Source organism: Pseudoalteromonas sp. SG41-5, from assembly GCF_014164495.1.
GTDB classification, from domain to species: Bacteria; Pseudomonadota; Gammaproteobacteria; order Enterobacterales; family Alteromonadaceae; genus Pseudoalteromonas; species Pseudoalteromonas rhizosphaerae.
Genome location: NZ_JACJFH010000038.1, coordinates 1 through 42,465, shown reverse-complemented (window position 1 = coordinate 42,465; position 42,465 = coordinate 1). Strand labels below are relative to the sequence as shown.

The following is a 42,465-nucleotide window of genomic DNA, read 5'->3' as shown; positions in this document are numbered from 1 at the left end:
AATCAAGCAGTTAAATGGATTTTATAACGATACTAGTTAATACTCGCGCGTTGTAGGTGAATATCGGCGTTGTTGAGTACGTAATAAGGCAGTATTTTGTTGCTACTGGCAACTACGCGTTTGCTGGTGATATCAATAATACGGGCATTTACTTCAACACCGTTGCTGCGGTAGATCAAGGTGCCTGATAACACATGGCTGGCGATGCGTTGATCCGCTAACTGCTCTATATCGCGTGAAAATACAAAGTCACCACGTGGGTTCATAGTTATTTGATCGGTGGTTTTAAAGTCAACAATACCATAACCAAATTTTTGCAGTTGATGAATAAAACTCTCTGATAACTGGTTGCCTAATTGGCTACTGTTATTAAGGCTGGCATCTAAATCTACAAATGAAGTAACGGCAATCGAGGTATCAAGCTCTGTTTGCATTGTGTCGACTAAGTCTAACGCCATTTGCTCTACATAATTAACCAGTGTTTTATGATGCTTGTTAGGAATAAACTGCGCACCACTATCTAATGGCTCGGCGTCGTTTAATTGTGCTTGTTGTAGTATTTGAGTAAGGTCATATCGGCTAGTCGTACTTTGTACAGGCTCAGCCGTATTATTGGTCATACTGCATGCGCTGAGAATGCTGATCATCCCCCCTACAGTTAATAACTTAGCGCTGTGGATTAGCTTACTCATCATCGGCCTCACTTACTCGCTTGTTTTAGCATTACGCCATCAGTGCGATAGCTGCTGTCGAGTGCATCAACAACGGATTGCGGAATAAACCCTTGTGCAGAGCCAACCACAGCCTTACTAGCTAAACCAATAATTCGGGCATTGACTAATACACCACCTTGGTGATTTACCATAGTGCCCGCCAGTACATAGTTAAAGTTTTGATCTTGGCTTAGCTCTAAATAATCGCGGCTAAATACAAAGTCGCCAGAGGGAGTAACACGCATGTAGTCGGTAGTTTTAAAGTCGATCACCGGTACACCAAAGCTGTGTAGCTCGTGCATAAAACTTTCGGCGATTTGATTACCTAACAATGTGCCGTCGTTGTAATCATCATCTAAAAAGATAAAGCTTGATACGGCCAGCGGCGTTTTGGTATTTACGTATTGTAAATTTTCAGCCATATCTTGCATTATGCCACGTACATAATGATTAATATTTTTACGTGTTGGGACTGTGACTTGGCTGCTATCGTTCATCACTGGAATATTGTTTTGATAAAATGTATTACTTTGCCCAGGAGCAGCAACCATTCTTTGATCACCCTCTAACTGCGCAGAGTTATCAGTTTGTGCTGTTTTGCCCGGTTCCATCATTTGCGCGCAACCAAAACCCAGTGGCAAACATAAAGTTAATATTAAGCGTTTCATGAGAGCTCCTAATTAGTATTCGCTGCGGTAAATATAACCGTCGCGCTGTTGTATTTTTTCATCGCCCCACATCACATTTATGGGGATCTCTGTACTGGCTGCAGATACAACGCGGCTATCTTGCGTATTTACCATACGGGCGTTAACTATATAGGCATGTTGTTGCCGTGTTAAGGTACCCGTGATAACAAAGTCAATATTCTGACGTTGGCGTAACTTGCTAATGTCGCGACTTAATATACCATCTGCGTTGCTGGCTAAATTAAGGTGTTTTTCAAGGCGATATTCAATAGTGTTATAGCCAAGTTGGGTAAACTGAGTAAGTAAGCTTTCTTGAATTTGCTGACTCAGCCCTGCGCCCTGCCCTTGTGCCAGCTCACTGTCTAGCGCGTTGGCTAAGTAAAAGCTAGTAACGGCAATCCGTGCAGAGCTTTTAAACGGCCCTTGCACATGGCTCAATTGACTACTCAAGTCGCTCACATACTGATGCACAGTATAAGGTGCCATTGTTGCTTTTGGGGCATTGGTACTTGGTGCTGGCGGTTTTTCTTGCGTTAAACTACACGCAGTTAGACTCAGCAATAATAAACATAACAAAAGGCGCATAATTGCCATCCTCACTAAACATGGCAATAACAAAGCAAGTATTATGCCTATTTATAATTTTATTGGGTTATCGGTGTAGTGAGTCACCATGCAGTTGAGCTGTTGTAGCTTTAATTTATCACAATCAGCTTGGGCATTTTTTTGATATTGGTATGCCCCGATTTTTAAGCGGTAATAAGTCATGCCTTTTACCTGAGCAGTTTCGACATTGGTGATAAATTTATCTGACAATAAACTCGGTACTTTTTGTTGAATTGTTTGCCAGCTTGGAGCTAATTGCGATTGTTGAGTGACCGCAATAATTTGCAGCGCAAAAAGCGCGTTGTTAGTTATGTTTGACTGTGCTGCTATAGATTGCGCAGGCCTATCTGACGGTACTTGCTGTGATGCCAAGGCAGCAGATGAATGGCTATTGTTACCTGTATTCTCGTCATCATTTGCTATCGCGGTTAACTGTGCTATCAATAAATTCAAATCACTTTCAATCAGTAATAATCGTTCAAGATCGGGTTTAATTGCTTGCCACTGTGCAGAGCTAGTTTGTAACTGTTGTAGCTCTTGTTGCGTGATCTGCACATAGGTTTCATGATTAGTTTCAGCTGTGCTGCTGGTACTTCTTTGCGCGCTATCCGTCGTACTGGTACAGCCAGATAATATAATTAAACTCATTATTAATACGGCTGATTGCATTACACTAAACGATTGTTTGATATTCATTGCTATTCCTTTAATGAAGTATTGTTCGTTGTTCGATATCACACTTCAATCTTTGTTTTATTAATGACTGACAAAGCTCCGTAAATTCAGGCTGTGCTTGCTTAGCGTATGCTAAGGCGAGTATGTACTTACTTTGCTGTTGATCATGAATATAAAACACGTCTTGCTGTTGTAATTTTAAGCGTGGGCTTATCAAACGTAAGTATGCCTTTAACATCATTAACGATGAAAAATTCCCCGCATTAACAATAGTCCCCGACACTTCTTCGAGTGATTTTAAAGTAAAATCAACCCCAACCAACACATCCCCTTTTGCTGATAAATCAACTGTTACTTGCTGGGTGTTTTTTAATGCTTTACGTTCTTTAAAGCTATCGTCAACCACAGCCCGATACTGCCCTGGCCGCAGGTCGGTAAACAAATAATAGCCATCATAAGCCGCTTGGGTGTTGGCAACTTCTTTATCATTTTGATCTAATAAGGTTATTTTTGCATAAGGCTGCACATAAGTGTGCTCCCCTTGCTGCTGATACACCACCCCTTCAATTTCGCTGGCGTTATTTAGCGGGTAATCCATGTATTCAATAAATCCTGCTCTTGGCGTGATTGAAAAGCCCTCATTGGCAGGCACAAAAAACGGATCGGGGAAGCTGTCTCTATCGAGCACAATATCTGTGGTGCGATTAGCTGGCATTGAGGTTAACAATGCAATGCCATTTTCATCAGTTATTGCTTGGCGATAATTTTGCAGCCCTTTTACTTTTATACCAGCAACACCTTGCTCGTCAGGATCCATAATGCCGTTGTTATTTTGATCTAAAAATACCCGTAACATTAATGTACCTGTCGTTGTTAAGCTTTGCTTAGACACAAAATAGTGATTGTTTTGTGTGTCATAACCAAGGCTGAATCGGCTATATACGCCAAGCTGCCAGTTATCTTCACTGTCGTAGTTTAGATTACTAGTGAGACTAAACTTATTGCTTTGCCAACTTAAGCCTAAATCAGCCGATTGAATATCATTAATACGAGAATCACGTAAGGTGACTTCTGCTTGCAGTTGACTGGTAATACTACGGTTAAACTCTGCCTCGTAGCTGGTGACTTCATTGATAGGAGATAATGTGTAATCAACACTAAAACGGCTATAAATACGACCCAAACGCCCTTGCAAACGTGTTGAGCCATACACTGATTCAACATTATTACTTTGTTGCCATTGTAATTGGTTGCTCAAAGCTAGGCCTGCAATCGCATAATTCAAACGGTTCTGTGCTTGCTTATAGATGCCTCGGTTATCTGATGTTTGATACAATAAATTGTTTTGGTAGTTTAGCCGCCCGTAACTGTTTTGCATCAACTCGCCAGCCATATCAAACTGATAGCTGTCGTATTTTTGTTTTAATTCATCGGTTCGATTCGTTGCGCTAAAAAGTAAAGATTGATCAGCAAATTGCGTGCGTGCTGTAAGTTCAAGCTCTTGTTCATGTTGATTATTTTTCTGGTAATCTAAGTTTAATAACAGAGCGCTAAATAAGCTAAGGTTAGTCCCCAGTGACATGTGTTGTAGGTCGTCATGTGTTCTTTTTTGTGCCAATGCAGCGGTATATATCGAGAAGTCGTCTGTAATACCTTGCTCGTAGCGCCCTGCTATTTGCCAGCCCGTGCTGTCATTATTGAAGGCTGTATTGCCAAGCAATTTTTTACCCTGCTCAGAGACTGATAGTTCATAAAATCCTTCACCTTGTGCTAATTGGTTACTATCAATAAAATAATATTCGCTTTTTCGCTCGACCTGCCCTTGAGGACCATAAAAAATAAGCTCGAAGTTATTCTCACCATAAAACAAATCAACATTATCAAAAATATAACGACCATCTGATAAGCTTAATTGCTGCGCAATCAATACGCCGTTACGATAAAGCTCAACGTCCCAGCCTAACTGAATCGGACCACTTAAATTAATACGGTTACTATCAAATTGTTGAGTCAGTCCGCGGTTTGAAAACTTAATACCACGACCATACTGACTGTTGTAACGGCTGCCAACTTGTGTGGCCGTTACATCACCAAACTCAACTTCACTGGCTGCTAACACTCCCAGTAATGAGCTTTGCGGGTCTTGCTTAGTAAATGTTAAACGCGAATCGCTGAGTAAATCGCCCTCGCGACCAGATAAAAAGTATTCGGCAGATAAATAAGCAAAGTCTTGTGCACCTAATAATGAGTAACTTGTTCTATTTTGATTTTTATCAGCACTGTAGTTTAATTGTAAATCAGCAACAGGTGATGAAAGCGCTTGATACGGGCTGGCTTTCCAAGGCAAGGTGGGCTTGGCATTACGATTCGAGGGGTTAAGCCTTCTACCATGGCGTTCTCGCTGTTGTTCAATTGGTAATAAGATGGCCGAACTTAACTCTATTTCTAAATCACCATAATCGACTGTAAATTGCAGCCCAAAAACCTCTTTTAACTGCGCCATTTCAATATACATGTCATCATCAATGCTAATATCAGCAGCCGTTAGTTCAAGCATACCTGCGTCAGTTATCAGTGTTGCAGGCAGGGTGCTGGCATCTAAAATGAAAGGCTGTTGATCTCGATACCAGCCTTGAGCAGAACGAGTTACAAGATCAACATCTATTCCAAATTGCAATATATCAGCTAGGCTACTAAGGCCAAGTTGAATACCCTGATCACTTTTTAAAGCGAACACTTCGCCTAAGTAGTAATCATTTAAAGACAACGAAAATAATAAAAACTCACCGCTTGCGATCCGCGGTTGGTTTGACGCAACAGGGCTGTTAACGCTAGGCTGAGAAGCTGTTGGTAAGTCGGTTAATTTAGCTTCAATCTTGCGAAGTGTTTTTAATGCATCATTCACAGTTACGTTATTAGTCGCGAATGCATTGTTACTAAGGCATAAACTTAGCCATAGTGTAATGCACTTTAGCCCTGTATTCTTGGTCATGAAGAGTTAAAGTTGCAGCATTTTTGGACTAATCGCTAAAGCATACTCGGCAAAATTTATGTCTTGATATTCATCTGCACCGATATATTTAAAAATAACAGTACCAGGCTTATCTAGGGTTTTATCACTAAATAAACTCAACATTACCTCGGCATTTTTTACATCCGAGTAAATACTTAAATTGCCAATTTCAGCGATAGCTTCCAGCTTAGCATTAGCATTTTGTTGATAAAACGCGGTTAATTTACCATAACTGCTAAAGTGAGTTTCACGATTGAGTTTTAATTTAAATTGTAGTCGTTGGTTGCCCTGGTTTTTAATCACTTGCGCTTGCTCAATGAGTACTTTTGGTACTTCAGCATGTTCACGAAGGATGACTGGAATACTGTAGCTCATGATCATATTAATTTTTATTGAACTCGTACTATTTGGGTTTTCATTTGGCAACGCCTGAAATAATAAATGCGAACGATATTCACCATCTGCTAACTGTTTTGGTTTTCGAATTGCAATTTTAACGGTTTGCTTTTCACCAGGCGCCAAACGCATTTGCTTTGGTGATAAGCGCGTCATCGGGCTTAAACTTGTCGCCGTCGGCTCAAGTAAGGTTACATACCCTCCGGTTGATGTGGATTGCTTTTCGCTCCAATGCACTCGGTAAGTTTTGTACTCGTCACTGGTGTTGATCACTGTGACCTTTGCAGTACGTTGACGCTCATCAAAACTAATACGAGTAGGAGAAATAAGTAAATTCGCCATTACCGCCTGGCTAAAAAAACAAAAGCTTAAAAGCAGTATCACGGTTAATTTATTAAACATTTAAATCCTTAATAATCCACTGAAATTTCTAAGTTTGTGGTTGTTGAATAGTCGCCGTCAACATATTGTTTGCTGCTTGTATTTATTTCTAATTTACCACCAATAAATACATGCACTTCGCTAAACTCATCGCTTGTTGCGTCTTTAGGAAAGCCATTTAAGGTCACTCTAAAGTCGGCACTACTACTTCCTTTAGTATTGTGTTGCATAGTTGCAGGAGCCACTAAATTCATAGAGACTCGAGTGCCAGGGGGGATGTCAGTGAGTATCAGCTCAGCTGGGCGACCTTCTTTAAGGATATAGATTTCGCCAGAAGTGCTAATCGAACCATCATCCTTGATAATTACAGAACCTATTTGATCACTTTTAAGAATAACTAAGGTGCCAAAATCAAGCGCTTGTTGCTCTATACTCGCGGCTCTTGTTGACTGTGAATACAGTATTGAAAGCATCGCAAATAACAACAAAAAACGCATGATTAAATTAATAAGCAACTTCTAATTGAAAAGTGCCTGTATACTCAGTATCTCGGTACGCTTCGCTAGAAATTGTTGATGCTGTAGAAAGAGTTGCACCAATATTAAACGATACACTGCCATCACCGTCAGCAGTTAAATTAGGCGTCACTGATGAATAATAAGCGTTTGCATTTGGACCGCTAGTGATAAAGTATGTCCAAGTACCAACCGTAAAGTTTGGCTCATTCAAACCTTGGCCATTAGAGCTCAGGGTTGTTGCTGTTGGGTTAGTAATTGATAAACGAGCATTTGGCACTACTTCCGATACTGTAAAAGATGCAGGCGAACCTTGCTCTATTATTGAAATAATCGCAGGTGCGTTATCAGTTCTAGACGATACAGGACTTGCTGTAGGCTCAGGGTTTATAACCAATGTAGCTTGGTTAACACCGTCTGGATCTGCAACCGCTCGAATTGTACCAAAATCTAAGTCATTTCCTTTGGTTAAAACGACAGTATTTTGCACTTTAACTTTCGCATCAAAGCTTTCGGTTGTTGCATAAGTCGCGAATGAGCTTGCTGTAACTGCTGCTGCCAGAAGAGTTAAAGATAATTTCATATTAAATCCTTATAAGTGATGGGACATTACCCTATGTTGCCCCTATCTTAGATATTATCGACACTCAGAACAATTACTTTAAGCTTAATTACTGAAAAATCAGAAAAATAGCTTATTTAATTACAAAGGCTGACCAACAAATGGGGCACTCAGGCATTTTTGGCCTAAATTTTGTGCTAATGAACAAAATAGATTGGCCTCGGTATAATTTTGAAATGGCCCAACTCGTAACCCATACAAGGTAACGCCTTTATTGTGACGCTCTGTCATTACAAAATCTAATTGGCTAAATGCCTGCGGATATTGTTGCTGCAACCTTGCTATTTGCGTTCTCACTCTTTGCGGTTTTAAATACAGCCCAAGTTGCGCGCCTGGCAGTGAGTTGCCATACAGTGGCAGAGGGCGGTTTTCGATAGTTTTTGAGGAGTTAGCAGTATCAGGGATCTGTATTTTTTCAGCATAATGAGCCACCGTAACATTATCTTCGCGAAGCACCGCTGGGTTTTCTGCAATATCAGTTTGAGAGGAAAGTGCCATTATTAATAGTTGCAAGTCTTCCTCCATCGCAGCTAAACGAGTAATACTCTCTTGTTGCGAGTGCCATTGCTGAACATACTCTTTGACTTGTTGATCAGAAATTAATGCAGGCTGCTGTTCCACCGGGTTAGCATTAATACTACTGCACCCACTAAGCCAGACAGTTGCTGTAACCAACACTGTGGTATACCAAGCTTGCTTTTTAAAACACATCATCTGTTAGCATCACAAAATAAATAATGCCATATTATAAGCAAAGTCAGTGCCAGTTTCAGGATTTTTAAGCAATAAAAAAGTGCCACTAAGGCACTTTTATAAGTTAGGCTCAATAAATGAGCTTAAACTAAGGTTTTAATAAAATCACTTAGCTCATCTTTAAATTCATCACGACGCAGTGCAAATTCAATAGTGGCTTTTAAATAGCCCAACTTACTACCGCAATCATGACTACGCCCTTTTATCGCATAAGCAGCAACAGATTCTTTTTCCATTAGCATCGCAATTGCATCTGTTAACTGAATTTCGTCGCCGGCGCCTGCGGGAGTTTTTGCAAGTAATGGCCAAATATTTTTACTTAGCACATAACGACCTACCACAGCCAAATTTGATGGTGCGCTATGCACAGGAGGTTTTTCAACCATATTAAGGATCGCTGCGCTTTGCCCTTGTTCAAGCTTTACGTCGCCTAAATCGACCACACCAAACTTATCAACATCCTGCATAGGCACAGGCTCAACCATTATTTGGCTCTCACCGTTTGTATTAAAGCGAGTAATCATTTCAGCTAAATTATCTTTTTTAAGATTACTTTCAACATCATCTATGATCACATCAGGTAAAATAACCACAAACGGTTCGTTACCAATAATTGGCGCTGCACAGTTGATTGCGTGCCCTAAGCCTTTTGCTTCACCTTGGCGAACGTGAATAATTGTCACATCTTTAGGGCAAATAGCTTGTACTTCAGCAAGTAACTGACGCTTTACCCGCTTCTCTAGCGTTGCTTCTAGCTCAAAACTGGTATCAAAATGGTTTTCAATCGAGTTTTTACTCGAGTGAGTCACTAATACAATTTCTTTAATACCCGCAGCAACCGCTTCATTAACTACATATTGAATCAAGGGTTTATCTACAACAGGTAACATCTCTTTTGGAATAGCTTTAGTAGCTGGCAACATACGGGTGCCAAGTCCTGCGACTGGGATCACTGCTTTCATTATTCTCTCCTTAAAACTATGATGCTTATTAATTGTTACACTGAAAACGGGTATTTAATTGCTTCATGGCATTGATAGCCATTTACCTCAAAGTCATCACGGGTGACCCACGTTTCGATATCTTCGAGTGATTTAATATTTGGATTAATCGTCAACGTAGGTGATGCAAATGGCTCACGCTGTAACTGCACATCGCGCATTAATTCCAGTTGGTTCTCATAAATATGGGCATTAACGATTTTATGGTATGCCTTACCTGCTTTGTGGCCAGTGATCTGCGCGACCAGTGCAAGCATTACAAAGCATTGAATTTGATTGAAATTCAAACCAAGTGGCACATCACAACTGCGCTGATACGAGGTTAAATAAAGCGTATCGCCAAGAAGCGAAAAAGTATGCGTGTGCATACATGGGCGCAAACACCCTAACTCAAACTCACCCGGATTATAAAAAGTGATGATCTCGCCTCTGTCATCCACACCATTTTTAAGATTATCAATGACCTTTTTTAGCTGATCTAACGGTGTGCCATCAGGGCGTCGCCAATCACGAGCTTGTACGCCATATACACGGCCCATATCATCTTCACCTTTACGGTTCGGATTATTTAACCATGCTTGGTTTTCATTAGCGTTAGCATCCCAAGTCATACAACCTATGTCGCGAAATTGCGCAGCACTGCTATAACCACGAAGGTAACCCAACAGCTCTGCGATTGCCGCTTTGTAATAACTTTTACGGGTGGTGATCATTGGGAACTTGTTGTTCGCAACGTCGTATTCAAGCTCCGCATTAATGACTGTTAAACAACGCGTTCCCGTACGTTTATTCTCAACCCAGATACCTTCATCAACAATGCGCTGACATAACTCTAAATATTGTTTCATTATTCGCTTCTTTTTTATGCTTTACTGGCAACAGCAGGCTGTGGCTTTTTGTATGCCCATATTATCAAACCAAGACCAGCAATGACCATTGGCAATGACAATATTTGACCCATTGATATAAAATCAGCAAACAATCCTAGTTGTGCATCTGGTTCGCGCACATATTCAACGCAGAATCTAAATACCCCATAGCATAGTAAAAATAATCCGCCGACACTACCCGCTGGACGTGGCTTTTTAGTAAACACATACAAAATAATAAACAGCACGAAGCCTTCTAAAAAGGCTTCATACAACTGTGAAGGATGACGCGCCAATGGCCCACCATTTGGGAATACCATAGCCCAAGGCACATCGGTAGTTCTGCCCCATAATTCGCCATTAATAAAGTTACCAATACGTCCAGCTAAAAGGCCAACCGGCACTAGCGGTGCAACAAAATCACCCACTGCAAGTAACTGTTTTTTACGTGTCCAGGCAAACACACAAATAGCGGTTATCACCCCTAAAGTGCCACCGTGGAAAGACATACCACCTTGATCGATTCTAAATAAATACAGTGGATTTTCTAAAAAGTAACTAAATTGATAAAACAGTACATAGCCAATCCGACCACCCAGAATAACCCCTAACATACCGTAGAACAGTAAATCACTGACCTCTTCTTTCGTCCAACCCGAGCCTGGTTTAGTTGCTTGCCTATTTGCCCACCACATCGCAAAAGCAAAGCCAATTAAATACATTAAACCGTACCAACGTACGCTAAGAGGACCGACAGTGAAAATGATCGGATCGATCTCTGGAAATTCAAGAGCCATAAAATTAAACCTTAACTAAAAACCATTTGAAGCGCGATGATAATCAGTAACACCGCGAACACTTTTTTTATCGTTGAAACGGGTAAATAATGCGTTGCTTTGGCTCCTATTGGTGCCATAAACCACGAGGTTATTACTATACCTAATAATGCCGGTAAATACACAAAACCTGCAAAGCCATGTTGTAAATCGGTTACTTGCCAACCAGCGCTGACATATCCCACAGAGCCAAATAGCGCAATCACAATGCCACATGCTGCCGCGCAGCCTATGGCTTTTTTAATATCAACTGAAAAATAGTGCAGTAGCGGCACAATCAATGCGCCGCCACCAATACCAATCAAACCTGATAATCCGCCCATCACTGCGCTAATAGCGCCAATAACTGGGCCACTTGGCATAGGTTTGACCGCGACAGGCTTATTACGAGCAGACAACACCATACGAGCAGCAATAAACACCACACTAACAGCAAAAACGATGCGTAATAACTGTTCTGGAATTAAACTCGCGGCAAAACCACTGATCAGAGCACCAAGTCCAACGCCAGACATAACCCAAGGCGCAATTTCCCATGGCACATTTTGATTTTTATGGTGTGCTAATGCAGATGACGTTGAAGTGAATAAAATAGAGGCAAGCGAGGTAGCAATCGCAATAACCAGTACATGATCAACCGCAACAACATTAAAATGCACTAATAATGAACTCAGTACTGGCACAATAATTAATCCACCGCCAATGCCTAATAACCCAGCTAAAAAACCAACCACACAACCTAATAGCGCGCAGCTGATAATCAGGATAACTAAATCATGCATCGTACACTCTTATAAAATTGGATTTATTATATGCATATACTAATCGATTATATCGAATCTTTACAGCACTCGTTTTGGTAATACCAATCGTGTTAAGTTATTAGCCATTTATAGCGACAGATAAATAGAGTGATAACAAGGCATAAATTTCGACATGTAGTTGTTCTACTTGAGAAATTTATAACGCAGTTAGCGCTTTATTTGGCACGCTAGAATGGTTAAATATTTAAGTCGATTGGTATAACTAAGAAGCCTGATTTGGGGTATAAAATAATTCACCAAGTTGATGCTCAATCATAAAATTACGCGTTAACCTAAGTACTTGTTTTGCAGTAGATTGTGCTAAACACTCCGCCAGTAATGTTTCCATATCGCTGGCTTTTAAACGTCTTAATACCCATTTAACTTTACTTAATGATGAGTAGTTCATACTCAAGCGACGATACCCCATCGCAATCAGCAGTATTGCACCTTCAGGATCGCCACCTAATTCACCACATAAACTAAAGGACATCTCATATTGCTGACACTCTTTCGCAACTTTTTGCAGTACTCTTAATACCGCTGGATGATAGGGATTAAATAAATCAGCAACACGCGCATTCGAACGATCGACGGCAAGTAAGTATTGCGTCAAATCGTTACTACCTACAGAACAAAAATCTACTTTCTTAGACCATTCAGGGAGCATAAATACACTTGAAGGGACTTCTAACATTACGCCAATCTCTGGGCGTTCAATGGCTTGCTCTGGGTATTTTTCTTCCAGTTCAAAATAGGCTTGCTCTAACAATGCTAAAGATTCATCAACCTCTTCGGTACCGCTTATCATTGGCAGCATAATTTTTAAATTACCTAAACCAATGTTTGCTTTAACCATGGCTTTGAGCTGGTCTAAAAAGATCTCTGGGTGGTCCAATGTGACACGAATACCCCGCCAGCCTAAAAATGGGTTTTCTTCTGTAATATCAAAGTAATCAAGTGCTTTATCACCACCAATATCAAGCGTACGCATCACTACAGGTTCTGGATGATAACTGGCTAATACTTCGCGATACCAATTCTCTTGTTCTATTTGTGATGGAAACTGGCCTTTTTGCATAAACCAGGCTTCAGTTCGGTATAAGCCAACGCCATCACAGACTTTGGTGTTAGCTTTTTCAGTATTGAGTTCCAAACCAGCATTGAGCAACAAACTAATATGCTCGCCATCTAATGTCACTGCATCGCATTCTTGCTCAGCCACAAACTTGTCGTTTAATAGACTTTCTTGGTGCTGTAATTGTAAATATTCATCTTGTAGCATTTGCGAAGGCGAAATATATAATCGCCCTGCGTATGCATCTAAAATCATTGGTTTACCATCAAACTGCAATAGCGGTAAATCTTCAATACCCCAAATTGCAGGGATCCCCATAGCACGGGTTAAAATTGACGCATGACTATTTGCCGCACCGTTAACACTTACTACGCCAACTAAATGGCCTTTAGGCACTTCTGCAAGCATGGCTGGGGTTAAAGTATTAGCGATCAGTACTGTATCTTTAGGATAACTTTTTACGGCGTGTTCAGTATTGACGAGATGATGCAGTACGCGCAGGCCGATATCTTTAACATCAACCGCACGCTCTTTGATATAGGGATCCTGCATTGCATTGAATTGCGAGATCAATCGTTCGATCACAATTTTCAATGCACTTTTTGCACACCAGCCTTCTTGCAGTTGTGCTTCAACATTCTGCCCTAAACTTTTTGCATCCAGTAGTTGCTGATACACCTCAAACACTGCCAACGCTTCTTTAGGGATAGAATCGCTAAGAGTCATCGACAAGGTGTTAAATTCTTTGCGGGTTGCAGCAACAGCTTGAGTAAATAAGCGGCGTTGCTCAGTACAGTTATCGTCTTTTTTTAATTCTATCGATTTAAAGTCAAGTTTCGGCAGAATAACAAACGCCTGCCCTATCGCAATTCCTGGCGCGCTAGAAACCCCTTTTAGCACCGAGGTCTGATGAGAAAACTCATCTTGGCGTAGTACTTCTTTGATTTCTGCATGGGCTAATTGCGACGCTAGTTGCGCAGATAACGTAATTAAAAAGGACTCTTCATCTTGACTAAATACACGGGCAATTTTCTGTTGTACAACAATAACGCCCAGCACTTTTTTTTGATGAACTACAGGCACAGACAAAAATGCGTTGAAGCCTTCTTCATTCACTTCAGGAGAGAGTTTAAAACGCGGGTGAGACTTGGCAAAGGCAATATTAATAGGTTCTTCTCGTTGTGCTACTAAGCCAACTAAACCTTCGGTAAAACCGATTCTAAACTTACCCACGGCTGCGGGATTAAGCCCTCTGGTTGCCATTAATACAAAATTATCTTGACTGTAATCAGCAAAATAAATGGAGCAGCACTCAGTTTTCATGGCATCTTTCACCATTTCAACAAAACATGCTAGCGCACTATCCAAACTCGCTTGTTGCGAAACGGACTCTGCAATAGCTCTGAGTGTAGCCAGCATAATACTGCTCCTTTATATTATTTACCTTTATGGCGCCACGTATCTTTGGACTGTTCACGTTTATTAAAAGGCATCGCAAAGGGTGCGAATTCTTTCATAACACGGCGATAAACATCGCGTTTAAACGATACAACTTGCCTTACCGGATACCAATAACTTACCCACCGCCAATCATCAAATTCCGGATGATGTGTTTTTAGTAAGTTGACGTCTTCGTCTTTACAACGCAGTTTCAATAAAAACCATTTTTGCTTTTGCCCAATACACACCGGACTGGAGTCTCGGCGGATCAAACGCTTGGGCAATTTATAACGTAACCAATGTTTTGAACTTGCGACAATTTCTACATCTTCAGGGCGCAAGCCGACTTCTTCGTGTAATTCACGAAACATGGTCTGCTCTGCTGTTTCGCCACTATCAACACCACCTTGAGGAAACTGCCAAGAATGCTGACCATAACGTCTGGCCCAAAAGACCTGTCCCTGATTATTGCAAATTACAATTCCGACATTGGCACGAAAACCTTCGGCATCAATCACCTTAGTGCCTCATTTGTAAGTCGATTTTTAATGATTGTTCCACATTACCTGCAATACGGCAAACAATATTCAGAGTTTTACGCATCTTACTCACAGCTTGTGCATAACTTTAGTTTATACAGCTCATTTTGCAAACAAATCCACAATAACAGATCCAATAACTTGCCTTTTCCACAGTTTCTGTGGATAACATTGTTCATAGTTATGTATTTATCCCAACAAGCTTTCAACACAGCTTAAAGGCTTTACAAATTCAACAGTTAAAAACCATTAAATTCAATACATTAAGCTTAAAGTCAGCAAGTTTCACCTTGTCTAAAAACACAGCGAACTATCACTGGACAAAAAACACCCAAACGCAAAGATATCCACGGTTAAACTCTTTTGCTATCATGAGTAGTGAATTTATACAACCAAATAACTCGCTATGAAACCGATAAAACCACATTCAATCAATGAATTAATGCAACGTGTTAGCAACATTGCAGGACTGACATTAGGCCAATTAGCAAGTCATTATCAGTTTAAAACACCTGAGCATTTATTAAAGGAGAAAGGCTGGACGGGGCAATTGATTGAATATGCATTAGGTGCTACAGCAGGTTCCAAACCTACCCCTGATTTTGAAGAGCTCGGGATTGAACTTAAAACGCTACCAATCTCATATAAAGGCAAACCATTAGAGACCACTTTTGTGTCTGTGACACCGTTATTGAATGTCACAGGTATGACATGGCAGCAAAGTAATGTGCGTAAAAAACTCAATCATGTCTTGTGGCTACCCATACTAGGCGAGCGCGACATTGTGCCATTTGATAGAACCATTGGTAGTGGCTTTTTATGGCAACCCTCAGCAGAGCAAGATGCGCAGTTACAGCGAGACTGGGAAGAACAAATGGAGCTGATAGCACTGGGACGTGTTGATGAGATCTCAGGGCATTTAGGGGATGCGATGCAAATTCGCCCAAAAGCAGCTAATAGCAGAATAGTCACCGATGCCATCGGTCCAAACGGGCAAATTATTAAAACCCTACCCCGAGGTTTTTATTTAAAAACCAGCTTTACAGGGCAGATTTTGAAGCAGCAATTTCAGCTTTAACGCCTAAAAATGCGCGAGATAAACTCGCGCCTACAAGGCACTTAAATAAAAATCCCCGCATTTGCGAGGATTTTTCAAAAGTTTAAATCAGCTTCTTATAAAAGAATTACTGACCTTTAACTTCTTTAAGACCATTAAAAGGTGCTTTAGCGCCTAATTGCTCTTCAATACGTAGCAATTGGTTGTACTTCGCTACACGATCAGAACGGCTCAATGAACCTGTTTTGATTTGACCAGCTGCAGTACCCACTGCTAAATCAGCAATTGTTGAATCTTCAGTTTCGCCTGAGCGATGAGAAATAACAGCAGTGAAACCAGCGTCTTTAGCCATTTTGATTGCAGCTAACGTTTCAGTTAGTGAACCAATTTGGTTAAACTTGATTAAGATTGAGTTAGCAATACCGTTGTCGATACCACGCTTTAAGATCTTAGTGTTTGTCACGAATAAATCGTCACCAACTAATTGGATCTTATCGCCAAGTAGTTTTGTTTGGTGTGCAAAGCCGTCCCAATCAGACTCATCAAGGCCATCTTCGATAGACACGATTGGGTACTGTTCAGTTAGATCTTTTAAGAAGTAGTTAAACTCTTCTGAGGTGAATTTTTTACCTTCGCCTTTAAGGTCGTAGATATTTGCTTCTTTGTCATAAAACTCAGACGCAGCACAATCAAGTGCTAGAGTAATGTCTTTGCCTAACTCGTAGCCTGCATTAGCAACAGCAACTTTAATTGCTGCAAGTGCCGCTTCGTTAGAGGCAAGGTTTGGTGCAAAACCACCTTCATCACCCACTGCGGTTGAATGACCATCAGCTTTAAGTACTTTGGCAAGGCTGTGGAATATTTCTGCACCCATGCGAAGCGCTTCACGGAAGTTGGCAGCGCCAACTGGCTGGATCATGAATTCTTGAATATCAACTGAGTTATCAGCATGCTCACCACCATTGATGATGTTCATCATTGGTAACGGCATAGAATAAACACCTGGTGTACCGTTTAAGTCAGCAATGTGCTCATAAAGCTCTACTTTTTTAGATTGTGCAGCAGCTTTTGCAGTTGCTAATGACACTGCTAAGATTGCATTTGCACCTAATTTTTCTTTATTTTCGGTACCATCTAAATCTAGCATTACTTGGTCAACAGTGCTTTGCTCTAGTGCATTTTGGCCAGCTAAGGCTGTCGCGATTTCATTATTAATAAAACCAACCGCTTTTAATACACCTTTACCTAAGTAACGTGCTTTATCACCATCACGTAATTCTAGTGCTTCGCGAGTACCTGTTGATGCACCTGATGGTGCAGCAGCGCGGCCCCATGAACCGTCAGCTAAATGAACATCAGCTTCTACAGTTGGGTTACCACGCGAATCCATAATTTCGCGACCGATCACTTTTACGATATTTGACATCTTGATTCCTCTTTTCCCAAAATGGTGAGTCTACTCCGACTTTATTAATTTTCCTTAATGCCGTCGACTTTGAAAACAAATAAGCCGTGCATAGTGCACGGCTTATTCATATTACGATGACGCTTTTTGATGAATATGCGCAGCGGCAACAAACCCTTCAAATAGCGGATGACCATCACGCGGTGTTGAGGTGAATTCCGGGTGGAATTGAGCCGCAATAAACCACGGGTGATCTTTATTCTCGATGATTTCAACTAGCTTCTTATCTTCCGATAAACCAGTGAAACTCAAGCCAGCTTTTTCAAGCTGTTCAACAAAATTATTGTTTACTTCGTAACGATGACGATGACGTTCAACAATCTCATCACTACCATATACTTCACGTACTTTTGAGCCTGGTGTTAAATGACATTTTTGTGCGCCTAAACGCATAGTGCCACCTAAATCAGATTTTTCGCTACGTGTTTCAATATTGCCTTCAGCATCTAACCATTCAGTGATCAAACCAACCACAGGGCTTGACGAGTTAGCATTAAACTCGGTTGAGTTTGCATCTAATAAGCCTGCAACATTACGTGCATACTCAATTAGCGCAACTTGCATACCTAAACAGATACCAAGGTAAGGTACTTTATTTTCACGGGCATATTTTGCCGCTAAAATTTTACCTTCAACACCGCGCCCACCAAAACCACCAGGAACTAAAATAGCATCAAGGTTAGCTAGTAACTCAGTACCTTTACTTTCAACATCTTGTGAATCAACATATTGAATGTTTACTGTTAAACGATTTTTAAGACCTGCATGTTTAAGTGCTTCGTTTACAGATTTATAGGCATCAGGTAGTTCAATGTATTTACCAACCATACCGATAGTCACTTCACCCGTTGGGTTTGACTCTTGGTATAACACTTGTTCCCACTCAACTAAATCAGCTTCAGGGCAATCAAGATGGAAGCGACGACATACAAAGTTATCAAGCTCTTGCGATTTTAATAGCGCAGGAATTTTATAAATGCTGTCTACATCAGGTAATGAAATAACCGCTTTTTCTTCAACGTTAGTAAAAAGAGCAATCTTTGCACGTTCGTTATTTGGTAATTTACGATCTGAACGGCAGATAAGAATATCTGGTTGAATACCAATCGAGCGTAACTCTTTAACAGAATGCTGTGTTGGTTTGGTTTTCACTTCACCCGCAGGGCCTAAGAATGGCACTAACGTTAAGTGAATAAACAATGCGCGCTCACGGCCAATCTCTGTGCCAAGCTGACGAATTGCTTCTAAGAATGGTTGTGACTCAATATCACCAACCGTTCCACCAATTTCAACGAGTGCCACATCATGGCCTTCAGCACCGTCATAAACACGTTGCTTAATATCGTTGGTAATATGTGGAATAACCTGAATTGTTGCACCAAGGTACTCACCACGACGCTCACGACGCAGCACATCTTCATATACACGACCTTGTGTGAAGTTGTTACGGCTTGTCATTTTGGTACGGATGAAACGTTCATAGTGACCTAAATCAAGATCGGTTTCAGCGCCGTCTTCGGTGACAAATACTTCACCATGTTGAATTGGGCTCATTGTGCCTGGGTCAACGTTGATATAAGGATCCAGCTTTAAAATGGTAACATTTAAACCACGGGCCTCTAAAATAGCTGCCAACGATGCTGCTGCAATACCTTTACCCAACGAGGAAACAACCCCGCCGGTAACGAAGATAAATTTTGTACTCATGCGAACCCTAGAATATCAGGAATTAAAAGGAAAAATATAGAATCAAGACGGGGCGAAATTATAGCAAAGGCACTGCCATCAATCCAGCGAAAGTTAGTAATTCTCTGCACAAAAAACGCACTCAGCGTTTCGCATTATTTACTGCTGCTTTTTTATCGCATCCCATGCGGCATCCATTTCAGCAAGGGTTGCTGTATCAAGCGATTGCCCACGCTCACATAAATAGGCTTGTACTTTTTCAAATCGCGCTGAAAACTTATCGTTGGCGCTACGTAATAATTGCTCTGGGTCACGTTTAATATGCCGTGCTACATTAACTGTAGCAAACAATAAATCGCCGATTTCTTCTGCGCTGTGTGCTGAAAATGGATCAACGGCTAACGCTTCTTTTACTTCATCAACTTCTTCAGCCACTTTATCTAATGCACCATGATAACTAGGCCAATCAAAGCCTAATCCTGCAACCCGCTGCTGAATTTTTTTGGCTTTACTCAAACTAGGCAGATTTGCAGGTATATCTTGCCATAATGTGTTGCTCTGCGGTTCAGCTTTTGCTGCCCGCTCCTGTGCTTTTATGGTTTGCCACTGCTCACTGAGTTGTTGTTCAGTCAGCCCTTGCTGATCGGCAAATACATGTGGATGGCGACGCACTAACTTATTATTTAGCCCAGCCATTACATCATTAAAATCAAATAACCCTTGCTCTTGTGCCAATTGCGCATAAAAAATCACTTGAAAGAGTAAATCACCCAGTTCATTTTTAAGCTCACCGAAATCACCTTTTTCAATGCAATCGGCTACCTCGTATGCTTCTTCTAAGGTATGCGGTACGATGGATGTAAAGTCTTGCTTTAAATCCCACGGGCAGCCTGTTGCTGGGTCACGTAATTTAGCCATAATGGCTAATAACTCAGTTAATGTATTCGTTGAGGTATTAGTTGTCTGGTTCATTTACATTCCTAGTGACTACGTTTTGCTTCATGCACGCCTTCGATTTGATCTAATTTTGATAGTAATCGATTGGTACTTGATAAATCATGTACTTCCACTTGCATGGTAAACAACGCTAATTGGCGGTCGTCCACGGTTTCCATATTCATATTCAGCACATTAACTTTTTCATTGGCCAGTACCGAACTAATATCACGTATAAGCCCAGCTCTGTCACTTGCTTCAATTTTAATACACAGGGCATAAGAGCCGTTAATTTCGTCTGACCAACTAACCGCAATAACACGCTCAGGATGTTGTGTTCTTAGATTATTAAAAGAATCACAATCAGTCCTATGCACACCTATGCCACGCCCTTGCGTGATATAACCGATTATTGACTCACCAGGAACTGGGCGGCAACATTTAGCCACATGGCTCATTAAACTACCAACCCCATCAACCACGATACCATTTTTATCACCGCTGATTTTAGTCGGGTTCTTAAAGCGGATGACGGGCTCGTCATCAGAGCGATCCGTGATAAAATTCAGCAACTGATTTAAACGCACATCACCGGCGCCAATCGCAACCATTAAGTCATCTAACTCTTTAAAGTTATAGCGAGTAATAGCCGGCTCTAAGTTTTTGTAGGTCAGATCGAGCTTTTGCAATTCATTATCTAGAATTTCTTTACCAGCACTGAGATTTTTATCGCGATCGAGTTGTTTAAACCAGTGGTGTATTTTCGCTCTCGCGCGGGATGATTTAATATATCCCAGTGATGGATTTAACCAATCGCGGCTAGGATTAGGTTGTTTTTGGGTTAAAATTTCAACCTGATCGCCAGTGTGTAATTGATGGGTAAAAGGCACAATTTTGCCAAATACTTTTGCACCAATACAACGATGACCGACATTTGAGTGAATATAATAAGCAAAATCCAATGGTGTTGCGCCCAGCGGTAAATCAAAAATATCGCCTCGAGGGGTGAAAATATACACCCGATCTTCGACCACTTGATTTTTTAGCTCTTCGGCTAAATCGCTGCCATCAACCACCTCTTCTTGCCATTGCAATAATTTACGCAACCAGCTAATTTTTTGCTCATACCCAGAACCACGCCCAGGTAACGCCCCTTCTTTATACATCCAGTGCGCAGCGACTCCGAGCTCAGCATCTTGGTGCATCGCGTGGGTACGAATTTGGATTTCAACCGTTTTGCCTTCTGGGCCAAATACTACGGTATGAATAGATTGATAACCATTTTGTTTAGGGGTGGCAATATAATCATCAAATTCTTTATTTAGATGGCGCCAATTGGTGTGTACGATCCCCAGCGCACCGTAACAATCTTGCAATTCATCCACCACAATACGCATGGCGCGAATATCGAATAACTGGTCAAACTCGTAATTCTTTTGCGCCATTTTTTTGTAAATACTGTAGATATGTTTTGGCCGACCATATACCTCGCCTTTAATACCTGCTTGAGCCAGTTTAGTTTTAACTTGCTCAACCATATCTACCATATAAGCTTCGCGACCTAGGCGCTTATCATCCAATTGCTTGGCAATATTTTTATACACATCAGGGTGCAAATAGCGAAACGATAGATCTTCCAGCTCCCACTTTAATTGCCCAATCCCTAACCGGTTAGCAAGTGGCGCAAAGATATCAGCGGTTTCTTTTGCAGCAATCACCCGCTCTTCTTCGTTGGCGTTTTTAACCTCTCGTAAATGACATACCTGCTCAGCAAGTTTAATAACCACAGCGCGCACATCTTCAACCATCGCCAATAACATATGGCGTATATTATCAACTTGAACGGTGCCAGTACCTTGATGAGCCAAAGTGCTAATAGTAGCCATTTGTGCAACACCCGTTAGCAGAGTTGCCACATGGCTCCCCATCACATCGCTTACTGTATCGATGTCGATTAGATTAGCCAAAAAACTCGGCGTAATATATGCGGTAGCGAGGGTGTCTGCATCGAGATTCATTTCCACCAAAATTTCGACCATTTCCATGGCAATATTTTGTTGCTGATGATTATGCAGTTCAGCGCAAAGGGTATTCGCTTTACTTAATAGTTCGCGCTTTTCTTGCGTTAAGTTAAGTAAACCAAGTCGTGTGCTAAAATCACCCGGTTTGTCGTGTTGGTGTGATTGCCGAGTAGCTACCATAATGCGCTCTACCTCCGTTGAAATAACGCCATCGTTTCGATATGCCCCGTGTGTGGAAACATATTCATTAGCCCTATTTTTTCAAGTGAAAATGCAGCTTGCGTAATAATTGCGCTGTCACGGGCTAAAGTAACAGGGTCGCAAGATACATATAAAATCGTTTTAAATTGCTTCAGAGGCAGTTGCTCTAAAATAGCTAAGGCACCGGTACGTGAAGGGTCCAGTACTAATACATTCAACTCTTTACTAAACCACGGAGCTTGCTGCATTGTTTGTGTTAAATCAAAACAATGAAAATGAGCATTGGCTATATGGTTAGTTTGCGCATTTTGCGCCGCCATTGCAACCGCAGAAGCCACTCCTTCAACACCAATTACGCTTTTTGCGTTATTTGCCAGCGCTAAAGCGAAGTTACCAATCCCACAAAATAGGTCTAGTACCTGTTCGTCCCCTTTTAAACTAAGCCAGTCAACCGCTTGAGAAAGCATAGCTTGATTTACCTGCGCATTGACTTGAATAAAGTTTTCCAGCCCAAAAGTAAATTTTAGTCCAAGCTCAGGTAAGCTATAAAACGGCATAGGTAAATGGCTGTGGTTAATTTGCTGAGTATCTCCTTGCCATATAATTTGCCACTGATGATCAAGCCCCTGCTGCTCAATAGTTGCTTTTAGCTTATCACTGATGCTTTTAGTGTGGCGGATCACCACAAAATTTTGCTCATCTGCTTGGCATAATTGTATATGGCTAACACTGCGAAGTTCGCCATATTGGTTTAATAACTGATCAAAAACAGTAAAAATTGCGGCAAAATCGTCACTCAGTACTGCACACTGCTGCACACTGACAATTTGTTTAGAACCTTGCGCGCGATAACCAACCCGCATTTTTTTTGCGGTTTTATCAAACATCACCGCTAACCGCGCACTGCGACGGTAGTGCGTCGGCTCGCTCAATAACGGGGCTTGCCAGTTCATTGCATCAAGCTTGGCAAACTTTGAAAACAGCTGGCTCACCGCCACTTGCTTTTCAACTAATTGTTGGTCAAGTCGCAAATGCTGTAATTGGCAACCACCACATTGTTGATAATGTTCGCAAAACGGTTTAACCCGTGCTTCACTGGCCTGCTCAACTTTTATCGTTTTAGCCGCGCTATAACGAGCTTTATCTTCGGTTAGTTTGGCCTTAACCGTTTCACCTGTCAGTGCACCGCTAACAAAGCACACTTTATTATTATGCTTGGCAATCCCCCGACCTTGATGATCCATTCCTGAAATGGCTAAAGTTAACGACTGTCCAGAAAGGGTTTTCTTTTTTGCTTGGAAAAACTGCGCCATCGGGCAACACCTTAAATATTGATTCTACGAGGGTGATTGATTACTAGCTTATAAGTATATACTCTTTAACTAACTAATAATGATAACAACGTTCACTTATGACTAAACTTGGTTTGCGCGACTCAGTTTTAACGCTAACACTTATTCCCACAGTGATTATCGGATTACTACTTGGCGGCTATTTTACAATAAATCGTTACATTGAGCTTGATGAAATTTTATATCAGCAAGGTGCGACTATCTCCGAGCCCCTGTCGATTGCCATTGAACAGCCATTATTAGCAAAAAATAAACAGCTACTAAACCGTTTGATCAGCCATGCGCATAATAAACACTCTCCAGCAATTAAAACCATCGCCATTTTTGACGAGCATAATGAACTGGTATTAACCAGTAACTATCACCGTGACTTTGATGATCTACTGCACAGTGAGTACTTGCAAGCAGGAAAAAACACCAAAGTAGTGCCCAGCGACCACTTAATTACATTTTTTACGCCGATCATCAACCACTCAACGCCAGACGCACAGTGGAATAATGCAACGTTTCAAACATCCCTTGGCACTGTGGTTATTCAGCTCAACAAAGACCAAGCGATTATTGGTCAGCAACAGGCATTATTAGTCAGCGGTATTGTAATTATTTTAGCCTTAGTGTTGGCGGCTATTTTAGCCATCAGGCTTAGCCATATGTTTATGACCCCATTAAATAAGTTAGTACTGGCTACCGACAAATTAATCGAAGGGAAAAGAGAAACCGGCCTAACCGCTCCGATGATGGGCGAGTTTGAATTATTACGCCAAGGGCTAAACACCATTTCTGATACTATGGTGATGCAAAAAGATGAAATGCAAAAGCACATCGATCAGGCGACCAGTGACTTGCGCGAGTCGTTAGAATTATACGAAACACAGAATATTCAGCTCAGTATTGCTAAAACCGATGCCCAAGACGCCAACCGCGTAAAATCGGACTTTTTAGCGAAAATGAGTCACGAACTGCGCACACCACTCAATGGTGTAATTGGCTTTACTCGTCAATTACATAAAACACCGCTAAATAAACACCAAAAAGATTACCTCGATACCATCGAACTCTCAGCCAATAGTTTAATGACTATCATCAGCGATATTTTAGATTTTTCGAAGCTTGAAGCAGGCGCCATGGAACTTGAGTCCATTCAATTTCAACTACGTGACACAATAAACGAAGTACTTACGCTACTGGCCCCCAGTGCGCATGAAAAACAATTAGAGCTATCGATTTATATCAACTCACTGGTGCCTGATAACATTACTGGTGATCCGACCCGCTTTAAACAAATTCTGATCAACTTGATTAGTAATGCAATTAAGTTTACTGAAAAAGGCTCAATTAAAATTGATGTTGGCCATCGTTTACTTGATGAAGAACGGACCTCAGTATTAGTGTCGGTAACCGATACAGGCGTTGGCATTCCAATGGATAAACAAGATGCCTTGTTCACTCCTTTTGGCCAAGCTGATTCAAGCATTACCCGTAAATTTGGTGGCACAGGCCTTGGCTTAATTATTACCAAGCACATAGTTGAAACCATGGGTGGCCGCATTACCTTAAACTCAGCACCTGGTAACGGCACCTGCTTTACTTTTAATGGTGTATTTAGGCTTCCAAGCCATATTTATAACAGCGACTTACCAAGTAGATCTCTTGCAAATAAACGTATTTTATACCTAGAACCGCATGAACATACCCATAATGCGGTGCTCTCTTTACTCACCGAGTGGCAAACAAGGGTTACTGCGTGCTTTGACCAAGAAACCTTTTTACAAGAGTTAAACAAAGAGTTTAATTACGATATTTGTATTATTGGTCATGTTGCCGCAGTTGACGAAATGCAACGCTTAAAAAGCTATATCAAAGCAGTCCGTGAATCGACTGACTACCTGTATTTAATGCTTAATTCGGTATCGCATAATATGCGCGAAGCATATATTGGCTGTGGTGCAGATGCGTGTTTAAGTAAACCGCTGAACCACCGCAAGCTCTGTGAAGTGCTTGCAGCACCTTATCGACTCGATCATCCCGTACACAATATTGAAGAAAATGACGAAAAGTTATTACCGCTAAAAGTATTAGTCGTTGATGATAATGATGCCAATTTAAAGTTACTTTGTACTTTATTAGAAGAGCAAATTGAAACTATCGATACCGCTCATAATGGCTCACAAGCCTATAGTTTGAGCAAAAGCCATAAATACGACATTATTTTTATGGATATTCAAATGCCAATTATGGACGGTATTACCGCCTGTAAACTGATCCTAGAATCATCCTTAAACGAAGATACCCCTATTATTGCAGTCACAGCACACGCCTTAGCAGGCGAGAAAGAGCAACTTATTACCGATGGCTTTAAAGGGTATTTAACTAAACCTATTGATGAAGATATGCTGAAACAAATTATCAGTGATCATAGTCCACAATCACCGCTGCGACGAGACAAAAGCCGCAATGAGCTAGTTGCTATTGAGCCTCCTTTTGTAAGCTCTTCACTGGATTGGCCATTAGCACTGCAACGTGCCGGCGGTAAAAACGAACTGGCGCTTGAAATGCTTAATATGTTGTTACTCAGTGTGCCAGAAACCCTGCGACTACTTGAAGAAGCAACCGCCAGCCAAGATTGCGAACATGTGCTAAGTATTATTCATAAATTTCACGGTGCTTGTTGTTACACTGGCGTACCCAAGCTCAAGGCACTCGCTGAAGCACTGGAAACCGCGTTAAAAGGCGATTGTGATTTAAGTTATATTGAGCCTGAGCTTTTTGAGCTGCAAGACGAACTTGAAAACCTGATGACCGATGCCGGCTTAGCCGAACATTAACGGCAGATCCGCTTAAGTGATTTACCACTTTTTAAGCTACTGATCTGCCAAGTTACATCTGTATCTTGTTGCACCAGACTTACTTTGGCAATGTCACTAAACATAAAATCACCGGGTACATTAAGTCGCGTTAAATTTTGTGATAATGGTTGCTGACAATAAGGGCCTGTATCACCGTGGATCACTAATACCGGCTTTTTTACTGTGTTTACAAATTCCGCCAAAGCATCGCGATACACTTTAAAACCATCACACTGTTCTGGCTGAGTTTTACTGCATGCTGGTTGTGCTGTTTGATGGGTGTAAATATCCGCCTGAAAAGCAATCACATAACCTTTGGCTGCTGAGTTTGCTTGCGCTAACCAGTTAAGGTTGTTGCCGTCTCTTGTATCAGCTTGTTGATAAGCAAGTTGTTTATCACTTTTTAGCACCTCTCGACGGCCATTGTGGGTGCCTGCAATATGCAGCGTTATAAACTCTACATCAGCGAACCGCCAACGCGCATTTTCGTGCATGCTAGGCTGTTGCTGAAAATCAACTAAGGTATTGGCTTTTTCAAGGTATTTATCATCAAACATCAAGGTTTTTAAAAATACCAAGCGCTCTAATTCATCATAACGAGGAGTTAAATTTTTGCGGTCGCAATCAGTCCATTCATTGTCACCGGGGGTGTAAATAAATGGCTGCGTAGTTAAAGAGGTAAGTAACTGTTTATGCTTCTCAAGCAACTCATTGGTGCAAGGCTCAGAACCGGATTTCATATCGCCAACATGGATCAAAAAAGCATGCTCAGTCGTTTTTATTTTTTTACCCAAAGCTCCTATTGGCGCTAAATTCATTTCATCAATTGGAGTATATGGCATATCCCCCATCACCAAAAACGCATTACTGGACAGCGCCCAAGTCAAACCAATTAAACTAAACATCACCATCCCCTATCACGCAAATAGATCTTAAGCTCTCATAGTAACAAACAAATGAACAGTTAAAAGAACGGCTTTTTGCGACTAAGCTTGCTAAAATAACCGCACAGTAATCCTGAATTTATTAATCATGTCATTTAGCACCACTTATACATTAGATAAACCCTACTTTTACGAATGTTTTGATGAGTCTCTGCCTTACAGCGCACAAGCAAAGCCGAAATATGTTTTTTTAGTATTATTGGTTAGTTTAGGACTTACAGCTATTTATTGGTTAGAAAAACACTATTTAGGAAATTTCTTGATCATGGCCGCAGTACTTGAATGTGTTGCTTTTTATTATCGCAGGCCTTGGTGGGTAACGCGGCAAATGCTTAGTCGAGCATCAGGCTCTGAGGCAACGTTAACTATTGATGAAAGCGGTTTTAAAAGCGAAAACCCACATAAAAGCTATCAGCTAGCATGGCAAGATATTGATGAAGTAATTTTTACTGTTCGCGGTATTATTTTAAAAAGTCGTCGCGGCATGCAGTACGTTTCAAACAGCGTACTGAGTGATGAGATTATTGAATACATAAAAAAAAGAGCCACTAAATAGTGGCTCTTTCATATCAATTAAATTGATTAAGCATTGCCCGGATTCGGGTTAGACTTTTCAGCTTGAATACGCATGTAAATTTCTTCACGGTGTACCGAAACGTCTTTAGGTGCATTAACACCAATACGTACTTGATTTCCTTTAACACCTAGTACAGTGACAGTTACTTCGTCACCAATCATTAGGGTTTCACCTACTCGACGAGTTAGTATTAGCATTCTCTTGCTCCCGTATTCCAATAAATTAAAAGATTCCGCGTCTGTATATTAAAGAAAATAAGCCTTAATAGTAAGTAAAAACTCTAAATCGATTCATTTTCTGTTAAAAAAACTCTTTATAATGCGCCTATTGCCAATTCTAAGTATGTTTCATCTATTCAAACTAATATTTTAATATCAGATCTTGATACGTGTTTACGTTAATCTATAAAAACAAACTTACTACACTAGGATATGATTTCATAGTCACTGCCTCAATGGCGACTTTAGTAACTGAGCAACCAACAGAAATTTCTTTACTGTTAATATAATGGTGGCTGTCATTTAATACTTCAAGTAGTTACTAAAATCTTTTCTGTGCACTATAACGGTAGTCGATATAAGCATAGCCTATTTTTTCAAAGTTATGATTAATCTTAACTATTTGGACGCAGTTATCGAGAAAAAGTTTCAATAAAAATTAGTTTTATCATCGCTGTGGAGAGTTTATGGGGATAGTTCCGAGTTTTTTCGTAATTAAGGTAAATCCAGTGGCAATAAAAAATGCGGTAGTGTGTATTTAGTAAGGTATGCCGTTTTAGCTATAAATTTAGGACGTGGCTTAGCTGTTAAAGCAGATTTAGAGTAAACACCTTAAGAGACTCAATTGAGCCTCCTAAAGTGTTAAATCAACTTTACGTACTGAGCTATTAAGTACGCTCAGTTAACCAAGCGGTTACGCTATCAAGTGCTGCAGTTAAGTTTTGCGGCTCAGAGCCACCAGCTTGCGCCATATCAGGACGACCGCCGCCTTTACCACCAACTTGTGATGCCATGTGATTTACCAGCTCACCGGCTTTCACTTTGCCAGTTAAGTCTTTAGTCACACCAGCAATTAAGCTTACTTTGTCGCCATCAGCAACACCAAGTGCAATAACACCTGAGCCAATCTTGTTTTTAAGGTCATCAACCATGCCGCGTAAGGCTTTTGATTCAGTGCCTTCAACGTTTGCCACAAGTAATTTAACACCGTTAATTTCAACAATTGAATCAATTAATGATGCACCCGCAGCACTGGCTAGCTTGTCGCTTAGCTGTGCTATTTGCTTTTCAAGCCCTTTCGACTTTTCAAGCAAGGCAGTTACTTTTTCAAGTACTGATGCGCTGTCGCCTTTAACAAGAGCCGCTACGTCGTTTAGGTGTTGCTCTTGCTCACTTACATAAGCAATTGCATCAGCACCTGTTACCGCTTCAATACGGCGCACACCGGCAGCAATACCGCTCTCAGAAACTATTTTGAATAAACCGATATCACCAGCACGATTTACGTGAGTACCACCACACAGTTCTATAGAGTAATCACCAATAGTCACTACGCGAACTTCATCATCGTACTTCTCACCAAATAACGCCATTGCGCCTTTTTCTTTGGCGGCATCGATTGCCATCAGCTCAGTATTTAGTGCAAAGTTACGACGGATCTCGTCATTCACAACTCGCTCAATTTCACGTAGTTCAGCTTTCGTGACTGCTTCAAAATGCGAGAAGTCAAAACGTAAACGTTCAGGGTCTACGAGCGAACCTTTTTGCGACACATGATCGCCCAATAACTGACGTAGTGCTTCATGTAAAATATGCGTCGCTGTATGATTCTTTTTAACACGATCACGGCGCTTATCATCAATGTTAGCGTCAACTTTATCATTCACACCAATACGCCCCATCACTGTTCCGTGATGCGCGAATGCATTACCAAGTTTAGTAGTATTAGTTACTGTAAACTCACCGCCAGCTACCGTTAATGTGCCGGTGTCGCCAACTTGGCCACCAGATTCAGCGTAAAACGGTGTGCGATCTAGTACCACAATGCCTTGTTGGCCATCTTCAAGTACTGATACAGCTTCACCTTGCGCGAACATTTCAATCACAGTGCCACTATAGTGCGTTGCGTCATAGCCTTTAAAGTCAGTGTGTTTGTCAGACTTTAATTGCTGGTTATAGTCAGCACCAAATTTACCAGCTTGTTGTGCAGTTTTACGCTGTACAGCCATGCACTCTTGGAAGCCTTGCTCATCAATCGTCATAAAGCGCTCACGCGCTACATCTGCGGTTAAATCGGCAGGGAAACCATAGGTGTCATATAATTTGAATACCAATTCACCTGGGATCACATCGCCAGTTAAATCAGTCAGGCTTTCTTCTAAAATAGCTAAACCACGCTCAAGAGTTTTGCCAAACTGCTCTTCTTCAATACGCAGTACTTTTTCGATGATTTCTTGCTGTTTTGCAAGCTCTGGATACGCTTGACCCATTTGTTCGATTAGCGCAGCAACTAACTTATAGAAGAACGAACCTTGTGCGCCAAGCTTGTTACCATGGCGAACTGCACGACGAATGATACGGCGCAGTACATAACCACGGCCTTCGTTTGATGGCATAACCCCATCAGAAATTAAAAACGCACATGAACGAATATGATCCGCCACTACGCGCAGTGATTTATCATCCATATCTTGTGCATTGGTAACTTCTGCAGCAGCTTTAATTAAGCCTTGGAATAAATCGATTTCATAGTTTGAATGCACGCCTTGTAAAATTGCAGCAATGCGCTCAAGACCCATACCTGTATCAACAGACTGCTTAGGAAGCGGCTCCATCGTACCGTCGCTTTGACGGTTATACTGCATAAATACCAGGTTCCAAATTTCAATGAAACGGTCGCCATCTTCTTCAGGTGAGCCTGGAGGTCCGCCCCAAATCTGTTCGCCATGATCATAAAAAATTTCAGAACATGGACCACACGGGCCAGTATCACCCATTGACCAGAAATTATCTGAAGTAGCAATACGAATAATGCGATCTTCAGGCAAACCAATTTCGTTAGCCCAATAACCAAATGCTTCTTCATCATCATGGTAGATAGTAACGAGCAGTTTTTCTTTCGGCAGTTTTACAACGTCAGTCAAAAACTCCCACGCAAACTTAATCGCGTCTTGCTTAAAGTAATCACCAAAGCTGAAGTTACCTAACATTTCGAAAAATGTATGGTGGCGTGCTGTGTAGCCTACATTTTCTAAATCATTATGCTTACCACCGGCACGCACACAACGTTGTGAGCTAGTTGCGCGGTTATAAGGGCGGCTTTCGGCGCCTAAAAATACATCTTTAAATTGCACCATGCCGGCGTTATTAAATAATAACGTCGCATCGTTACCCGGAATAAGCGAGCTTGATGGAACAATTTGGTGTTGTTTAGAGGCAAAAAAATCTAAAAACTGTTGCCTGATCTGTGCGGTAGTCATGTGCTGCATGTGAACGTCTCACCCATTTTTACTGTGCTTGCATTGCAAAATCTATTTGTTCGTAACTGAACCCTCGATACATTAAGTAGCGCACGCGCTTAGCTTTTTCTTTGTGATCGAAGTCGTTCTGTGAATTTGAATACTTCTTTAAATACGCATCCTGCGCTAACCCAAACCAATCAATTTCGAATGATTCAATCACACTTTCTAACAGTGCTCGGTCAATCCTTTTGCCCATGGCTTCGCTTTGAATACGTTTTAAGCCATGTTTTTTAGCAATGTGGCGACGTACAAAACCTTCAACATAACGCTGCTCATTTATAAAATTGTGCTCTTCACACCAATCTAATAAAGCTTCGATAAATTCAGGCGTCGCCTCTTTTTGCTGTAATTTTTGGGTTAACTCTCGACGCGAATATTCTTGGCGCCCGAGTAACCAAAGTACATAATTTTTTAACTTCTTTTGTAATGCTTCATCCATTTCTTCAGCCATTATGCGTCAAAACGACCGCTTTGATCATTATGCTGCGGCGCAACAGGCTCTGCCTCTGCAGGCGGTACGATCGGCATAAAAATAGCTTGATAAGAAACAAAAAAGCTAATGTAGCAAATTGGCATTAAAACCAACAGCGGCAAGAATGATAAAAACATTGAAAGCATCATCAAGCCTGCAGTAATTGCCCCATATACACTCAATGGTGCCATGTTGTGGTAAAACACCATAAGTGAGCTTTTTAGCACCTCAAAAATACGTTTTTGTTGATTAAAATAAACCAACGGCACTGCATAAGAAAAAGCCGTTAAATACACCGATAACGCAATTAAAAACAGCGCCAAATTTGCCATCGAGATGCTATCAATTACTTGCTGCAAGGCAATGTTAGGATCGACATTCGGATTACTCATAATCTCAACAGCTTCAGCAAATAAGCCAGCAGCTAACAAGGCCATTAGCACACCTGCCGCCATTTGATAAAGCGCTAAACGAAGCAGCCCCATGCGATTACCCTTGGCGGTAAACGGCTTTAGGATATCGGCCAACATAATTTTGCCGCCTTGCTGTTTGGTGATCACCGCTTGATAAAACCCCGCAGTTAAAAATGGCGTGGCAATGGCTGCTATAATTTGTAAAAAAGGTAAAAATAGCGATAGTAAACCAATAATACCTATAAATAAGTGCATAAAAATAAAGGTAAAAGGCTGAGTTTTAAAAATAAGCCAGCCTGCTTTAAACCATTTCAGCCCTGCATCGGCCTTAAATACTCGTAATTCAATTGACATACTTGCTCTTAAATTAACAACAAAACACGCCGAGTATAACTCGGCGTTGGATGGGATTACATAGACGACAGCTTAAAATTACGGTTTTTTAATCTTCTTTATATCTAACATATGCGCACCATGCTTAATTTTCGTCTCTAGGTATGCTTTATTGCCCGCTAAACCAGCTTTAATGTGTGCATGCGTGCCAACCACTGATTCAACTTCAATACCTGCATCTTTCAAGGCATTAAGCTTTTTAGGATTATTGGTCATCAGCTTTACGTGAGCCAACCCCATCGCTTCTAGCATTAATACCGCGTCAGAAAAGTCACGTAAGTCATCAGCAAAGCCCAAATGATTATTTGCTTCATAGGTATTCATACCTTGTGATTGCAATACATAGGCGTCAATTTTATTGTATAAACCAATACCACGCCCTTCTTGGCGTAAATAAAGTAAAATACCACCTTGTTGATGCATCATTTCAATACATTCGTTGAGTTGTTCACCACAATCACACCGTGATGAATGAAATACATCACCGGTTAAACATTCAGAATGCATACGAATAAGCGGCACAGACTGCTCGCTATCAGCACTATTAAACACCAAAGCAACATGCTCTTGGCCATCTTTTAAATCGCTAAATGACACGATTTCTGCGGGTATATCACTGTTTTTGCCAACATTTAGCTGGACTCTAGCTCTTACTTGCGCCACGACAAATCCAAAATTAAAAAGTAATGCGATAATGCAAACGTGATAATATCACAAAAATAAACTGCATTGAAAATAATACAACACCGCAATGAGTAATAACTATATTGAGGCAGTTACTCGCAATTCAAGCATTGCCCTGCGCTAAATCGACAATTCCACCCCACCAAAAACAAAATTCTTACTCGATACTCTAAATCAATGACATAGTTGTACCTATTTGGTAGAATTTAATTAAACATAATAATAAGGAACATTATGAAAGCATCCTCTTTACTACTTTGTCTTGCCATCACCTATTCTGGTTATAGCCACGCCGATGAATCTATACATAGTCAATTTAAAATAGTTTACCAGCAATACCTTAATGCACAGCAACAAGGCAAAGGCGCAGAAGATAAAGCTGAACAAGCCTATTTGCTAGGTAAGCAAATCTATGGAGATAAATCAGATAACACTGCAAATTTAGCCATAAACTATGCTAATGAGCTTCATCAATACCCTGCAGAAAACAAACAAAAACGTTTTACCTTGTTTGAGCAGGCTTACACTATTTTAGCGGCTAATCATCCAACAAGTAGCATTGAACTCATCGATGCATTGCTTGGTATGGCAACCAATACTGATTCGGTAAATAGAGCCGACGCCCTATACAAACAAGTTATTGAAATCGCTGCAGTCCAAAAAGTCCCAAAATTAGTAGCAGATATGAAACTGGCTGCTGCACAAGGATTAGCGTATGGCTTTCAAGGGAAGAAATACAACCAAGCCAAACGTTACCTACTTGAGGCAGACGAGTTTTACAGCCAAAACTTACCTGAGAACTCAGTAGAGCGGATCAAAGCTGACTTTTTAGTTGCCGCTTTTGCAGAAGGTAAAAGACAATATTCTAAAGCGATTGAGCGTTTAAATCGAGTTGTAAGTGTATTTGATGATGCGCTTAGCTTCGATCATGAAACAGAGCTTAGTGCTCACTCTAAATTAGTTCACCTTTATGAAAAAACAGGTAAAAGTGACGAAGCGACCAAACATTGTTTAGCTATAGCTAAAATGGTGCCGTGGCAAGAAAACCAGCAACAAACCCCACTTTATCGTCAAGAACCTAACTACCCAGATAGTAAAGCAAGGTTTAGGCAAGATGGTTCAGTGCAAATGGAGTTTGACGTTAACACCGCTGGCTTTGTAAAAAATATCACCATCATTAAATCTGAAGGTGGTGAAGCATTTGAACAAGAAGCTATTAAAGCAATGGAAAAGTGGCGTTATGCCCCTAAGTTTGAAGACGGAAAAACAGTGGTTGCAAAAGCTCAAGTGCAGCTAGACTTTAAAATTGGCAGGTAAATACACGTAATTACTAATAACATCAGTGTTTGTAATACTGTTTATAAACACGTTTTAAGCCCAGCATGACTGGGCTATTTTTGTAAGGTATCTAGTATTTTGTCACTGGCATCCTCGATTAAATCAAGTACCTGTTCAAAACCATTTTCGCCACCATAATAAGGGTCGGGGATCTCATCAACGCAGGTTCCATAAGCTAAAAATAACGACAGCTTATACTGCAAATGCGCCGGACAAAGTGCAGTTAGATCAGCTAAATTGGCTTTATCTGCAGCGAGGATCAAATCAAAGTACTCAAAGTCATGAGCGTTAACTTGTCGTGAACGTATCCCCTCAAAGCTATAGCCACGTTTAAGTGCCGCCGCTTGCGAGCGTTTATCTGGAGGATTACCAATGTGGTAGCCTGCGGTACCTGCTGAGTCAATTTCAAACTGTGATCCACGCTGTAATGCTTTAGCCTTTAACACCGCCTCCGCAGTCGGTGAGCGGCAAATATTACCTAAACAAACGATCAGTATTTTTTTCATGATTAAATTTCATCCACTAGCATCAACATGCATTCATAAGATACCAATAAAATTAAAACCTGCATACCAAGGTTACTTCCAATCTTGTAACCAGCGCTGTTGATCTTTTAAATCATGCCAATTTATTTCCATCGAACGCTTTGACATCACCGCTTCAATAACACAGCTGATAACAACGCCCTCTTCATCAAACTCCATATCGGTAATCATAAAATGCTTTTCTTTATTGACGGGTGAAACGGCCGTCCATTTACTGTTTAATAGTTTTCTGTGGTTAATTTTATTCATATGATTCCTATCTAACATCATCAAGCATTGATCATCGTGATACGTAAACACCACCCACTGCGTTTACATTTAACTGAATGAAATGTGATTTTACAGCTAACTAATCACAGCTGCATAGAGGTATAAGTCTGGCTCGACCATCAAGTGGGTTGTCTATTTTCAGGTAATATTTACCAAGCAGGGTTGGAATTTGCGGTGCTAGTAAGAGGAATTAAATAACCAGTTACATCAGATGACTCACTATGTATTACAAGGTAGAGGTAGGCTTTAATTTATCACTAAAGCCTATATAAGCTAATGCAATTATTAAAATTCGTAACTAATACTCACGCCACCATCAGCGCGTTTTTCATTACTGTTGCTGCCTTCACCGTAGCCTAATTCAAAACGAACGCGCCAACCGCCTTCATTTAAACCACTAAAAAGGTAACTATAACTCACGCCTACACCGTTGGTCGTTTCTGTATCAAACATACCTGATAGTGCACAGCCAAAAATATTACCAAATGTCTCACCAATGTCTTTATCATCAGTATCCGAACACTCACGACCATCATCTTGTGCACCAATGGCGCCAACAACTAAGCCTAAAGCATGCTTTTTATCGCTCGTTAGCGCATGTTCAAACCCGACAGAAAAACCATCATCTAAGCCTATTTTATAGTTAGCATACCAGCGCTGTGTACCTTGTGCTGCTGATAATGATACCTCTGGTATAACAAAGTAAGGGTAGCCGCCACCGATTGAAAAATTAACATCGTTTGCATTAGATGAAAAAGTACAAATCGTTAGCAAAGCACCTAGGCAAAGCTTGTTTAATGTCATTAAAGTTCCTTTTAAGTTTTTTATTATAAAGCGAACGCTACTTTACACATTTTAGAAACAAAAAGGCAACTAAAATTGCTTCAAAATAACATCATCATAATCATCAACGTTTAACGTCACATTAAACTTAGCCGCCACACTGTCAAGCTCAGCTTGCTTAATAGCTAATTCATCCATGGTGATAGTGTTATCGTCTAGTTGCCATAATAACCGCGAGCCAGCATAACTATAATGAATTGCTAACAATGCTTGAGGATTTCCCTCTCGCCCCGCCGCTTTTAATTTTGCCATTTTTCGGGTGATTTTATTCAATGCTTGTTTGAGATCCCACACATACACCACTTCGGTCATATATTCATGTGTGCGGTATTTATTCAGCGCCCAGCCAATTGTTAGGCTAGTAATAACTACACCTATTAAATTCCAATGAAAATGACTGCCACTTTCATCAGGGAATAACGCGATTAGTAGTTGTGAGATTGCTAAACTGCCAATAGCCAACGCCAAGCCGCAGCCGATAATAACGCGGTTTAAATGCTTACGATAACGAGCTTTATCAATTTGAATAAGTTGCATAACTGCCTAATAAAATAAAAACCAAAATTCACAGCCGCCATTGTAACCAATGCCCATAAGCAAACACGAAACTTTTTAAAAATATTTCACCCCTTTTTAATCTAGCGCACGTTTTAGTGATGAATACCACTTAACTTATCGAGGATTTGCTTATGCAAACAGTAGCTTTACCACACACTAATCATGCTTTAAAAACATCAACGGCCATTGTTGGCGGTGCAGCCATGACCTTTGCGGCATTTGCATTTATGCAGTACTTAATTAGTGGCGAGCAACGCGCGCCAAGCTTTATTGATGACGGCATCATTGTAGAAATATTCCAAGCGCCAGAAGATTCTAAAGTGCAGCACAAGCAAACCTTGCCGCCGCCACCTAAAATGCAAACGCCGCCTAAAGTGCTGCCGCGTACACCGCCAAGTACTGATACTAATATAGTAACAACCGCAATAACGCCAGATATAAGTATTGATAAAATAGGTGGCGATATAAAAGCTAACTTACAGCGACCAACCGGTGATGCGACCCCCATAGTACGTATAAATCCTAAATACCCGCCCATTGCCGCACGAGAAGGCATTGAAGGCTGGGTACAATTAAGCTTTAATGTATCTCAAACCGGTGAAGTAATAGATGCACAAGTTACTGACGCAGAACCAAAACGCATTTTCGACCGTGAAGCACTACGGGCAATTAAACGCTGGAAATACCGCCCAAAAGTGATTGATGGCGTAGCACAAATGCAAACTGGGCAAAGTGTACAACTTGATTTTAAGTTAGACCAAACGCAATAAAAGCTCATTAACGGATAAGGGTGCCTATGCTTACAAGCTTAAAGTCATGGTTTATTAGTCAGCCCAGTAACGACTACTTGGCTGACTACGCAAAAAGTGGCGACAATCGCCACTTAACTAAACTCGTTACTTTGTTTGGCAACGATTTATATCATTACTTAGTCACGCAAAGTAATGAGCAACTCGCCTTTGATATAAGCCAACAAACATGGTTAAAAGTGATGGAAAAACGCCATTATTATCAACCGCAAGACAACCCGAAAGCCTGGTTGTTCCGCCTTGCCCGTAATGCGTTAATCGATGAGTTTCGCAAACAACAGCGTTTTGTAGAATTAGCAGACGATACTGCAATTGCAGCACCTAATACTCAGCAAAGCTTTGATTACGAAGTCTTTAACCACGCTTTAATGCAACTAAGCTTTGTACAACGCGAAGCGCTCAGCTTACAGCAAGAAGGCTTTTCGCTTGAAGACATACAACAGATCACCCAAAGCAATCATGAAACCGTAAAAACGCGGCTACGTTATGCAAAACAAAACTTAAAAACATTATTAGGAGGCTACCATGAACAAGCATAACGAACAGTTTGAGCAGCAACTTAACCAGCATTTTAGTGAGCGTAAAAAACGCCACACACTGACGCCAGAACAACAGGCATTATTTACGCAAATGCCGAATCAAAAAGCTAATAAAAAGCCGACTCGATTTTTATTACCCCTGCAAATGACCGGCCTCGCCTGCGCTTTAGTAGTACTGGGCTTTACCGTGTTTAATACCACAGATAACAACACAGAACAACAACACACACTTAACAACACCTTTGCCGTACAGCAAAGCAGTTACCACTTTATAGAAGTACACCAAGTAGATAATGCGGGCAGTTATTCAAGTGAGATAACCCGCCAAAAACAACAACTCGATGACAAACTCGCCGCCGACCTGCGCCTACACCAACAACGCTATATAGAATACGGGCAATTAGTAAAAGTGGATAACGACTGGTACATCGCCAGCTGCCACAGCGAAGTACTCATTCAAATAAAAGACTCGCTATTGAATAACTTAAAAACCAAACACGCTATAGAGAGCAATATAATGAAAGGCGACATGCTCGCCATGGCCCACAACAGCCAAGGCCAGATCATAGCGCTTAAACATGCGGGAGATGGGGTAAAGATGTGTAGGGGGTGATTTTTACCACTGAGGGCACAGAGGCGCTGCGCTACACAGAGATTGTCAATTATCATGCTTATTAACTATCTCCCATATAATCTAACGGCGAAGATAGCTCTACAAAATCACGATAATGTTCTTTAGTAATTTGATCATATTTGTCTTTGATATAAATATAGTTTACCCAGGGGATTGTTACTTTTTGAGAAATTCCAGAAAGAATGTTAGCTAATTCCCTTTCAGCTTTTTCTAATTCAGAAATTCTGTCTTCAAAACCCGCATATAAGAAGTCAAAATCACTTTCAAAGCCATTAAAAATTTTACAAAAAATCTTTTCTATAAACTCAGATAATAATACTGGGTAGTTTCCCTTACAGTAATCATTTCTTTGATAGGTCATATTGCTAATATAGAATCTAGTAGTGTAAATTTCAGGGTCTATAAAATATAAAAGTTCAGTAGAAGCATAAATATCTAAAATTTGTCCCTCTAGGAACTCACTTAGACTAATTTTTCTAGGCTCACCTTTGTCATTTTTCCCTTCTCGTTTAAATCGTCCACTTATGATCTCTTCGTACAATGGATGATCTTTTTCATAGATACAGAACAAAGTAGCTAAAACAAGAATATCAACTTTTTTGCCGCTTGGTAAATTAGCAATAATTGCTGTAATACGCTCCGTAATTTGAATCGCAGCTCTCGCAGATACTTGAAAAGCATCTAATACAACTGAAATATTAGCGAACGCAGTTTCAGCTTTTTCAGTCTGAGGCAAGATTTGAATATTTCTGCTCTTGAGATATTCTGGATCAAACTTTGTTCTGTCAGCATGCACATTTAAAAAATCACTTAGTGCAGGTCGTTTTAAACTATAGCGGCTGTTAAAAAATCGACCTAAATATACCTTAGCATCAAACCCTTCTCCATAAACTGACTTAATTGTATGTTGGAGTTGCTCAGTATCTGTTGCCACAACAAATACGATACCTTTAACATCAAATATATGCTTTATAGTTTCGAGCATTTCCACAGCATAACTTGGGCGACAACGATCTAACTCATCGATAAAGACAAAAATAGGTAATTCTTTACCTTCCTGCTGCTCAAATTTACTGACCCAATCTGCTAGCTTAGACTTTATTACCTCGATGCTTTTACTTTTCGCTTCATGCTCTTTAATAAGGTTCTGAGCAAGAGCTTTAACTGCGGGTGAAAAAGCTGAGCTATTTTGTTTGCTAGATTCTACATTCTCAGTTTCTCCACCTTCATCATCTGAAAATAATAATGTATTTAACTCATTTAAATCGATACCAGTTATTTTTTTCGTTAACCCCTGTGCAATGGCGGGTGCAACCGCTTTAAATATCGACGCAGCTTTATTCGGAATAGTAATAGCGAAATTTGCCTGCGCACTAAGCTGCTTAATAATGCCAGCAATAACTGTTAGAAAAGGATCGTCTGAGTAATCTTGTTGCCAAGCATCGATATAAACAACCGGAAAGTTTTTGAGTTCCTGCGACCAGCGCTTGAGAAAATATGTTTTACCTGCGCCCCACTCGGCATTTAAGTTTAATACGTAGTTTCTCTTTTGCTCTTCTTGCGGCCTATTTTCGTCAAAACCTTCTTGAATTAATAATCTTGTGAGAAATGTTGCGTATCTAGCTCTATCTAACTTATCAGCGGAAAAGTACTCATCTATCTTACGATTTGGCGGTGTGCTCCAATCAAAGCCATTTATATCGGCCATCAAATTCCCTCTTAAATATATATTTTTTATATAGTGCCATACAAAGTCAGGTAAATATAATTCTTCAATAGATCTCATAGAAATGTACTGAGGAAGACCTTTTGTCTTGCCTTGAGCAAACTCTAATCTCACGTTTAACAACCTTCCCCCGTCATCACGCCCTGAAAATAAGTAATTGATGAGTAATATCGCGCATGGCAGGATTTTGTTCCCGACAAATCCTAAGTACCTACATCCATGTAGGCAATGCGCGATAACGCGAAACTAGGCCATGGGTGAAAAGCGCAGCTTTGAACGAGAGGCCATGGATGGCCGAACTGGGGAGCGTACAAGGATGTGTAAGTTGGCCTATCTTCGCCGTTTACGTTCACATCAATTACGCATTGAAGGATTAAGCGTGATGCTCGGGGCGCCGAGGGGTTCCAAGGGGCGACCGGCGGCAGCCGCCCCTTGGTTGCTGCCAGCAATCTGGCAAAAAACATTGAATAAGGTTTCTTTAAACAGTTAGCGAGTTTGAAAGCGACAAGTTAGCAAGCAATGACCAAAAGTTACACGCGCCAGCAAGCTCAGCGCCTACGGTGGTTAACCCTTACATTGGAGTTAAACCCTTCGTGGCTGAAGCCATCTCCTACAACCAATATTTAAGCTCTGTGCAGCGAAGCGCCTCTGTGCTCTCGGTGGTGAACTTATCACTGGTGTTAAACCCTTCGTGGCTAAAGCCATCTCCTACATCCACTATTTAACCTCTGTGTAGCGAAGCGCCTCTGTGCTCTCGGTGGTGATATTCACTTTCTCGCCCTAAAGGGCGACCTACAATTTAAACGCCCCCATTGGTTTTATCGTTGCACTTTAGCCAACCAAACCTCGCGCGCCAGCAAGCTTGGCGCCTACGCAGGTTAACTTATCACTGCTGTTAAACCCTTCGTGGCTAAAGCCTGCTCCTACTTCCAATATTTAACCTCTGTGCAGCGCGAAGCGCCTTTGTGCTCTCGGTGGTGATATTCACTTTTTCGCCCTAAAGGACGACCTACAATATAAAGTGGCTAGGTTCTAGGAAGTGACTAGGTACTAGGATTGTGCCGTAGCTCGTCGCCCGCCGCACGAAGCCATCATTTTTTATTCGTAGCTTAAGCTATCTCCTACGACGAAACTTGAAACAGCAATAACTCGACTTTTATCCCGCTTTTTCTACTAATAGTCGCACTTTAGTAAATGTTAATAACAATTAAACTATTAACACGCTACTCTATTTACATCGTGTTTAAAAAATTGGAGTCATCATGAAGACGTCTTTTTACACCAGTTTAGCTATTGCTATGGTCAGTTTATCTACCTTGCAGGCGTGTGTGCAGCAAGCGGAACAAGAAATCTCTGTCGCTAAAAGCGCTGATAAGTATCAGCTTGAATTAGTTGCTCAAGGGGTAAATATTCCTTGGGGAATGGCGTGGCTTAACGAGCAAGATTTATTAGTAACAGACCGCGCTGGTGAGCTTAGGCTAATTCGTAATGGCAAACTGCTAGAACAAAAAATTGCAGGGCTGCCTAACATGCATGCGGAAGGTCAAGGCGGCTTATTAGATATCGAGCTTGATCCTAACTTTAAAGACAATGGCTGGATCTACTTTTCTTACTCAGGTTATGAAGGCGATGAAGAAGGCTACAATACAACAATTATCCTTTCGCGCTTAAAAGATATGGCACAAGTCAACTGGCAGTTGCTGTTCG

39 protein-coding genes are annotated in these 42,465 nt (G+C 40.9%); 8 read left to right on the top strand and 31 right to left on the bottom strand.

Features of this window, described 5'->3' with window-relative positions; all coding sequences use genetic code 11:
- Positions 1–32: 32 nt before the first annotated feature.
- The 15 genes from H5232_RS11845 to rppH form a co-directional block, all read right to left on the bottom strand.
- Positions 33–695 (bottom strand): FlgO family outer membrane protein, encoded by a 663-nt coding sequence (locus H5232_RS11845; protein WP_182794689.1) that lies wholly within the window; start codon positions 693–695, stop codon positions 33–35.
- 5 nt (positions 696–700) lie between these two features.
- A complete protein-coding gene (locus H5232_RS11840) occupies positions 701–1,381 on the bottom strand; it encodes a FlgO family outer membrane protein (RefSeq protein ID WP_182761007.1) in 681 nt (226 codons plus the stop codon).
- Positions 1,382–1,393: 12 nt separating this feature from the next.
- Entirely contained in the window at positions 1,394–1,987 is a 594-nt protein-coding gene (locus H5232_RS11835; RefSeq protein ID WP_145240937.1) for a FlgO family outer membrane protein, read from the bottom strand.
- Positions 1,988–2,038: 51 nt separating this feature from the next.
- The gene (locus H5232_RS11830) at positions 2,039–2,704 is read right to left on the bottom strand and encodes an SPOR domain-containing protein (protein WP_182830928.1); all 666 of its coding nucleotides are present in this window, start codon (positions 2,702–2,704) and stop codon (positions 2,039–2,041) included.
- 10 nt (positions 2,705–2,714) lie between these two features.
- Positions 2,715–5,588: a hypothetical protein gene (locus tag H5232_RS11825; RefSeq protein WP_182830929.1), complete on the bottom strand. Its 2,874-nt coding sequence runs from the start codon at positions 5,586–5,588 to the stop codon at positions 2,715–2,717.
- A 93-nt stretch (positions 5,589–5,681) separates the two neighbouring features.
- The gene (locus H5232_RS11820) at positions 5,682–6,494 is read right to left on the bottom strand and encodes a molecular chaperone (protein WP_182718035.1); all 813 of its coding nucleotides are present in this window, start codon (positions 6,492–6,494) and stop codon (positions 5,682–5,684) included.
- An 8-nt stretch (positions 6,495–6,502) separates the two neighbouring features.
- A complete protein-coding gene (locus tag H5232_RS11815) occupies positions 6,503–6,970 on the bottom strand; it encodes a DUF4402 domain-containing protein (RefSeq protein WP_182768050.1) in 468 nt (155 codons plus the stop codon).
- Between the two features lie 7 nt (positions 6,971–6,977).
- Positions 6,978–7,571 carry a DUF4402 domain-containing protein gene (locus H5232_RS11810; protein ID WP_182739892.1) on the bottom strand — a complete coding sequence of 198 codons (594 nt, stop codon included), beginning with the start codon at positions 7,569–7,571 and terminating at the stop codon, positions 6,978–6,980.
- Between the two features lie 120 nt (positions 7,572–7,691).
- Positions 7,692–8,324 (bottom strand): SPOR domain-containing protein, encoded by a 633-nt coding sequence (locus tag H5232_RS11805; RefSeq protein ID WP_259398479.1) that lies wholly within the window; start codon positions 8,322–8,324, stop codon positions 7,692–7,694.
- A 122-nt stretch (positions 8,325–8,446) separates the two neighbouring features.
- Positions 8,447–9,325, bottom strand: a complete 879-nt coding sequence (gene galU / locus H5232_RS11800; protein ID WP_182739893.1) for a UTP--glucose-1-phosphate uridylyltransferase GalU — start codon at positions 9,323–9,325, stop codon at positions 8,447–8,449.
- A gap of 35 nt (positions 9,326–9,360) precedes the next feature.
- Positions 9,361–10,212, bottom strand: coding sequence for a thymidylate synthase (locus tag H5232_RS11795; RefSeq protein ID WP_182830927.1), 852 nt, complete (start codon positions 10,210–10,212; stop codon positions 9,361–9,363).
- Positions 10,213–10,226: 14 nt separating this feature from the next.
- Positions 10,227–11,030 (bottom strand): prolipoprotein diacylglyceryl transferase, encoded by an 804-nt coding sequence (gene lgt / locus H5232_RS11790; RefSeq protein WP_149981669.1) that lies wholly within the window; start codon positions 11,028–11,030, stop codon positions 10,227–10,229.
- Between the two features lie 11 nt (positions 11,031–11,041).
- The gene (locus tag H5232_RS11785; RefSeq protein ID WP_182761005.1) at positions 11,042–11,851 is read right to left on the bottom strand and encodes a sulfite exporter TauE/SafE family protein; all 810 of its coding nucleotides are present in this window, start codon (positions 11,849–11,851) and stop codon (positions 11,042–11,044) included.
- A 244-nt stretch (positions 11,852–12,095) separates the two neighbouring features.
- The gene (gene ptsP / locus H5232_RS11780) at positions 12,096–14,369 is read right to left on the bottom strand and encodes a phosphoenolpyruvate--protein phosphotransferase (RefSeq protein ID WP_182718031.1); all 2,274 of its coding nucleotides are present in this window, start codon (positions 14,367–14,369) and stop codon (positions 12,096–12,098) included.
- 17 nt (positions 14,370–14,386) lie between these two features.
- The gene (rppH, locus tag H5232_RS11775) at positions 14,387–14,908 is read right to left on the bottom strand and encodes an RNA pyrophosphohydrolase (RefSeq protein ID WP_145240920.1); all 522 of its coding nucleotides are present in this window, start codon (positions 14,906–14,908) and stop codon (positions 14,387–14,389) included.
- A 427-nt stretch (positions 14,909–15,335) separates the two neighbouring features.
- Between rppH and mutH the strand changes: the two genes are divergently transcribed.
- Positions 15,336–16,007 carry a DNA mismatch repair endonuclease MutH gene (mutH, locus tag H5232_RS11770; protein ID WP_149981676.1) on the top strand — a complete coding sequence of 224 codons (672 nt, stop codon included), beginning with the start codon at positions 15,336–15,338 and terminating at the stop codon, positions 16,005–16,007.
- A gap of 106 nt (positions 16,008–16,113) precedes the next feature.
- Here mutH and eno read toward each other — a convergent pair whose 3' ends face one another.
- The 5 genes from eno to rlmD form a co-directional block, all read right to left on the bottom strand.
- Positions 16,114–17,412 carry a phosphopyruvate hydratase gene (gene eno, locus H5232_RS11765; RefSeq protein WP_145240917.1) on the bottom strand — a complete coding sequence of 433 codons (1,299 nt, stop codon included), beginning with the start codon at positions 17,410–17,412 and terminating at the stop codon, positions 16,114–16,116.
- A gap of 111 nt (positions 17,413–17,523) precedes the next feature.
- Positions 17,524–19,158: a CTP synthase gene (locus tag H5232_RS11760; RefSeq protein ID WP_145240916.1), complete on the bottom strand. Its 1,635-nt coding sequence runs from the start codon at positions 19,156–19,158 to the stop codon at positions 17,524–17,526.
- 138 nt (positions 19,159–19,296) lie between these two features.
- On the bottom strand, positions 19,297–20,109 hold the full coding sequence (gene mazG, locus H5232_RS11755; RefSeq protein WP_145240915.1) for a nucleoside triphosphate pyrophosphohydrolase: 813 nt from the start codon (positions 20,107–20,109) through the stop codon (positions 19,297–19,299).
- Between the two features lie 8 nt (positions 20,110–20,117).
- A complete protein-coding gene (gene relA / locus H5232_RS11750; protein WP_182830926.1) occupies positions 20,118–22,274 on the bottom strand; it encodes a GTP diphosphokinase in 2,157 nt (718 codons plus the stop codon).
- Positions 22,275–22,282: 8 nt separating this feature from the next.
- Complete coding sequence (rlmD, locus tag H5232_RS11745) at positions 22,283–23,608, bottom strand: 23S rRNA (uracil(1939)-C(5))-methyltransferase RlmD (RefSeq protein WP_182785106.1); 1,326 nt, start codon at positions 23,606–23,608, stop codon at positions 22,283–22,285.
- A 98-nt stretch (positions 23,609–23,706) separates the two neighbouring features.
- Here rlmD and barA point away from each other — a divergent pair, with 98 nt between their 5' ends.
- On the top strand, positions 23,707–26,472 hold the full coding sequence (gene barA, locus H5232_RS11740) for a two-component sensor histidine kinase BarA (protein ID WP_149981683.1): 2,766 nt from the start codon (positions 23,707–23,709) through the stop codon (positions 26,470–26,472).
- Here the strand turns inward: barA and H5232_RS11735 are convergent.
- Positions 26,469–27,398 (bottom strand): hypothetical protein, encoded by a 930-nt coding sequence (locus H5232_RS11735; RefSeq protein ID WP_182718026.1) that lies wholly within the window; start codon positions 27,396–27,398, stop codon positions 26,469–26,471. The two genes, barA and H5232_RS11735, sit on opposite strands and share 4 nt — an antisense overlap.
- Positions 27,399–27,525: 127 nt before the next feature.
- Here H5232_RS11735 and H5232_RS11730 point away from each other — a divergent pair, with 127 nt between their 5' ends.
- Entirely contained in the window at positions 27,526–27,993 is a 468-nt protein-coding gene (locus tag H5232_RS11730; protein ID WP_145240906.1) for a YcxB family protein, read from the top strand.
- A 26-nt stretch (positions 27,994–28,019) separates the two neighbouring features.
- Here H5232_RS11730 and csrA read toward each other — a convergent pair whose 3' ends face one another.
- The 5 genes from csrA to ribA form a co-directional block, all read right to left on the bottom strand.
- Positions 28,020–28,211, bottom strand: coding sequence for a carbon storage regulator CsrA (gene csrA, locus H5232_RS11725; RefSeq protein ID WP_004587515.1), 192 nt, complete (start codon positions 28,209–28,211; stop codon positions 28,020–28,022).
- A 689-nt stretch (positions 28,212–28,900) separates the two neighbouring features.
- Complete coding sequence (gene alaS, locus H5232_RS11720) at positions 28,901–31,501, bottom strand: alanine--tRNA ligase (RefSeq protein ID WP_145240904.1); 2,601 nt, start codon at positions 31,499–31,501, stop codon at positions 28,901–28,903.
- Between the two features lie 19 nt (positions 31,502–31,520).
- Positions 31,521–31,973, bottom strand: a complete 453-nt coding sequence (locus H5232_RS11715; protein WP_145240947.1) for a regulatory protein RecX — start codon at positions 31,971–31,973, stop codon at positions 31,521–31,523.
- A gap of 11 nt (positions 31,974–31,984) precedes the next feature.
- Positions 31,985–32,773, bottom strand: coding sequence for a BPSS1780 family membrane protein (locus tag H5232_RS11710; protein ID WP_149981689.1), 789 nt, complete (start codon positions 32,771–32,773; stop codon positions 31,985–31,987).
- A 78-nt stretch (positions 32,774–32,851) separates the two neighbouring features.
- Positions 32,852–33,475 (bottom strand): GTP cyclohydrolase II, encoded by a 624-nt coding sequence (gene ribA, locus H5232_RS11705; protein WP_182768045.1) that lies wholly within the window; start codon positions 33,473–33,475, stop codon positions 32,852–32,854.
- 255 nt (positions 33,476–33,730) lie between these two features.
- Between ribA and H5232_RS11700 the strand changes: the two genes are divergently transcribed.
- Positions 33,731–34,813 (top strand): energy transducer TonB, encoded by a 1,083-nt coding sequence (locus H5232_RS11700; protein WP_182718025.1) that lies wholly within the window; start codon positions 33,731–33,733, stop codon positions 34,811–34,813.
- A 74-nt stretch (positions 34,814–34,887) separates the two neighbouring features.
- Here the strand turns inward: H5232_RS11700 and H5232_RS11695 are convergent, their stop codons facing one another.
- The 4 genes from H5232_RS11695 to H5232_RS11680 form a co-directional block, all read right to left on the bottom strand.
- Positions 34,888–35,340 (bottom strand): low molecular weight protein-tyrosine-phosphatase, encoded by a 453-nt coding sequence (locus tag H5232_RS11695; protein ID WP_145240896.1) that lies wholly within the window; start codon positions 35,338–35,340, stop codon positions 34,888–34,890.
- A gap of 72 nt (positions 35,341–35,412) precedes the next feature.
- Positions 35,413–35,628: a TIGR02450 family Trp-rich protein gene (locus H5232_RS11690; protein WP_182830925.1), complete on the bottom strand. Its 216-nt coding sequence runs from the start codon at positions 35,626–35,628 to the stop codon at positions 35,413–35,415.
- A gap of 306 nt (positions 35,629–35,934) precedes the next feature.
- Positions 35,935–36,453, bottom strand: a complete 519-nt coding sequence (locus H5232_RS11685) for a hypothetical protein (protein ID WP_182718024.1) — start codon at positions 36,451–36,453, stop codon at positions 35,935–35,937.
- A 69-nt stretch (positions 36,454–36,522) separates the two neighbouring features.
- On the bottom strand, positions 36,523–37,029 hold the full coding sequence (locus tag H5232_RS11680) for a DUF3087 domain-containing protein (protein ID WP_182739897.1): 507 nt from the start codon (positions 37,027–37,029) through the stop codon (positions 36,523–36,525).
- A gap of 152 nt (positions 37,030–37,181) precedes the next feature.
- On the opposite strand from H5232_RS11680, the gene H5232_RS11675 reads away from it, so the two are divergent.
- From H5232_RS11675 to H5232_RS11665, 3 genes are read left to right on the top strand one after another with little or no spacing between them, the layout of a single operon-like run.
- Positions 37,182–37,820, top strand: coding sequence for an energy transducer TonB (locus H5232_RS11675; RefSeq protein ID WP_182830924.1), 639 nt, complete (start codon positions 37,182–37,184; stop codon positions 37,818–37,820).
- A gap of 26 nt (positions 37,821–37,846) precedes the next feature.
- A complete protein-coding gene (locus tag H5232_RS11670) occupies positions 37,847–38,398 on the top strand; it encodes an RNA polymerase sigma factor (RefSeq protein ID WP_182830923.1) in 552 nt (183 codons plus the stop codon).
- Positions 38,385–39,011 carry a hypothetical protein gene (locus H5232_RS11665; RefSeq protein WP_182739899.1) on the top strand — a complete coding sequence of 209 codons (627 nt, stop codon included), beginning with the start codon at positions 38,385–38,387 and terminating at the stop codon, positions 39,009–39,011. The genes H5232_RS11670 and H5232_RS11665 overlap by 14 nt, the downstream gene beginning before the upstream one ends.
- 61 nt (positions 39,012–39,072) lie before the next feature.
- Here the strand turns inward: H5232_RS11665 and H5232_RS11660 are convergent, their stop codons facing one another.
- The gene (locus tag H5232_RS11660; protein ID WP_310736250.1) at positions 39,073–40,872 is read right to left on the bottom strand and encodes a P-loop NTPase fold protein; all 1,800 of its coding nucleotides are present in this window, start codon (positions 40,870–40,872) and stop codon (positions 39,073–39,075) included.
- Between the two features lie 1,148 nt (positions 40,873–42,020).
- On the opposite strand from H5232_RS11660, the gene H5232_RS11655 reads away from it, so the two are divergent.
- Positions 42,021–42,465 (top strand): PQQ-dependent sugar dehydrogenase (locus H5232_RS11655; protein WP_182830922.1); only part of this gene is annotated, 445 nt, incomplete at its 3' end.

Bases quoted from the DNA above. Each gene is read 5' to 3' on its own strand.
- lgt (WP_149981669.1), bottom strand. From the start codon at position 11,030: ATGGCTCTTGAATTTCCAGAGATCGATCCGATCATTTTCACTGTCGGT.
- H5232_RS11820 (WP_182718035.1), bottom strand. From the start codon at position 6,494: ATGTTTAATAAATTAACCGTGATACTGCTTTTAAGCTTTTGTTTTTTT.
- eno (WP_145240917.1), bottom strand. From the start codon at position 17,412: ATGTCAAATATCGTAAAAGTGATCGGTCGCGAAATTATGGATTCGCGT.
- H5232_RS11690 (WP_182830925.1), bottom strand. From the start codon at position 35,628: ATGAATAAAATTAACCACAGAAAACTATTAAACAGTAAATGGACGGCC.
- H5232_RS11735 (WP_182718026.1), bottom strand. From the start codon at position 27,398: ATGTTTAGTTTAATTGGTTTGACTTGGGCGCTGTCCAGTAATGCGTTT.
- H5232_RS11700 (WP_182718025.1), top strand. From the start codon at position 33,731: ATGAAAGCATCCTCTTTACTACTTTGTCTTGCCATCACCTATTCTGGT.
- H5232_RS11715 (WP_145240947.1), bottom strand. From the start codon at position 31,973: ATGGATGAAGCATTACAAAAGAAGTTAAAAAATTATGTACTTTGGTTA.
- barA (WP_149981683.1), top strand. From the start codon at position 23,707: ATGACTAAACTTGGTTTGCGCGACTCAGTTTTAACGCTAACACTTATT.
- csrA (WP_004587515.1), bottom strand. From the start codon at position 28,211: ATGCTAATACTAACTCGTCGAGTAGGTGAAACCCTAATGATTGGTGAC.
- mutH (WP_149981676.1), top strand. From the start codon at position 15,336: ATGAAACCGATAAAACCACATTCAATCAATGAATTAATGCAACGTGTT.
- H5232_RS11845 (WP_182794689.1), bottom strand. From the start codon at position 695: ATGATGAGTAAGCTAATCCACAGCGCTAAGTTATTAACTGTAGGGGGG.
- H5232_RS11840 (WP_182761007.1), bottom strand. From the start codon at position 1,381: ATGAAACGCTTAATATTAACTTTATGTTTGCCACTGGGTTTTGGTTGC.
- relA (WP_182830926.1), bottom strand. From the start codon at position 22,274: ATGGTAGCTACTCGGCAATCACACCAACACGACAAACCGGGTGATTTT.
- H5232_RS11680 (WP_182739897.1), bottom strand. From the start codon at position 37,029: ATGCAACTTATTCAAATTGATAAAGCTCGTTATCGTAAGCATTTAAAC.
- H5232_RS11830 (WP_182830928.1), bottom strand. From the start codon at position 2,704: ATGAATATCAAACAATCGTTTAGTGTAATGCAATCAGCCGTATTAATA.
- H5232_RS11805 (WP_259398479.1), bottom strand. From the start codon at position 8,324: ATGATGTGTTTTAAAAAGCAAGCTTGGTATACCACAGTGTTGGTTACA.
- H5232_RS11795 (WP_182830927.1), bottom strand. From the start codon at position 10,212: ATGAAACAATATTTAGAGTTATGTCAGCGCATTGTTGATGAAGGTATC.
- H5232_RS11810 (WP_182739892.1), bottom strand. From the start codon at position 7,571: ATGAAATTATCTTTAACTCTTCTGGCAGCAGCAGTTACAGCAAGCTCA.
- H5232_RS11685 (WP_182718024.1), bottom strand. From the start codon at position 36,453: ATGACATTAAACAAGCTTTGCCTAGGTGCTTTGCTAACGATTTGTACT.
- mazG (WP_145240915.1), bottom strand. From the start codon at position 20,109: ATGAACCAGACAACTAATACCTCAACGAATACATTAACTGAGTTATTA.
- H5232_RS11815 (WP_182768050.1), bottom strand. From the start codon at position 6,970: ATGCGTTTTTTGTTGTTATTTGCGATGCTTTCAATACTGTATTCACAG.
- galU (WP_182739893.1), bottom strand. From the start codon at position 9,325: ATGAAAGCAGTGATCCCAGTCGCAGGACTTGGCACCCGTATGTTGCCA.
- rlmD (WP_182785106.1), bottom strand. From the start codon at position 23,608: ATGGCGCAGTTTTTCCAAGCAAAAAAGAAAACCCTTTCTGGACAGTCG.
- H5232_RS11760 (WP_145240916.1), bottom strand. From the start codon at position 19,158: ATGAGTACAAAATTTATCTTCGTTACCGGCGGGGTTGTTTCCTCGTTG.
- alaS (WP_145240904.1), bottom strand. From the start codon at position 31,501: ATGCAGCACATGACTACCGCACAGATCAGGCAACAGTTTTTAGATTTT.
- H5232_RS11785 (WP_182761005.1), bottom strand. From the start codon at position 11,851: ATGCATGATTTAGTTATCCTGATTATCAGCTGCGCGCTATTAGGTTGT.
- H5232_RS11675 (WP_182830924.1), top strand. From the start codon at position 37,182: ATGCAAACAGTAGCTTTACCACACACTAATCATGCTTTAAAAACATCA.
- H5232_RS11835 (WP_145240937.1), bottom strand. From the start codon at position 1,987: ATGCGCCTTTTGTTATGTTTATTATTGCTGAGTCTAACTGCGTGTAGT.
- H5232_RS11695 (WP_145240896.1), bottom strand. From the start codon at position 35,340: ATGAAAAAAATACTGATCGTTTGTTTAGGTAATATTTGCCGCTCACCG.
- H5232_RS11710 (WP_149981689.1), bottom strand. From the start codon at position 32,773: ATGTCAATTGAATTACGAGTATTTAAGGCCGATGCAGGGCTGAAATGG.
- ptsP (WP_182718031.1), bottom strand. From the start codon at position 14,369: ATGCTGGCTACACTCAGAGCTATTGCAGAGTCCGTTTCGCAACAAGCG.
- H5232_RS11670 (WP_182830923.1), top strand. From the start codon at position 37,847: ATGCTTACAAGCTTAAAGTCATGGTTTATTAGTCAGCCCAGTAACGAC.
- H5232_RS11730 (WP_145240906.1), top strand. From the start codon at position 27,526: ATGTCATTTAGCACCACTTATACATTAGATAAACCCTACTTTTACGAA.
- H5232_RS11665 (WP_182739899.1), top strand. From the start codon at position 38,385: ATGAACAAGCATAACGAACAGTTTGAGCAGCAACTTAACCAGCATTTT.